Annotated in this window: 49 protein-coding genes and 2 pseudogenes (2 of these 51 running past the window's edge); 18 read left to right on the plus strand and 33 right to left on the minus strand. The window is 67.4% G+C overall.

What is annotated here, in order from left to right; genetic code table 11:
* Positions 1-28: the final stretch of a hypothetical protein gene (locus IPK27_13150; GenBank protein ID MBK8068529.1), read on the plus strand. The gene continues 515 nt to the left of window position 1, outside the view; only the last 28 of its 543 coding nucleotides appear in the window; the start codon falls outside the window, past its left edge; the stop codon is at positions 26-28.
* A gap of 299 nt (positions 29-327) precedes the next feature.
* Here the strand turns inward: IPK27_13150 and IPK27_13155 are convergent, their stop codons facing one another.
* A complete protein-coding gene (locus IPK27_13155) occupies positions 328-960 on the minus strand; it encodes a hypothetical protein (GenBank protein ID MBK8068530.1) in 633 nt (210 codons plus the stop codon).
* 87 nt (positions 961-1,047) lie between these two features.
* Here IPK27_13155 and IPK27_13160 point away from each other — a divergent pair.
* Together IPK27_13160 and IPK27_13165 are read left to right on the plus strand one after the other, a co-directional pair.
* Positions 1,048-2,738, plus strand: a pseudogene (locus tag IPK27_13160) (STAS domain-containing protein).
* 202 nt (positions 2,739-2,940) lie between these two features.
* The gene (locus tag IPK27_13165; GenBank protein ID MBK8068531.1) at positions 2,941-3,669 is read left to right on the plus strand and encodes a transporter substrate-binding domain-containing protein; all 729 of its coding nucleotides are present in this window, start codon (positions 2,941-2,943) and stop codon (positions 3,667-3,669) included.
* 327 nt (positions 3,670-3,996) lie between these two features.
* On the opposite strand, the gene IPK27_13170 is transcribed toward IPK27_13165, so the two are convergent.
* From IPK27_13170 to IPK27_13205, 8 genes and pseudogenes are all read right to left on the minus strand, one after another.
* Complete coding sequence (locus IPK27_13170; protein MBK8068532.1) at positions 3,997-4,485, minus strand: hypothetical protein; 489 nt, start codon at positions 4,483-4,485, stop codon at positions 3,997-3,999.
* A gap of 593 nt (positions 4,486-5,078) precedes the next feature.
* Positions 5,079-6,199, minus strand: a pseudogene (locus tag IPK27_13175) (macro domain-containing protein).
* Complete coding sequence (locus tag IPK27_13180; GenBank protein ID MBK8068533.1) at positions 6,196-6,885, minus strand: DUF4433 domain-containing protein; 690 nt, start codon at positions 6,883-6,885, stop codon at positions 6,196-6,198. The pseudogene IPK27_13175 and the gene IPK27_13180 overlap by 4 nt, the downstream one beginning before the upstream one ends.
* A complete protein-coding gene (locus tag IPK27_13185) occupies positions 6,848-7,138 on the minus strand; it encodes a restriction endonuclease subunit S (protein ID MBK8068534.1) in 291 nt (96 codons plus the stop codon). The genes IPK27_13180 and IPK27_13185 overlap by 38 nt, the downstream gene beginning before the upstream one ends.
* A complete protein-coding gene (locus IPK27_13190) occupies positions 7,098-8,423 on the minus strand; it encodes a restriction endonuclease subunit S (GenBank protein MBK8068535.1) in 1,326 nt (441 codons plus the stop codon). The genes IPK27_13185 and IPK27_13190 overlap by 41 nt, the downstream gene beginning before the upstream one ends.
* Before the next feature lie 5 nt (positions 8,424-8,428).
* Complete coding sequence (locus IPK27_13195; protein MBK8068536.1) at positions 8,429-8,734, minus strand: hypothetical protein; 306 nt, start codon at positions 8,732-8,734, stop codon at positions 8,429-8,431.
* Complete coding sequence (locus IPK27_13200; GenBank protein MBK8068537.1) at positions 8,731-10,188, minus strand: SAM-dependent DNA methyltransferase; 1,458 nt, start codon at positions 10,186-10,188, stop codon at positions 8,731-8,733. Before IPK27_13200 ends, IPK27_13195 begins: the two co-directional genes overlap by 4 nt.
* A gap of 3 nt (positions 10,189-10,191) precedes the next feature.
* Positions 10,192-12,648: a DEAD/DEAH box helicase family protein gene (locus IPK27_13205; GenBank protein ID MBK8068538.1), complete on the minus strand. Its 2,457-nt coding sequence runs from the start codon at positions 12,646-12,648 to the stop codon at positions 10,192-10,194.
* Positions 12,649-12,973: 325 nt separating this feature from the next.
* Between IPK27_13205 and IPK27_13210 the strand changes: the two genes are divergently transcribed.
* Positions 12,974-13,315 (plus strand): hypothetical protein, encoded by a 342-nt coding sequence (locus IPK27_13210; protein MBK8068539.1) that lies wholly within the window; start codon positions 12,974-12,976, stop codon positions 13,313-13,315.
* Positions 13,316-13,366: 51 nt separating this feature from the next.
* Positions 13,367-14,206, plus strand: coding sequence for a MoxR family ATPase (locus IPK27_13215; GenBank protein MBK8068540.1), 840 nt, complete (start codon positions 13,367-13,369; stop codon positions 14,204-14,206).
* Positions 14,207-14,417: 211 nt separating this feature from the next.
* Here the strand turns inward: IPK27_13215 and IPK27_13220 are convergent, their stop codons facing one another.
* Positions 14,418-14,795, minus strand: coding sequence for a hypothetical protein (locus tag IPK27_13220; GenBank protein MBK8068541.1), 378 nt, complete (start codon positions 14,793-14,795; stop codon positions 14,418-14,420).
* A gap of 148 nt (positions 14,796-14,943) precedes the next feature.
* Here IPK27_13220 and IPK27_13225 point away from each other — a divergent pair, with 148 nt between their 5' ends.
* The 3 genes from IPK27_13225 to IPK27_13235 all read left to right on the plus strand — a co-directional run bounded on the left by IPK27_13225 (position 14,944) and on the right by IPK27_13235 (position 16,521).
* Positions 14,944-15,834, plus strand: coding sequence for a HEAT repeat domain-containing protein (locus tag IPK27_13225; protein ID MBK8068542.1), 891 nt, complete (start codon positions 14,944-14,946; stop codon positions 15,832-15,834).
* Positions 15,835-15,937: 103 nt separating this feature from the next.
* Complete coding sequence (locus tag IPK27_13230) at positions 15,938-16,075, plus strand: hypothetical protein (GenBank protein ID MBK8068543.1); 138 nt, start codon at positions 15,938-15,940, stop codon at positions 16,073-16,075.
* On the plus strand, positions 16,072-16,521 hold the full coding sequence (locus IPK27_13235; protein ID MBK8068544.1) for a copper chaperone PCu(A)C: 450 nt from the start codon (positions 16,072-16,074) through the stop codon (positions 16,519-16,521). Before IPK27_13230 ends, IPK27_13235 begins: the two co-directional genes overlap by 4 nt.
* 19 nt (positions 16,522-16,540) lie before the next feature.
* On the opposite strand, the gene IPK27_13240 is transcribed toward IPK27_13235, so the two are convergent.
* From IPK27_13240 to IPK27_13250, 3 genes are all read right to left on the minus strand, one after another.
* Positions 16,541-17,059: a protein tyrosine phosphatase family protein gene (locus IPK27_13240; GenBank protein ID MBK8068545.1), complete on the minus strand. Its 519-nt coding sequence runs from the start codon at positions 17,057-17,059 to the stop codon at positions 16,541-16,543.
* Between the two features lie 38 nt (positions 17,060-17,097).
* Positions 17,098-18,606, minus strand: a complete 1,509-nt coding sequence (locus IPK27_13245; GenBank protein ID MBK8068546.1) for a DJ-1/PfpI family protein — start codon at positions 18,604-18,606, stop codon at positions 17,098-17,100.
* A 240-nt stretch (positions 18,607-18,846) separates the two neighbouring features.
* On the minus strand, positions 18,847-19,068 hold the full coding sequence (locus IPK27_13250; protein MBK8068547.1) for a hypothetical protein: 222 nt from the start codon (positions 19,066-19,068) through the stop codon (positions 18,847-18,849).
* A gap of 201 nt (positions 19,069-19,269) precedes the next feature.
* Between IPK27_13250 and IPK27_13255 the strand changes: the two genes are divergently transcribed.
* From IPK27_13255 to IPK27_13265, 3 genes are read left to right on the plus strand one after another with little or no spacing between them, the layout of a single operon-like run.
* Positions 19,270-21,384 carry a TonB-dependent receptor gene (locus tag IPK27_13255; protein MBK8068548.1) on the plus strand — a complete coding sequence of 705 codons (2,115 nt, stop codon included), beginning with the start codon at positions 19,270-19,272 and terminating at the stop codon, positions 21,382-21,384.
* 16 nt (positions 21,385-21,400) lie between these two features.
* Complete coding sequence (locus IPK27_13260) at positions 21,401-22,345, plus strand: DJ-1/PfpI family protein (protein MBK8068549.1); 945 nt, start codon at positions 21,401-21,403, stop codon at positions 22,343-22,345.
* Positions 22,342-22,611, plus strand: a complete 270-nt coding sequence (locus IPK27_13265; protein ID MBK8068550.1) for a hypothetical protein — start codon at positions 22,342-22,344, stop codon at positions 22,609-22,611. Before IPK27_13260 ends, IPK27_13265 begins: the two co-directional genes overlap by 4 nt.
* Positions 22,612-22,700: 89 nt before the next feature.
* Here the strand turns inward: IPK27_13265 and IPK27_13270 are convergent, their stop codons facing one another.
* The 7 genes from IPK27_13270 to IPK27_13300 form a co-directional block, all read right to left on the minus strand.
* Positions 22,701-23,963, minus strand: a complete 1,263-nt coding sequence (locus IPK27_13270; protein ID MBK8068551.1) for a PepSY domain-containing protein — start codon at positions 23,961-23,963, stop codon at positions 22,701-22,703.
* A gap of 1 nt (position 23,964) precedes the next feature.
* Positions 23,965-26,271, minus strand: a complete 2,307-nt coding sequence (locus tag IPK27_13275; protein ID MBK8068552.1) for a TonB-dependent receptor — start codon at positions 26,269-26,271, stop codon at positions 23,965-23,967.
* A gap of 143 nt (positions 26,272-26,414) precedes the next feature.
* On the minus strand, positions 26,415-28,661 hold the full coding sequence (locus tag IPK27_13280) for a TonB-dependent receptor (protein MBK8068553.1): 2,247 nt from the start codon (positions 28,659-28,661) through the stop codon (positions 26,415-26,417).
* A 285-nt stretch (positions 28,662-28,946) separates the two neighbouring features.
* Positions 28,947-29,966 (minus strand): hypothetical protein, encoded by a 1,020-nt coding sequence (locus IPK27_13285; GenBank protein ID MBK8068554.1) that lies wholly within the window; start codon positions 29,964-29,966, stop codon positions 28,947-28,949.
* Between the two features lie 225 nt (positions 29,967-30,191).
* Positions 30,192-30,737 (minus strand): response regulator, encoded by a 546-nt coding sequence (locus IPK27_13290; protein MBK8068555.1) that lies wholly within the window; start codon positions 30,735-30,737, stop codon positions 30,192-30,194.
* A complete protein-coding gene (locus tag IPK27_13295) occupies positions 30,734-31,984 on the minus strand; it encodes a sensor histidine kinase (GenBank protein MBK8068556.1) in 1,251 nt (416 codons plus the stop codon). Before IPK27_13295 ends, IPK27_13290 begins: the two co-directional genes overlap by 4 nt.
* Positions 31,985-31,992: 8 nt before the next feature.
* Entirely contained in the window at positions 31,993-32,955 is a 963-nt protein-coding gene (locus IPK27_13300) for a YafY family transcriptional regulator (protein MBK8068557.1), read from the minus strand.
* Between the two features lie 298 nt (positions 32,956-33,253).
* On the opposite strand from IPK27_13300, the gene IPK27_13305 reads away from it, so the two are divergent.
* Positions 33,254-34,180, plus strand: coding sequence for an ABC transporter ATP-binding protein (locus IPK27_13305; GenBank protein MBK8068558.1), 927 nt, complete (start codon positions 33,254-33,256; stop codon positions 34,178-34,180).
* A complete protein-coding gene (locus IPK27_13310) occupies positions 34,177-34,950 on the plus strand; it encodes an ABC transporter permease (GenBank protein MBK8068559.1) in 774 nt (257 codons plus the stop codon). Before IPK27_13305 ends, IPK27_13310 begins: the two co-directional genes overlap by 4 nt.
* A 222-nt stretch (positions 34,951-35,172) precedes the next feature.
* On the opposite strand, the gene IPK27_13315 is transcribed toward IPK27_13310, so the two are convergent.
* On the minus strand, positions 35,173-35,961 hold the full coding sequence (locus IPK27_13315) for a TatD family hydrolase (GenBank protein MBK8068560.1): 789 nt from the start codon (positions 35,959-35,961) through the stop codon (positions 35,173-35,175).
* Between the two features lie 398 nt (positions 35,962-36,359).
* On the opposite strand from IPK27_13315, the gene IPK27_13320 reads away from it, so the two are divergent.
* Positions 36,360-38,312 carry a conditioned medium factor gene (locus IPK27_13320; GenBank protein MBK8068561.1) on the plus strand — a complete coding sequence of 651 codons (1,953 nt, stop codon included), beginning with the start codon at positions 36,360-36,362 and terminating at the stop codon, positions 38,310-38,312.
* Positions 38,313-38,677: 365 nt separating this feature from the next.
* On the opposite strand, the gene IPK27_13325 is transcribed toward IPK27_13320, so the two are convergent.
* Positions 38,678-40,837: an acetyl-CoA hydrolase gene (locus IPK27_13325; GenBank protein MBK8068562.1), complete on the minus strand. Its 2,160-nt coding sequence runs from the start codon at positions 40,835-40,837 to the stop codon at positions 38,678-38,680.
* 257 nt (positions 40,838-41,094) lie between these two features.
* Between IPK27_13325 and IPK27_13330 the strand changes: the two genes are divergently transcribed.
* From IPK27_13330 to speE, 3 genes are all read left to right on the plus strand, one after another.
* Entirely contained in the window at positions 41,095-41,976 is an 882-nt protein-coding gene (locus IPK27_13330) for a hypothetical protein (GenBank protein ID MBK8068563.1), read from the plus strand.
* A gap of 171 nt (positions 41,977-42,147) precedes the next feature.
* Positions 42,148-44,031 carry an ATP-binding cassette domain-containing protein gene (locus tag IPK27_13335; protein MBK8068564.1) on the plus strand — a complete coding sequence of 628 codons (1,884 nt, stop codon included), beginning with the start codon at positions 42,148-42,150 and terminating at the stop codon, positions 44,029-44,031.
* A gap of 128 nt (positions 44,032-44,159) precedes the next feature.
* Positions 44,160-45,020 carry a polyamine aminopropyltransferase gene (speE, locus tag IPK27_13340; GenBank protein MBK8068565.1) on the plus strand — a complete coding sequence of 287 codons (861 nt, stop codon included), beginning with the start codon at positions 44,160-44,162 and terminating at the stop codon, positions 45,018-45,020.
* Between the two features lie 113 nt (positions 45,021-45,133).
* Here the strand turns inward: speE and IPK27_13345 are convergent, their stop codons facing one another.
* The 4 genes from IPK27_13345 to IPK27_13360 form a co-directional block, all read right to left on the minus strand.
* The gene (locus IPK27_13345) at positions 45,134-46,051 is read right to left on the minus strand and encodes a tyrosine recombinase XerC (GenBank protein ID MBK8068566.1); all 918 of its coding nucleotides are present in this window, start codon (positions 46,049-46,051) and stop codon (positions 45,134-45,136) included.
* Between the two features lie 266 nt (positions 46,052-46,317).
* Positions 46,318-46,998 (minus strand): DUF484 family protein, encoded by a 681-nt coding sequence (locus tag IPK27_13350; GenBank protein ID MBK8068567.1) that lies wholly within the window; start codon positions 46,996-46,998, stop codon positions 46,318-46,320.
* On the minus strand, positions 46,995-47,816 hold the full coding sequence (locus IPK27_13355; GenBank protein MBK8068568.1) for a diaminopimelate epimerase: 822 nt from the start codon (positions 47,814-47,816) through the stop codon (positions 46,995-46,997). The genes IPK27_13350 and IPK27_13355 overlap by 4 nt, the downstream gene beginning before the upstream one ends.
* A gap of 20 nt (positions 47,817-47,836) precedes the next feature.
* A complete protein-coding gene (locus tag IPK27_13360) occupies positions 47,837-47,965 on the minus strand; it encodes a lipoprotein (protein MBK8068569.1) in 129 nt (42 codons plus the stop codon).
* 271 nt (positions 47,966-48,236) lie between these two features.
* Here IPK27_13360 and IPK27_13365 point away from each other — a divergent pair, with 271 nt between their 5' ends.
* Entirely contained in the window at positions 48,237-48,914 is a 678-nt protein-coding gene (locus tag IPK27_13365) for a carboxylesterase (GenBank protein MBK8068570.1), read from the plus strand.
* A gap of 265 nt (positions 48,915-49,179) precedes the next feature.
* Here the strand turns inward: IPK27_13365 and IPK27_13370 are convergent, their stop codons facing one another.
* From IPK27_13370 to IPK27_13400, 7 genes are all read right to left on the minus strand, one after another.
* The gene (locus IPK27_13370) at positions 49,180-49,935 is read right to left on the minus strand and encodes a class I SAM-dependent methyltransferase (GenBank protein ID MBK8068571.1); all 756 of its coding nucleotides are present in this window, start codon (positions 49,933-49,935) and stop codon (positions 49,180-49,182) included.
* 174 nt (positions 49,936-50,109) lie between these two features.
* Entirely contained in the window at positions 50,110-51,483 is a 1,374-nt protein-coding gene (locus tag IPK27_13375) for a TRAP transporter large permease subunit (GenBank protein MBK8068572.1), read from the minus strand.
* A complete protein-coding gene (locus tag IPK27_13380) occupies positions 51,480-52,028 on the minus strand; it encodes a TRAP transporter small permease subunit (protein ID MBK8068573.1) in 549 nt (182 codons plus the stop codon). The genes IPK27_13375 and IPK27_13380 overlap by 4 nt, the downstream gene beginning before the upstream one ends.
* 282 nt (positions 52,029-52,310) lie before the next feature.
* A complete protein-coding gene (locus tag IPK27_13385) occupies positions 52,311-54,113 on the minus strand; it encodes a cation:proton antiporter (GenBank protein ID MBK8068574.1) in 1,803 nt (600 codons plus the stop codon).
* Positions 54,114-54,600: 487 nt separating this feature from the next.
* Positions 54,601-54,864: a hypothetical protein gene (locus tag IPK27_13390; protein ID MBK8068575.1), complete on the minus strand. Its 264-nt coding sequence runs from the start codon at positions 54,862-54,864 to the stop codon at positions 54,601-54,603.
* A 100-nt stretch (positions 54,865-54,964) separates the two neighbouring features.
* Positions 54,965-55,438 (minus strand): hypothetical protein, encoded by a 474-nt coding sequence (locus IPK27_13395; protein MBK8068576.1) that lies wholly within the window; start codon positions 55,436-55,438, stop codon positions 54,965-54,967.
* Between the two features lie 1,161 nt (positions 55,439-56,599).
* Positions 56,600-56,750, minus strand: partial view of a lipid A biosynthesis acyltransferase gene (locus IPK27_13400; protein ID MBK8068577.1) — the 3' portion only. It continues 713 nt past the right edge of the window; 151 of the gene's 864 nt are visible here — the last part of the coding sequence; its start codon lies beyond the right edge, outside the window; the stop codon is at positions 56,600-56,602.

Consider the following 56,750-nt stretch of genomic DNA (forward strand, 5'->3'; position numbering starts at 1 on the left):
CGGCGTGGAAATCCCCTGCCCGCGCTGAAGCCTGGCAACGCCCAGCGCGCATGTCCGGATGAATCCGGCTGCGCGCGGGGCACGAGGGCACGAGGGCACGAGGGCACGAGGGCACGAAAAGGCTCGCGACTCGATGGGGTCATGGCAAGGGCCGGGTAGTTGTGTCCCCCGCAACAGACGTGGGTTTCCCTCGCCATTGCGCGTGTCCACGTTTCGACGAGGGCACCGGGGCACGCAGAGCCGGTCCGGTGCGACAGAGCGCATTTACGTGCCCTCGTGCCCTCGTGCCCTCCAAACCGATCTACCGGCGCGCCCTCACGCCCTCGCTCATTGCATCACGTTGACCACATCGCGCAGGCTGGCGGCGTTGTTGCCCATGGTGAAGTTGACGTAGTAGCTCGCGCCCGGCTGCAGCGAACAGGACAAACTGGAGGCCGCGACGATCCAGGAAACGCCAGGCGCCCCGGCGACTTGCGACACGCAATTGGCGCCCAGGAAGGCGGGATCGAAGCAGCCTGGCGTGCGCGAGATCGAAACCTGGCCGGTACCGTTGGCGCCCGGGAAGCCGTCGTTTGCATACAGGGTGCCGAACTGCCCGGCTGTCTGCGAAGCGGTGAAACGCAGCGCCAGGTAGCCGTTCGTGGGGATCGACAGCCGCGCGGTGAAGTTATAAGACGGCCAAAGCCCCAAGAACGTCGAGTTCCACTCCGCGATCGAGCCGATAGGCCCGATCGCGGCGCACGGGTTCGGTTCGTAGCCATTGCTGAACAGCAGGTCATCACCGGCACTGGCCGACAGGTTGACCAGCAAACCGGTGGCAAGGGCCCCGGCGGCCAGCGTGCGCGAAAGGCGAACGCGAGAATGAGTTGTCATCGGATGCTCCGGGTCGAGGATCGCGTGTGCGGACGCACACAATTTTGCAACGCGGAAAACGGCGCCGGAACAGCTCAGGGATTCCATCCGTTTTCCCGGGCAATCCACCAAGGTGGAATGCCGGTTTGGTGACGACGGCGTTAAGGTTGGGCGGTCCATCCGCCGGATGCCGCGATGTCGCTACGAGCCCATTTCGAACCGAAACTCCTGACCGCCTGGCGCGAAGGTTACGGCCTGAAGGACTTGCGCCGCGATGCGATCGCCGGCCTGACCGTGGCGATCGTCGCGCTGCCGCTGGCGATGGCGCTGGCGATCGCGTCCGGCACCACGCCGGAGAAAGGGCTGCATACCGCGATCATCGCCGGCTTCCTGATCTCGGCGCTGGGCGGCAGCCGGGTGCAGATCGGCGGCCCGACCGGGGCTTTCATCCCGGTGGTCTTCGCCGTGATCGAACGCCATGGCTACGACGGCCTGCTGCTGGCGACGATCATGGCCGGCGTGATGCTGCTCATCGCCGGCTGGGCGCGGCTGGGCCTGTTGATGCGCTACATGCCGCAGCCGGTGATCACCGGATTCACCGCGGGCATCGGCGTGATCATTTTCAGCAGCCAGCTGCGCGATCTGTTCGGGCTGCAGATGGACAAGGTGCCGGCCGAGTTCGGGCCCAAGATGGCCGCGCTCTGGGATGCCGCGCCGACGTTCAATTTCGCGGCCTTTGGCCTGGCGCTGGCCTGCATCGCATTGATCGTGGCCCTGCGCAAGCTGGCGCCCAAGTGGCCAGGCTTCCTGATCGCGGTGGTCGGCGGCACCCTCGCAGCGTTGCTGCTGAACCTGCCGGTGGAGACCATCGGCAGCCGCTTCGGCGAACTCCCGAGTTCATTGCCCGACTTCACGCTGCCGGAAGTGACCCTGGCGCGCTTGCGCGCGTTGATGCCGGACGCCTTCACCATCGCCTTCCTCGCCGGCATCGAGTCGCTGCTGTCGGCGGTGGTGGCGGACGGCATGACCGGCCAGCGCCACCGCTCCAACGCGGAACTGGTCGCGCAGGGCGCAGCCAACATCGGTTCCGCGCTGTTCGGCGGCCTGCCCGCCACCGGCGCCATCGCGCGCACCGCCACCAACGTGCGCGCCGGCGCGCGCAGCCCGATCGCCGGCATCCTGCACGCGGTGTTCGTGCTGGTGTTCATGCTGCACTGGCGCCGATCATGGCCTATGTGCCGCTGGCCGCGCTGGCCGCGGTGCTGGTGCTCGTGGCCTGGGGCATGAGCGAGATCGAGCGCTTCCGCCATCTGCTGCACGCGCCGGTCGGCGACCGCGCGCTGCTGCTGATCACCTTCGGCCTGACCGTGATGGTCGACCTGACGGTCGCCATCGAAGTGGGCCTGGTGGTCGCCGCCTTCCTGTTCATGCACCGCATGGCGAGCACCGTCGAAGTGGAAGGCCACTCGCTGGCCGACGAGATCGAGCAGGCCGGCGACGACACCGACATGCGCTCGCGCCTGCCCCAGGGCGTGGAGGCTTTCCGCATCATCGGCCCGCTGTTCTTCGGCGCCACCAGCCATCTGGAGGACGCGCTGCGCAGCTTCCGCGACACCGGCTATCCCAAGGTCTTCATCCTGCGCACCCGTTTGATGCCGATGGTCGATGCCAGCGGCGTCAACACCCTGGAAGTGTTCATGGCCCAGCTGCGCAAGGCCGGCACCCTGCTGATCCTGTCCGGCCTGCAGCCGCAGCCCACCCGCGTGCTCGCGCGCATGGGCATGGTCGAGAAAGACGGCGAACTCGCCTACGCCCGCGACTACGAACACGCCCTGGCACTGGCCCAGGAACACCTGGAGCGCTCGGGCGCGGCGATGGTGGCCTGAGGCGCCGCTTCCCCCGAGCGTAGGCCGGAGTACCGCGCAGCGGTTCTCCGGCGATTTGGTGGAGACGCGGTACGCGTGGGGCACAGCCCGCAATTCCTGGCTCTGCAATACTCTTTGCCAGGATGCTTGGTTCACTTTGAAAGGGCCCAGTGCCATGACGTTTCCCGGAGTCGCCGTGGTACGCACCGTCCTGAGTCTATGGATGGCGGCGGTCGCCATGCCCGCCCACGCTGATGTGCTGGAGATCCGGTCGGATATCTGGCTCCCGTATGCGGGTGATCCCAATTCGCCAGACAGGGGTTACATGGTGGAAATGGCCGAGGCCATTGCCGCAAACAATGGCCACACCATCCGGTATGCCGTCGCACCCTGGGAAGAGGCGTTGAACAGCGTGCGTCAGGGCAAGGCCGACTGTGTTGTAGGCGCTGAAATCAGGGACGCGCCGGACCTGCTGTTCGCACGGTCCAGCTGGGGCGAATCCGGCTATCTGTTTTTCGGGCGTGCCGGCACCCCATGGCGATATGACGGCGTCGAGAGCCTCGCTTCGATCAAGTTCAGCGTCAACGAGTACTACAGTTACAGCGAACCGCTGGACGCGTACATTGCCGAACATCGAACGGACAAGCGGCGCGTGCTCGAAGTGACAGAGAAGGCGCAGGCCATCGCCCAGCTTGTGGCGGCGGAAACCGATGCTTACATCGATGATTCCAACGAATTTGCGTATGCGCTCGCCAAGGCGAAGATCGATCCAGCCGAGTTCATCTCTCTTGGCGTTGCCCGGCGTGCAGAGGACGTCCGCATCGCTTGCACACCCGGCAAACCGCGCGGCCGTGAGCTCGTCGAGATGTTCGACAAGGGCACAGTCGAACTCCGAACGAGTGGCAAACTGGCGGAAATTCTGGCGCGCTACCACGTCAAGGATTGGAAGTAGTGGGCACTGAACCCCAGATCGCCGCCCGCGCCGCCGGCACCATCGAGCCAGCCTGCCATGCTCCAAAGGCAGCACAGACGCCAACAATTCTCCCCGCAAAAAGAGAACCTGATTCGTACCAATCCTCATCGCGGAGCGCCCAAGAGCAACAGCGTTTGGACAAGGTCCAAACCCACGCACAGCAAGCTCGCGGCAGCTGTGGGTTCGGACCTTGTCCGAACGCTTTTCGCATCGCCGGTCCATCGGCGATGAGGATTGGTACGAATCAGGAAAGAGAAAAGCCGCATCGAGCGGCTCTTTCGTCACCACAAGACGAGTGATGTCGCGCTACGCCGCCTCTCGCTGCGGCTGCGCTTCCACCGGCCTGGCCCGGCGCTTGTTGGAAAAGCGGGTGGACAAACCCCTACGCAAGCCCTCCACGCCGTCGGCGCCGCCCGACATCTTCATCAACCCATAGGCCTTCAGCGCGATGCCCCTGATCTCGCTCCCGAGCGCAGCGTCGGTGTCGCTGCTGCGCTCGCACAATCGGGTCAACCGGGTCTGCAGCGGACGCAACTGATCCAGCAGCCGGAGACTGGCGATCGCTTCATCGACCGGGATGTTGGGCGGGATCATCTGCGGGCTCTGGCTGATCACCTGCAGCGCCTGACGGCTGAAACTCTCGTTCTTGCTCCCCATCTTGCGCAGCCGGCGCTTGTCCACCGCGGTCAGCGAGACCAGCCCCTTGAGGTGGGTTTCCAGCGTGGTCAGCGCCGCGTTCACCGCGTCCAACTGGGCTTCACTCAGGCTCAGGTTCACAACGTTCTGTTTCGACATGTTCGATCTCCTCTTGGCGACTCGGGAAGGCGTCCGCGCCCCGTTGGGGTGGATCGCCGGCCGGACCCTGCGTCCGGCGTGAGGCCATGAGACACCGCGACTGTCTCACCCGACGACACGCCGGTTAAATCGGACTGAACGCCGATCAACCAGAACTCCCGAACCCCCGCCCCACCCCGGCGCGCCCATGCCCGCCACCCGCGCGCCTGTCGCGACGACCTCGCCAGCCTGTCGCCGCGATGGATGCACGAGTACCGCGACACACGCCCGCCTATCGCCGCGACAGGCGCGTGAGTACCGCGACACGCCCCCGCCCATGCCGCTGACAGGCGTACCCGCAATTCCGCATAGGCAGGCCCTTCGCCGCGACAGCCGCAGCAGCGGCGCCGAATGGACCCGCCCATCCCAGCCACAGGCCCACCAGCAAAGCGCCACGCAACCGCCCATCTCCGCGACAGCCGGGCGAGCACACCAGGGAATGCCGGTGTCCCCGCCGGCGCCATGCGGACCTGACGACTGCCGCCCTCTACGGGCGGAGCCACCGGCACGGGCAACCCAGCGGATCCTGCGGAAACGCCGCGACGACGCCGGGATTAGCGACCAGCTACCCGCCGGGCTCCGTCAACCTGGCCTTGCGCCGCGGCCCGGTTGTGAAAAGGCTGCAGCGCACGCAGCGCCAACGCCACCGAACGCTCGTCGAACAGCCGCACCTTGCGCTCTGCATGCGGCTGGCCCGCCGGCCAGCGGGCCAGAGCCGCGCGGACTAAGTCCGTCTCGGGCGCAATTCCCTCGCGGTTGACCAACCAGTCGACCGTCGCCAGCAGTTCCATGCCATACGGCGACTGGAACCCGTCGATCAGCCGAGACACGGACTCCAGCGCGTCCTGGTAGGGCGCCGCTTCACTGCTGCGCAGAAAGGCCGACACCCGCTCGCGCTGGCGGTCCTCGAACCAGATGGCGTCCAACGGACTGGCATCGGCAAGGCGCTTGTCGCAACGCAGAAAGCTGCCGTCCAGATTGTCGAGAAGTTTGGTCAACCGATACGCGTAAGGGCCGTAGCGGTCGGCGGCGAATCGAAGGTCCAGCGGATCGGGCAGCCCGAGCTGGCGGATAGCGCGCTCAAGGAACCACGCGAGCTTCTGGATTTCCAGCAGGCTGCACTCGAAACCGAGAACGGAGTAGCGGCGCACCAGTTCCGCAATCAAGGCGCGTGCAATGGTCAGGTTGAGCACGCCGCTGCGCTTGGCGACATTCTGGTACTGGGTCGTGGGCTGGTAGACAACGACCTCAGTACCCTCGATGTCCGCGAGCGCACGCTCGATCTCGACCCGGACGGCGGCCCAGTCGAGCCCACCATTGCCGGCACCGAGCGGCGGGATGGCGACCGAACGCACCCGATGTTCATTGAGAAACCGGCGCAATTCCTCGAGACCCGATCGCACCCATTCAATCCGCGAGGGCGCTCGCCAGTCCTGCTTGGTTGCGAAATTCACCACATAACGCGGGCCCTGGAGTTCTCCCGGCTCGGTGACCAGCAGGCTGCCCGCACGCAGTTCGCCGCCTTGCAGGCAGCACGGTAGCGCGCGTAGTTGTCGTCGAAGCGCTCCCTGAACATGAGCGCGATGCCCTTGCCCATCACGCCGACGGTGTTGACCGTATTGACCAGCGCCTCGGCGCCGGGCTCGAGCAGATTGGCTTCGGTGTAGCGGATCATGGGAAGTACCACTCTGGCCGCAGCACGGCCTTGACGCTCAGCGAGCGACGATGAATCTGGTCGGCGATGCTGTCACGCACCACGCTGTCGTAGCAAACAACTCCCTGCAGGGCCGACAGCGGCAGGTGAGCATGCACCAGCGCCTCGGCTTCATAGCGTTCGAAGCGCTCCGGATCGTCGGGATCGCGTTGGAAGTCGCGGGACTGCAGTCTTGGCCAGTCAATCCACGTGAGATCCGCAAGATCGCTGGAGAACCGCGCCTTGGAAAGGGACGCGTGGCGGTCCGAGAACACGAATGACAACCTCTCCGCGGCGACCCGATGAAGACTCGTCACCAGTAAGCAGAGTTCCGCGCGATCACGTTGCGTCACGCCCCTGCCGGTGACGATGTTCAAGGTCATCGGCGAGAACGGTGTGAAATAAAAGGACACGTAGTCGGCCAGGGTGCCGCCGGGTGCGACTGGCACCATCCGGTGGTTTCGCTCCCTGATCAGATCCGGCTTGCCGATCTGCACATAGTTCGGGTCCGTGACTCCGCCGTTGGCGCAATGCACGCCGTGATCGAGGATCCACGGCAGATTGTCGCGATGCACCACGCGCCAGATCAGCGCCTGTCCGGGCGTCAGATCCGCGGCCGAGCGTGCCACCTCAGGCCACCTCGTCCATCGCAGGCGCAAGCGCCTCATGCAGCAGCGCCTCCAGCAGCCGCGCGCGGGTGGTGTCAGCGGTGGTGAGCGCGGCTTCGAGGCGGTCGCAGAGGGCCATCAGTTCGTCCACCTTGGCGACGATGCGGTGTTGTTCGACTAGAGAGGGCACAACAACTTCAACTTCCTCTACCTGGCGCGAAGAAATATGCGGCACACCGTTACTGCGCCCGGGATTGATCTGCCTACTGAAGTCAGGCGAGTTCACCCAAAGGAACAGATAGGCGTCGGACAATCCGGGCGCCTTCTCTTCGAAGCGGCCTACTCGCTGTAGCAAGAGACATGGCAGGTCGGCTTCGGAAACCCTGGCGACCTTGGTTCCAGTCGAGATGAATGGACGATCCAAACTGAGAACCACATCCCCGCTCGAAGCTCGAACCGCGCGAACTCTGGGGCACGCTCTTCAGAAAGGTGGACCGGCTCCTCCCAATTGAGGCACCCATGTCCCACGTTGGCGTTCCGCAGCAAACGGACCCCGATTTCGTGAACCATTCACTCTTGAACGCGTATCCGTTTTGAAGCGTTCGAAACTCCCGAAGGCGACAGCGCGCCTTGTGGCTGGAGCTCAGCAACTTGCCATTGACCGCTAGTTCGAGAATGGTCTCGCGGAGTTGCTTGATCTGGTCCGTGCGGGTGGTGAGAGCGGGGAGTGCGTCGAGGGTGGATTGGGCGTCTGCGACGCGAGTGTCGGGGTCGGGCGCGGTGAGGCGGGTGAGGCTGGCGGTGGTGAAGCGGTCACGGGTGGCTTCGCGCGCGCCGCGCGCGGCCTCCAGCCGGTCCAGCAGGGTCATCAGTTCGTCGACCCGCGCGACGATTCGGTGTTGTTCGGCGAGGGGTGGAACGGGCAATGGAAGCGCTGCGAAGTCGGAATCGTTGATCGCCGGATAAGCCTGCCCCCGCTGACAATTCTCAACCGCTGACACCATGTAGGGACTTCGAAGGGCGATCCACAGGTATCGGGGAAGGAGCATTCCTAGTCCGTCAAGGACTGCGAATGCGGTGCTAGCGATTGCAGGCGGATTGAAATCTTGCTCAATGACGGCGACGTTTAACAGATACGGGCGCACGCATGAGTAAATCACGTCTCCCTTCTCGGTGATTTTCCGCGCACGACTTGGCGCCTCGACAGCTTCAAGCACTCTGGGTTCTGCGACGATGCCGGCTTCCTTGTCGATCGCGGTGACATCGATGTACGTGAATGCGGACCGCGGCACCGTTTGCCCACGATCGCGCGTGACGCTTCGAACCGGGGCCCAGTGCCAGCTTCGTGGAAGTTCGAAAGGTGGTTCATCAACCACGGTTAGCGACTTGGAGCTTCGAACTGCGGCCCCCGAGTTCGCAAGAGCCGACTTCAGCTCTGCAATTCGCTTCACCAACTCGGTCGCCGGCTCATCCCCCGCCTCCTGCTCCACCAACTTCCCCCGCACCGCCAGATCCAGCACAAACCTGCGCAGGCGCGGAATCGCGTCCGGCGCCTCGGCGACGCGGTCATACATCTCGATCAGCTTCTCGGCGTTCATCGCGGTCAGAACCTGAGGCCACGGCGCTCGGCGCACGCGTGGCAGAGATCGCCGGCCAACTGCCCGACATTGCAGCGCTCGCCGCAGTCGCTGCAGCAGCAGAAGCAGCGCGGATCGTGCAACAGCGTGTGCTGGGCGCGTGCGATGCGCTCGGGGCTGGGCGGGCGCTTCCAGCGGCGCCAGGCGCGCCATTGCAGTTCCGGCTGCGTGCCGTTCCAGATGACCCGGGCAACGTCCAGCCGCCAGCCGTCTGCGTCTTCCGGCACCACGCGGGTGTAGTCCGCGATCAAGTCCGCCTCGTTCGCACTCATCGCAGCAGCGCCTGCGCGAGAATGGTCTTCAGTTGCGCGCGCAGCGCGGCTACTTCGGCCTCTGCGGCATTCAGCTCAGCCAGCAGGGTGTCCGGATCGCCGTGGTCGGTGGCCACGGTGTGCGGGTTCTTGATGTCGAGGTTGTAGCCGCGGGCCTTGATCTCGTCGATGGACACGCGCCATGCGCGCTCGTTCTCCACCCTGCCCTCGCGCGCGGCGCCACCCCACCATGCCACGCAATCGTCCAGATGCTCTTGGCGGATCGGCCGGGTCATCGAATAGGCCTTCTGGCCCTCGGGCACGCGGTGTTCCCAGTACCAGATCTCGTTCGTCGGCGTGCCCTTTTCGAAGAACAGCAGATTGGTGCCGATGCTGGCGTAGGGGCGGAACACCGAATTGGGCAGGCGCACGATGGTGTGCAGATTGCACTGTTCCAGCAGGTGCTCCTTGAGGCGGGTCTTCACCCCCTCGCCGAACAGCGTGCCATCCGGCAGCACCACCGCGGCGCGGCCGCCGGGCTTGAGCAGGCGGATGAACAGCGCCAGGAACAAATCCGCGGTTTCCTTGGTGCGAAAGTGCTGCGGGAAGTTGGATTCGATGCCGTCCTCTTCCTTGCCGCCGAAGGGCGGGTTGGTGAGGATGATGTCCACCCGCTCGCGGTGTTCCCAGCTGATGTAGGGCCGCGCCAGCGTGTTGTCGTGGCGCACGAAGCTGGGGTCCTCGATGCCGTGCAGGAGCATGTTGGTGACGCACAGCATGTGCGGCAGCGGTTTCTTTTCGACCGCGCGCAGGCCCTGCTGCAGCGCCGCCTCGTCCTCCGGTTTCTTCACGTAGCGCTCGCGCATGTGGCGCATCGCGCAGCTGAGGAAGCCGCCGGTGCCGCAGCTCGGGTCGAACAGGGTCTCGCCCGGATGCGGATCGATGCGGTCGACCATGAAGGCAGTCACCGCGCGCGGCGTGTAGTACTCGCCGGCATTGCCCGCGCTCTGCAGATCGTTCAGCAACTGCTCGTAGATCTCGCCGAAGTGGCGGCGGTCGGCCAGGTCATTGAAGTCCACCGCGCTGATGCGGTTGACCACCTGGCGCATCAACTGGCCGGACTTCATGTAGTTGTAGGCATCTTCGAACACCCCGCGCACCACCCGCGCGCGGTTGGCCCAAGGGCCGCGCGCCGGCAGGTTCTTCAGCGTGGGGAAAAGATCGCCATTGACGAAGTCGAGCAAGGCCTCACCGGTCAGTCCTTCCGGGTCGGCGGCCCAGCGGCGCCACTGCAGCCGCGGCGGAATCGGGCTCAGATACCCGTCGTGCAGCAGTTCCAGCGTCTGGTCCTGATCGTCGATGATCTTGAGGAAGAACATCCAGCAGAGCTGGGCAAGACGCTGGGCGTCGCCATCCACGCCGGCGTCCTGGCGCATGACGTCCTGGATGGCTTTGACCGTGTTGCGAACAGACATGGATCAGGCGATGTCCTTGTAGAGTTCCTGTTGCAGCGCGTGCACGGCCTGCTCGAAGCCGGCCCGCCCGCCGAAGGGTTTCAGCAGTTGCACCGCGGTGCCCATCTCGCTGAACGGCGGGATCTGCAGCACGCGCACATTGTCCAGGCCGGCGACGAGGCCTTCGTCCTGGTACTTGTCCAGCAGCGCTTCCAGCACCGCGCGGGCCTGCGGACCATAGCGGGTAAAGAAGTCGCGCTTCTTCACCCCGTTGGCGCGCTCGCGACGGGTCAGCGGCGGCCGATCGTAGGCGATGTGGCAGATCAGGTCGAAGGGATCGAGGTCCTTGCCCACCTCGTCGAGCAGCGGCTCCAGCAACAGGCCTTCGGCAGCCAGCTCGGCGATGATCGCGTCCTTGCGTTCCTCGCCGTTCCAGCGGCGCAGGAACTGGTCCAGGCTGGCGTACTGTGCGCGGATCGCCTTGCGCGAGTAGTCGCGCAGGGATTCGGTCACCAGGCGGCCGTCGGCATCCAGATACTCGATGCGCTCGGTCGCCACGCGGACCGGGCGGCCGTGGATGTAGTACTTGGGCGGCGTCTGTCCGGTGCCCGGGCCGGGTCGATCGGGGTCGACCAGGATCTGCGCATCGCCATCGTCGCCGCCGGCCGTGTCCGGCGTTTGCGTAGCCGGATCGGGTTCTGGGGGCACCACGGGATCGTCCTCGCCCGGCTCGTAGACCTGCACCGGATCGCCGTCGAAGGCTGGATCGGCGAAGTGGCTGGTCGCGCCGCGGAAATCGACCAGGGTGAAGTAGTACTTGTGGGTGTCCTCGTGCACACGCGTGCCGCGGCCAACGATCTGCTTGAACTCGGTCATCGAGCCCACCGGCCGATCCAGCACGATCAGCCGGCAGGTCTGCGCATCGACCCCAGTGGAGAGCAGGCGCGAGGTGGTGACGATCACCGGATACGCGGCTTCCGGATCGATGAAATTGCCGAGCTGGGCGGTGCCGGCGGCATCGTCGCCGGTGATGCGCATCACGTAGCGATCGTTCTGCAGCACCAGGTCCTGGTTCTCGACGATCAGCGCCTGGCGCATCTGCGCGGCGTGCTCAGTGTCCACGCAGAACACGATGGTCTTCTGCATGCGGTCTCCGCTCTGGCGCAGGAAGTCCGAAATCCAGCGGGCCACGCGCCGCGTGCGCGAGTCGATCACCAGGGTGCGGTCGAAGTCCTTGACGTTGTAGATGCGGTCGTCGATCACGCGGCCGCGCGCATCGGTTTCGCCGCGCTTGGGCCGGTAGCCTTCGACATCGATGTCGAGGTGCACCTTGATGACCTTGTACGGCGCGAGGAAGCCATCGCCGATGCCCTGCTTGAGCGTGTAGCTGTAGACCGGCGGTCCGAAGTAATGGATGTTGGAGGCGTAGGCGGTTTCCTTCGGCGTGGCGGTCAGGCCGATCTGGGTGGCGCCGGAGAAGTACTCCAGGATCTCGCGCCAGGCCGAATCCTCCGCGGCGCTGCCGCGGTGGCATTCGTCGATGACGATCAGGTCGAAGAACTCCGGCGAGAACTCGCGGTAGAGTTTTTGCCGCTCGTCAGGACCGGTCAGCGACAGGTAAAGGCCGAGGTAGATCTCGTAGGAGGTGTCGATGCGCCGGCGCGCATCCAGCGATAGCGCCAGCTCCACCTTGCTGCCGTCATCGCGCTCGATGGTGTTGGCGCCGGTGGAGAGTTTGGCCATGGTCGCGCCGAAGGGGCGGAAGTCGTTGACCATGGTCTGGTCGACCAACACGTTGCGGTCCGCCAGGAACAGCACCCGCTTCTGCCTGCCCGCGCGCCAGTCGGATTTCCACAGGCGCCAGATGATCTGGAAAGCGGTGTAGGTCTTGCCGGTGCCGGTGGCCATCACCAGCAGCACCCGATCCTGCCCGCGTGCGATGGCCTCCACCGCCGCGTTGATCGCGTTGCGCTGGTAGTAGCGCGGCTCCTTGCCGCTGCCGTCCTCGTAGTACGGCTGCAGGACGATGCGCTCTTGCGCCGGCGTCAGGCCTTTCCAGCGCTGGTAACGGGACCAAAGTTCCGCAGGCGACGGGAAGGCATCCATCGACAACTGCGATTCGATGGCTGTGGCGCTTCCCGTGCGGTCATGGAACAGAAACGCCCGGCCATTGCTGGAGAACACGAAGGGGACATTCAGCGCGGACGCGTAATCCAGCGCCTGTTGCATGCCGTGGCCCGGATCGACATCGGTCCTCTTGGCCTCGATCAGCGCCAGCGGAATGTGCTGGTGATACAGCACGAAATCCACCCGCTTTGGCTTGCCGCGTGCCACCAACCGCCCGCGCACGATGATCCTTCCCCGTGTGAACGAGACCTGCCGGCGGATATGCGCATCCTCATCCCAGCCGGCGCGCAGCAGCGCGGGCGTGATGAACTTGACGCTGACGTCGTCTTCGCTGAGCGGGGCTGCTGGAGGCATGCCGTGGTCGACGCGGAGGGGCGTTCCGCATGTTGTCGGTATCAGGGTAGCGACGCAAGCGGGTTGCCATGCGCGATGCCGCGTGATCGCGAGCATGGCGCGAACCCCGTTCCGGACGATTCCTGGCAGCCATCCCGCGGAGTAAAGTGGCTGCCCCAGCATGGGAGTCACCGGGTGGAAATCCCTTTGCGGGACCGCGCCGAAGGTCAACGCCGCGTCCTGCAGTCCCTCCGCGCACCCAGGCACATCGCAGACGAAGCGCCTGGCAAATGCGAGCGCGAGCGGTGTGGATCCGATATGCGGCCTCAAATCAGCGACACGTAAAATGTACGAAGCAAAGACCGAAGCACCGATCCCGACCCGGCATTTCGCCGCCCGCCTGCTGCTCCACTTCGCGATTGCCCTGGCGCTGCTGCTGGGATCGCTCGGGATCGGGATCCTGGGATACATGCACTCCGAGGGCCTGAGCCTGGTCGATGCCTTCCTCAATTCAGCCATGCTGTTGGGCGGGATGGGGCCGGTCAATCCGCCGCAGACGGTGAATGGCAAGATCTTCGCCGGTGTCTACGCCTTGTACTGCGGCCTGGTCTTCATCGCCTCCGCGGCGCTGCTGTTCACCCCGGTGGTCCACCGGATCATGCACCGGTTCCACTGGGAAACGGACTAGCCGCCCCGCGCCGGGCTATCGTCGCGGCAATGCCTGATCGATGAGGTTTGCATGCGCTTTCAAGGAACCGACCGCTATGTCGCGCCGCGCGAGCTGCAGCTTGCGGTGAACGCGGCGATCGCGCTGGAGCGGCCGCTGCTGGTCAAGGGCGAGCCGGGCACCGGCAAGACGCTGCTGGCGCAGGAGATCGCGCGGGCGGCGGGTGCGCCGCTGATCGAGTGGCACATCAAGAGCACCACCAAGGCGCAGCACGGGCTGTACGAGTACGACGCTGTGAAGCGTTTGCGCGACGCGCAGCTGGGCGATCCGCGCGCCAGCGAGATCGCCAACTACGTGGTGCCGGGCAAGCTGTGGGAGGCCTTCGATTCCGAGCGCCGGCTGGTGCTGCTGATCGACGAGATCGACAAGGCCGACATCGAGTTCCCGAACGATCTCCTGCGCGAGCTCGACCGCATGGAGTTCTTCGTCTACGAGACCCAGCAACTGGTGCGCGCGCGCACCCGGCCGATCGTGGTGATCACCAGCAACAACGAGAAGGAACTGCCCGACGCTTTCCTGCGTCGCTGCTTCTTCCACTACATCCGCTTCCCGGACGAAGAGACCCTGCGCCAGATCGTCGAGGTGCACTACCCGGGCCTGAAGCAGGATTTGCTGCGCGAGGCACTCGCCGCCTTCTTCCAGCTGCGCGAGACGCCCGGGCTGCGCAAGAAGCCATCGACCAGCGAACTCCTCGACTGGCTCAAGCTGCTGCTGGCGGAGGACATCCCGGCCGAGACCCTGCGCGAGAAGAACCAGCGCAAGGCGATCCCGCCGCTGTACGGCGCGCTGCTGAAGAACGAGCAGGACGTCAGCCTGTTCGAGAAGATCGCGTTCATGGCCAGGCGCGGGTGAGGCACATCCTGCAGCCACCCCGCCCGCAACTTGGTGCGCTCGACGAAACCGCGCGCGGGAGCCCAGCCAGTGAAGCGCCGCACGGGTGGGTAGACCGGAGCGCCGCAAAGCAGCTCTGCGGCGCCCTGCCGGCGAAGCGCTGCGCGCTACACCGGCCTGCTCGGCAGCGCCTGGCTTCATTCCCCAGGGGTCGGGCCCTTCGGTGACGAACTCACTCGATCTTGAAGGTCCACTCGTCGAAGCCGTCGAGATAGAACAGGTGGGTCTTGCCCTCCCCCATCTCGGTGCGTTCGACCCGGCCGTCGGCGTGCGTGACGGCGAAGGAGTACTCAGCGCGCACCGGGCAGACGTCCTCCGCCGAGCGACCCCATTCGACCTGCTTCTGGATGATGCGGCCGGCCTTGATCGGGCTGAACTGGAATCCGGAGACATCGGTGATCTTCCAGGTCTCACGCTCGGAAGTGCTCCAGTAGTCCTTGGTGATATAGCGCGTGAGCGCCGCCTCGACCGCAGCCTGGTCGGGACATTCGAGCGCCATCGCGGCGGGCGCGGCGAGGCAGAGACAGCAGACAAGGACACAATTGCGCATGGCCCCTCTCCAGTGCCAGCCCGGCGCTGGCGTCGCTGCATCGTACGCCGCGCCGATGGCACGCGCCACGCAGGTTCTGCCCGCAGCGTGCCCTGGCGCGCCCGCAATGGTCCGTTACAATGAGCCGCGATCGACTCAGGAGAGAACCATGCGCCGTCCCATTGCACTGACGATCTTGCTGCTGGTTGGCAGCGGCGCCCTGGCGACCATCCCGAGCGTGCGCGAGGCCGCGCTGCTGCAGTTGCGCAGCATCGCCGCGCCGCTGTTCGGCTCCGGCGAGGCCACCGATCCGCGTTTCGATGATTTTTACGCCGGCATGGTGGAGAGCCTGCCGCCGCAGCAGCGCGTGGAGCGGGCCCTGGAGCTGGTGCTCAATCGCTCGCAGGGCGCTGCCGAGTACGTCAGCGAACGCGCCGCCAGTTGGGCCGGCCAGATCCAGTCCACGCCGCGCCTGGAAGGCCTGGTGCAGGCGGCGATGAACGCGCCGCGCATCGAGGCGCGGATGGCCGGATTCGAGGTATTCCTGGCCTCATACAACCTGCAGAAGACCCCCGAGCAGGCGGATGTGCTCTACAAGCGCTGGGAGCGCGATCCGGCGCAGAACGGGCCATGGATGATGTGGAGCCTGGCGATGCTGGGCGCGCGCGGCGTGGACCGGGGACGCGCCTACGCGCGCCTGAAGGCCGCCATCGACGAGCCCGATGTCGCGCTGCGCAAGGCTGCGGTGGATGCCTTCGCACGCCTGGGCGGGGCCGAGACCATTGATCCGCTGCTCACGGTCGCTGCCTCGGACCCCTCGCCGGTGGTGCGCGAGCGCGCCTTCTGCAACCTGGCGTCCACCGGCACCCTGCTGATGGCCGAGCGCTACCTGGCAGTGCCCGGCCTGTTGCACATCGCCGAGGCGCCGACCAGCGATGACCAGACCCGCGCCTGGAGCTACCAGGCGCTGACCGAAATCTCCGGCCTCTACGATGTCCCACCGGACGCTGCCATCTGGCGTCGGAAGCTGGACGATGTGGGGCTGCTCGCCGAGCAGTGAGCACCGGCGCGGAGCACGCGGTCCCCGCGCCTGCGACATTTGGTCGCAGCGAGCGTCCTGGGGGAGAGCCCTATCCTGCGGGCAGTTCCGCGGGAGTGGTTGCATGCCGAGCCTCGAGATCATCTGGATGGACGGGATCGCCGCGTGGCTCTCGATCTGGGGCCTGGTTCTGGCGCGGCCGCGGCTGTCCAGGCTGCGCCCGCAACCCTTGACCCTGCTGGACGGAGAGCCGTTGCCATGACCGCGACCCTGCTGCGCGCGCTGGCGATTAGTGCGCTTTTCGGGGGCTCCGTGCATGCCGGGGAGATCGCCATCAGCGAGGCCTGGGCGCGGGCAACCCCGCCGGGAGCGAGTGTCGCGGGGGGCTACCTGACGATCGACAACAGGGGCTCAAGCGACGACCGCCTGCTGTCGGTGCAATCCGCGGCCTCGGAAGCCGTCGAGATTCACTCGATGTCGATGGACGGCGGCGTGATGCGCATGCGCCGCCTGGACGAGGGCCTGGCGCTGCCGGCAGGCGCCAGCGTGCGTCTCGAACCCGGCGGCCTGCACCTGATGTTCATCCGCCCGTCCAGCCCCTTCAACGAAGGCACCGTCGTGCGCGCAACCCTGACTTTCGAGCACGCCGGAACACAGACGGTCGAGTTTCCGGTGCGTTCCGGCCAGGATGGCGGCCACGCGCACTGATGCCTGCGCGACCTGCGGGTCAGAAGGGATCGAAGGCCACGCCGCGCGCGGCCAGCGCATCGATCACGAGTTCCTTCCAGGCACCTTCCGGCACCCAGACGCGCGTCACCGATTCGTAAGCCGTCGCAGGATCCTCGCCACGCCATCCGGCGCGGTACAGGAAGGTGACGGTGGACGCGCGCATGTTGACCTGGCAATGCACCAGCACTTTCCTGCCGTCCAGTCGCTCAAGCGTCTGCGCCACCTGGTCGACCTCCGCCAGCGCAGGGGTCTTGAAGACGATCGGAATGTGCACGAACTCGACGCCCTGTGCCTGCAGGATCTCGGCCTCATCGGCGATCGCATCCGGCACGCTGTCCGGAGCGAGGTAGATCACCGCCTCGAAGCCTTCCGATTTCAGTGCCGCCAGCGACTCGCGCGTGGGCTGTCCGGACGTAACCAGGCTCTCGCTGATCGGCACGATGTTGGGAGCGTCCAGGGCAACCGCCGGCGCGCCGGCGGCGAGGGCAGCAATCAAGACGATCGGGATGCGTTTCATCGGAATCCGCGGTTGGTCAAAGTGGCCCTGTCGAGCGGTCAGGGCGTTGCCGCACGAATCAGCGGCACCATGGAGTAGTCGTACATCTGATGCATCATGTCGAGCACCAGGTCGTCGGTCGATTCGGGCGACCCGGCATCGATCGGCGGGTCCGGCCGATAGTGCAGGCGCAGCATCGCCGCGCGCGCCGCATCGTCGCCCTCCAGATCGGCGATCAGCGCGAAGCCAAGGTCGATTCCGGCCGACACCCCCGCCGAAGTCCACAACTTGCCGTCGCGCACATGACGCGCGGCGACCGGCGTTGCGCCCCAGCGCGCCATCATCTGGTTCAGACGGTACCAGTTGGAGGTGGCACGACGCTCGCGCAGCAGCCCTGCCGCACCCAGGACCCACGATCCGGTGCACACGCTGGTGGTGTAGCGGGTGTGGCGATCGGTCTCGCGGATCCAGTCCAGCGCCGCGGGATCGCGCAACAGGGCCCAGGTTCCATCGGCACCGCCGGGCACCAGCAGCACGTCGAGTGGTCCGGCGTCTGCTGCCTTGTCGCGCACTTCCAGCGGTGCGGCCGCTCTTGATGCGCGGCTCGGCGCCCCAGCGCAGCAAGCGCACGCGCGCCTGGCCAAGCTCGGCGAGCACACTGAGCGGGCCGATCGCATCCAGGGTGACGAATCCGGGGTAGACCAGCAGGCCCACGTCCAGCGGTGGCGATGAACTCCCGGGCGCCTCCGGCGGGACGGCGAGCGCCAGCCCGCGCCAGCTGCGTATCTGCTCAGCCTGCGACTGGTAGATGGCAGCCGGCGTGGTCTCGGGAGTGCCCCCCAGCAGGGGTGGCTCGGGTCGTACTCCAGATCCAGCATCGCGGCCTGCAGATGAGCGCGCCCGGCGATGGCTTCCAGCATGGCGAGAGAGAGATCGAGCGCCGCGGTGGCCGGCAGCGAACTCCAGTACTTTCCGTCGCGCGCGTGCCGGCCGGCGACATGCCGGGCACCGAGGGCCGCGGCGTTCTCCTCCGCCGCGGGCCAGCCGAAGGCGATACGCTTGCCTGCGAGCAAGCCTGCATCGGCCAGGATCACATTGCCGAGCCCGATGCCGGCGGTCATCTGGGTGGACGCGTCGATGCGCTGCAGCCACTCGCGGAGACCGGCGTGCGCGAGCAGCCCATCGATGCCTTCGGGGCTGCCACCGGGCACAATCAGCACGTCCAGCGACTCGACTTCGCCGATGCTGCGCTCGACGACCAGATCCGCCAGCCGGGTGCGGACCACACCGGGCGCCACCGCGAGATATTCGAGCTTCACATTCATCAGCTCGGAGAACACTGCCATCGGCGCGACTGCTTCGAGAGTGTCCACCCCGTCGTACACCAGGATGCCGATTCGCTCCACGCGCATGGGCGGGGTCCCGAGAACCTGCGCCATCACTGCTTCGTGGTTGACCAATGTGAGCCGCGGCAGCTGCGCGCGATCAGGGCGACCGTAGGTGTAGGGCGCGTATTCGGGCGTCGGCATCCCGTAGTAGATGTAGGCGCCCACGGCGGCCAGCGTCAACGCCAGCACCGCCCCGACAAGCCAGCGCCATCGACGTCGCAGCGCCGCCACTAGCGATCCCTCGCCACGCGGGCCCTGGGCAACCGCCGCCAACCAAGAGCAAGCTCAAGCATGCGCCTTCCTGTCTTCCCGTCCCGCGAAGCGCGGGCGTGGCGCGGGAACGATAGGTCCTGGCCCGCTTGCCGCCGCTGCGACGAATTGACGCAGGCGATCGCACCGAGTGCGTGGCGCTTTTCGAAGCTACTTGTCTGAGTTCCGTGCCGACTGTTCCAGTGTCCGCCAGTCGGTGAAATCCATCGCAAGCGGCGACTCGCCATGGCAATCGATCTGCGGCGGACCCGGCAGACGCGCCTGGTTGGGCGCCTCCGGCGACGCCCTGCGGTTGTCCCAGGATACCCAGCCACCCGCGAGGAACGCCGCGGCCGGCGCGATCCACATCCAGGCTCTCGCAACTCTCGTCATGGACTCCTGCGACCTTTGGCGCCGGCAGCTGAGGCCATCGTACCCGACTCAGGACCCTCGCCGCGCCAGTGGCTCCCGAGTTCCGGGCACGCAGGCGGCCTGCGCGATGCGACCATTTGTCGCATCCCGGACGCAACGGCCTGGCTCTAGGCTCCGCGCGCACTTTCCGGCGCCTAGTGGCGCTTTTTCTTTGGAGCCGTCATGCGCCGCCCGCTGTTCCTGTCGATCTTCGCCGCCATCACCGGATTGCCGCTGCACGCCGCAGATCCGACCGCCGCCGCAGCCTCCGCCGACGACAAGACGTGGACCATGATCGACGCGATCGAGGTCCAGGGCGAAGAGACTCCGTATGCGGCGTCCAAGGCGCCCAGCGTGACCCGTTCCGAAGTGCCGCTGCTGCAACAGGCGCGGTCGGTGGCCGTCATCAACCGCGCGATCATCGACGAGCAGCAGCTGACGACCCTCTCGGATGTCCTCGAGAATGTGGCCGGGGCGGTGCCGATCCGCGAAAACGAGATGGTGCTGGTCAATCCGATCATCCGCGGCTTCGACGCCGAGGTCTTCGTCGACGGGCTGTCGGCCTATGGCGCGACGTCGGTCGCGGATCCCTCCTCGCTGGTCAATGTCGAGCGCGTCGAAGTGCTCAAGGGCCCGGGTGGGACCTTGTTCGGCAGTGGCTTCGGCTCGGCGCTGGGCGGCCTCATCAACGTGGTCACCAAGTCGCCGGAAGAGGCGTTCATGGGAACCGTGGGACTGCGCATCGGCAGCTTTGATACCAGCAACCCGTACTTCGATGTGAACCTGCCCGTCAGCGAGAACGTCGGCCTGCGGGTCAACGGCGAGTACGGCGACACGGATTCGGCGATCGACAACGCGGTGCAGCGCAAGGCATCCCTCAATCCTTCCTTCCTGCTGCGGATGGGAGATGCCACCCGGTTGCTGCTGAAGGCGCAACTGACGCGCAACGAGAACCTGGAGTACTCCGGCCTGCCCGCGTCGATCACGGTCAATGGCGACTTCGGCGTCGATCCCTTCCGCTTCTCCGGTTCCACGGACGCGCCCCTCACACAGGTCGACAACCGCATCTACACCGGCTCGCTGGAACACCTGTTCAGCGATTCGCTGATGCTGACCGTGGATGCGCGCGGCTACGACAGCCGCTTCGTCGAGTACGGGACATTCTTCTTCGGCGGCCCGGACGATCCCGCCCAACCAACGGTCTACACCCTGCTCAGCGCACAGCTTCCCACCGACGTGCGGCAATACACGCTGGCGCCGCGGTTGAACTGGCAGATCGACCAGGGCGACAACCAGCACGATCTGGTGATCGGCGCGGACTTCGACAAGACGGACTACTTCGCCCAGATCGGGTTCAACTTCGCGGGGATCGGACAGATCGACTACCGCAACCGGACCGGCGCCCCGCCCTTTGGTGCGGTGCCCCCACTCGGGGTCACCCAGGACGACCGCTTCCGCACCAGTGCCGTGTACATCGAAGACCACCTGCGGATCGGTGATCGCTGGACGCTGCAGGCAGGTCTGCGCGGCACGCGGCTTCACTTCCGCCAACCGAGCAGCGGCACCGACGAGACCTACACCGAGATCACCCCGCGCCTGGGCGCGAGCCTGTTGCTGAACCAGCGGGTTTCGCTGTTCGCCGGGTATTCCGAGGGCTTCCGCGGCGTGAGCAATTTCTTCGGCCTGGCGGCGCAGGTGCCCGAAACCTCGCGCCAGTACGAGGCTGGGGTCAAGTTCGCGGCGGCCGGCGGCCTGTCGGGCAGCATCGCCGCATTCCGGCTGGATCGCCGCAACGTGGTGATCTCTGCCGGCGACCTGGGCAACCCCTTCCTGCAGTCGCAGAGCGGCGAGCAACGCAGCCAGGGACTGGATGTGGATCTGGTGTACGAACCCGGTCCGCAATGGTCGGCGCTGCTGGCCTATGCCTACACCGACACCGAGGTGACGCGCGACGAGCCCCTGCGCCAGGGCAACGCTTTCTCGCGCGTTCCGCGTCACAGCGTCCGCGGCGCAGTGCGCTACCGCATCGTCGATGGCCCGCTTTCGGGCCTGGCCCTGGGCCTGGGCGCCCGCGCCGTGTCCAGCCGTGAGCTGACCCTGCCGAACCTGGACCAGGTACCGGGCGTCACCGTTTTCGATGCCCAGGCCTCGTACACCTGGGGCGACGCGGAGTTCATGCTGTCGCTGGTCAACCTGGCCGACAAGCGCTACTTCGAGCCCTACCAATACCTGGCGCAGTCGGTGGTGATCCCGGGCGACCGCAGGTCTGCCTACCTCAGCGTTGCCTATCGCTTCTGAGCCGGGAGGATCTCCGATGCATCGTCGCGACTTCCATCGACTGTCGGTAGCGTCGCTGTTCGGAGCGCTGCTGGCGCGTGAAGCCGGCGCGCATGCTGCAGGCCCGCAGGCCGCACCGATGCCGGAGCCCGCCGAAAAGTCCGCCGGCGAGGCGTTGACGCCCAACCAGCGCGATATCGCGTCCTCGACGTCAGCCCACCTGGAAGCCATGGGTCGCCACGAGGCGTTCATGAAGTTCCCCAAGGCCACGATCGGGCTGGTCGTGTATCCCGGGATGTTCCTGCAGGATCTGATCGGGCCGCTCACGGTCTTCGAGGCGCTGATGAATCGCGACATCCACCTCTTGTGGAAGACGCGCCAACCCATCGGCAACATGCAACCCGAGCACCCGACGCTGGTTCCGATTACCCCGACGACCACCTTCGAGGACTGCCCGAAGGAACTCGATGTGCTGTTCGTGCCCGGTGGCGTCCCGGGTACGCTCGCGATGATGGAAGACCCCGAAATGCTGGGATTCCTTCGCCGCATGGCGCCCAGCAGCCGCTACATCACCAGCGTCTGCACCGGTTCCTTCGTGCTGGCGGCAGCCGGCCTGCTGGATGGGTATCGTGCGGCCAGCTACTGGGCCGTGGCCGATCTGCTGGCCGAACTGAAGGCAATTCCATCCACCGAGCGGGTATGCGTGGACCGCAACCGCATCACCGGCGGCGGCGTGACGGCGGGCATCGACTTCGCGCTCACCATCGCCGCCAACCTGACCAGTCCGCTGTACGCCCAGGCCATCCAGCTCTACCTGGAGTACGCCCCGTCGCCGCCCTTCGACGCCGGTCGCCCGGAGTCCGCGCCCGAAGCCGCGCGGGTATTCCTGGAGGACATGTTCGCTGGCCTGCGCGTGTCCACTCGTTCCATCGCGCAGCGTGTGCGCGAGCGCACCAACCCGGCCGGGGACACGCCAGGATGAGCGCATTCGGAGTGTTCGTGGTGCTGGTGATGCTGGCCTGGGGCGCGACCATCTGGGCCCTGCGCATCGAGTTTCGCGCGCAGGCCTACCGCGAGCGAAACCTGCCGGAGGCAAGCCGCGGACCCTTCGTCGACCACGAACATCTTGCGTTCTGGCGCAACGGAGGCCAGCACCCGCCGGGCGGGCCGCGTCGCGCAGAGGAGTCCCAGGTTCGGCTCTGCGCGCCTTGCCGTGAACGGGAGCATCCGGGCGAGCAGTCGCCCTGAGCCGCCGGAGCGGCGGCTCAGCTGGGGTCGAGCGCCGCAAAGGTCCCGGATGCCGGCCACCCGCTGAATTCACAGCACGATCTCGGGTTTCAGGCCGGCTGCGACCTGCGGAATGCGAGCCAGGCGGCATCGAATGCGGCCAGCAGCAGCACGGACAGTCCGAGCAGCGGCATCAGCACGCACACGCCGACTGCGCCCGCGCGCACGCTGGCCGGCAAGGGTGCGTGGCTGCGCGGCGGCGCGCCGAGGCCAGCCGCGGGCCGGCGCCGGTACCAGCCGATCGCGCCGCTGATCGCCAGCCAGTACAGGGTCAGCACCAGCGCGGTGTTCAGCCACTGGTTGGCGCGACCGAGGAAAGTGCCCTCGTGCAGGTCGACCCCGGTTGCGACGATGCGCGGCAAGCTGGCGTAGTCGGCCCAGCCGACCCGCGCACGCACCTCGCCGCTGACCCGGTCGATCTGCAGCACGCGTTCCTCGCTGGCACGGCCGCGGCGTTCGGTGACGGTGACCGGCAGCGGGTGCGCGCGTGGCTGGATTTCCAGGGTCCCGGCCAGTCCTTCGGCGCGTGCGATCTCGACAACCCGCTGCAGAGGAAGATCGGGCCCGGCTGCCGTGGTGGACCACAACATCGGGTTCAGGGCCGCGGGCGCGGCCTGGCCGCTGGCGCGCTGCAGCGGGCGCAGGATCTGCTCGCCCCAGAAGGCGGTCCACGGCAGCGCGGTCAGCAGGAACAGCACCAGCAGGCCGGCGATCCACACGCCGGCGACCGCATGCACATCGCGCCAGAAAACCCGGGTACCGCCGCGCAGGCGCGGGTACAGGGTGCCGGCCAGCCCCTTGCGGCCGCGCGGCCACCACAGGTAGAGCCCGCTCAAGGCCATCGCCAGGGCCCAGCCGGCCCCCAGCTCCAGCAGCCAGGAGCCGGGATCTCCGAGCGGCCAGCCGCCGTGCAGCTTACGCGTCAGCCCGGGCAGCCAATGGCTGGCCGGGATGGCGCCCAGCGCCGCGCCGCTGCCCGGGTCCACGTACACCGGCTGCGGCAGTCCGCCCGGCGTGTCGAACAGGAACTCGGTGCTGCGCCGCGGATCGGCGGACACCCGGATGGTGCGCATGGCGGCGGAACCGGCAAGCGCCTGCGCCGCGGCCCGTTGCGCATCCAGCGACGCCGGTTGCTCCGCCGACTGCACCACGCGCAAGGCCGGCCACAGGGCGTCGCCGATTTCCTGCGACCACAGCACCACCAACCCGCTGGTGCCCTGCCACAGCACGAAGGGGATCACCAGGAAGGCGGCGTAGAAATGCCAGCGCCAGAGCCGCGCGTAGGCACCGGTCGAGCGGATCTCGGCGGCCATCTCAGAACCAGTCGTAGCGCAGTTCCAGCGCGTAGGTGCGCTGGGCGTAGGGGTGGAAGGCCCAGTAGGTGCGGTCGCCCAGGTTGTCAATGCCGAAGGCGGCGCTCCAGTTCTCGCTGGCCTGCCAGCGCAGGCGCGCGTCGGCGACGAAGAAGCTGCTGGTGCCGGTGTAGGCGTGACCGTTGGGATCGCTGTTGTCCAGGGTGTTGTACTGGCGCCCGCTGTAGCGCGCACCGAGCGTGAAGTCCCAGTCGTCGGCGAGGCGGTAGCCGGCCAGTAGGTTGGCGCGCCAACGCGGCACACGCGGTTGCCACTGGCCGACGCTGGCCGGGAAGTTGTCGTTGCGCGTGATGATCGATTGCGCGAAGGTCAGGCTGGCGGTCAGCGAAAGCCCGTCGACCCAGACCCGCTCGCTGTTCCAGGCCAGTTCGACGCCGCGGGTGCGGATGCGATCGACGTTCTGGATGTTGGTCACGTTCGGCGTCACCGAGACATTGGTCTGCGAGTACAGCGCGTCCTCGGTGCGCTCGTAGAACAGCGTGGTCCGCAGGCTGCCTTCTGCGAGCGCGCGGCGCGCCGACAACTCGGCCGTCCAGGAACGCTCCGGCTTCAGGTTGGGGTCGTTGTTGACGATGACGTTGGTGGAGATGCTGCCCTGGTAGAGCTCGCTGACGGTCGGGTAGCGGATCGCGCGGCCGAGCGAGCCCTGCAGCGACCAGTCGCTGGCGAACTGCCAGGCCAGCGCCAGCTTGGGCGAGAAATCGCTCTCGCTGCGCGCAGCGAAGGCGAGGGTCTGGCTGGCGTTGGCGATCTGGCCATTGTCGGCGCGCCAGCGCTCCTGGCGCAGGCCGGCGGTACCCACCCAGTCATCGGCGATCTGCCAGGTGTCCTGCAGGTACAGGCTGGTCAGCCGGGTGTCGCCGCGGAAGGCGGAGAAGCGCGTTTCCGCGCCGCCGCGCAGCCAGTCCGAGGTGTTGAACACCGAGGTGCGCAACTCATGGCTGTCGCGCTGCAGGCCGAACTCGACCACGTGCGCGCCGTCCGGGCGCCACACGCCACTCGCAGACAGGGTGTCCCAGCCGGTGCCATCGCTGTCGGCGATGCGCCCGGCGCCACCGCTGTCCGCCTGCGGGCGCGCCACCGTGGGCGAGCGCGTGAGATCGCGCTGGTAGTCGTAGCGGCTGGCGGCGAGCTGGAAGTCGAAAGCCTCGCCGCTGCTGCGCTTCAGCGAGAGCCCGTGGATGGCGTGCTGCAGGTCCTGTCGCTGCAGCGAGATGTCGGCTGCGTTGAGCGCATAGCGGCTGCCGTCGATCACCACATTGCCGCTGTAGACCGGCTGCCCGGCGGCGTCGTAGAGGAAACTCGTCGAATCGCGGAAGGCATCGTTGTGCCACCAGCCGTAGACATAGGACAGCCGCAGGTCCTCGGCGAAGTCGTAGGCGGCCTTGAACTTGGCGTGGTCCTGCACGGTGTCGATCGCATTGCCGGCGGACAGCAGCCACCACGGGCGGTTGCGCGGATCGCGCCCGGCGACCGCGCCGCTGACCGGGGTGCCGCTGCCGCCGGGCACGCCCGCGCTGACCAGGCGGTTGGCGAAGGTCAGCGGGTGCCCTTCACTGTCCAGGCGACTCAGGTTCAGCCACCAGGCGAAGGCGCCGCTGCGATTGCCGACCGAGGCGCTCGACTGCCAGGAGGCGTAGTCCTCATCGATGCGGTAGAGGCGGTGGCGCTGGTGCTGGTAGCCGATCTTGGCGTGCGCCTCGAATGCCTCCGGCATGCGCGTGACGTAGTCGACGACCGCGCCCACCGAGTTGCCGGGATAGGCGGCCGAGAAGGGCCCGTAGAGCACATCGACGCGCGCGATCTCCTCGGGCGTCACCAGGCCCCAGCGCGGCGTGAAACTGGCGCCATTGCCGAGCAGGTTGGAGAGCAGGATGCCGTCGGCGTAGACCAGCGAGCGCGCGCTGTTGCCGGTGCCGGAAGCGCGCGTGGCGAGCACCGCATGGTCGTAGTCGCCGATGTAGCGCTTGCGCACCAGCAGGCTGGGGAAGTACTTGAGCGCGTCCTCGCTGTCGATGGCGTTGATCCGCCGCTCGACCTCGTCGCCGCGGATGCCTTCCATGGTGGTCGGAATCTGGGTCGGCAGCGAGCTGGGTTGCGCGCCCTTGACGGTCACGGTGCCGAGTTGCTGGCGCGGGCCGCGCGCGGCGTCTGCATCGGCGGCGTCGGCGCCGTCGGCGGTGGCAGCGAAAGCAGCGGCGGGCTGCGCCAGGGCGCAGGCAATCGCCAGGGGCAGGCCCCGGCGCATGAGTCGTGCAAGCATGGGAACGGATCCATCCGAAAAGTACCCGCAATCATCATGCACGGCCGCGCGCCTGCCCCTGCGGCAGATTGTCGCAGACGCGAATCAGTCGCCCTTGCGTTCCGGGGCTGATCCAGCGCCCGCGGTGCTCAGAACGTCACCCGCACACCGGCATACCAGTTGCGCCCCATCCCGGGGACGGCGATACCGTAGGGTACGCCGTTGAGCATCATCGTGGCGCCCTGGCCGAGGTAGGCGCCGCCCTGCGGCAGGCGGTAGAGGCGATCGAAGGCGTTCTCGACGCCGGCGTCGAAGCGCCATTGGCCGACGGTGTAGCCCACGCGCAGGTTGACCAGGCCATAGCCGGGCGTGGCGATCTCGTTGCGCACGGCGCTGGTGCGGTCCTTGCGGCTCACGCCGACCAGTTCCAGCGCGTTGTCCCAGGCGCCGAGCGTATGCCGCAGCGCCAGGCGCGCGTTGAGCGGCATGATCTGGTAGAGGTCGTCGTTGGTATCGCGGTTGCGCCCGCGGGTCCAGCCGGCGACTGCATCGAGGGCGAAGCGGCCGGCGTCGGTGTCGCCAAGCTCGAACCGGGCGTCGACATCCACCCCATGCAGGCGCGCGCCCTGGTTGGCGTAACGCAGCACGTTGAAGGCGTTCGCCGTATTGGTCAGGCGCACGGCGTCGATGTAGTCGTCCACATGGGTGATCCACGGCGACACGCGCACCCGCCAGGCGGCGTCCGTTGCATGCCAGTCGAAACTGGCGGAAGCGGTGTAGGCGGTTTCCGGCACCAGGTCCAGGTTGCCGACATAGCCGTTGCCGTCGCCGACAGTGTTGTTCATGCCCGCGGCCATCGACCAGCTCGACCAGGTGTAGCGCTCGTAGAGATTGGGCGAGCGGGTCTTGCGCGCGATGCCGAACTCCACGGCAAAGGTCTCGCCGGGCTGGTAGCGCGCGAGCGCGGTCAGGTCCCAGTTGTCGTCGCTGCGGTCGTGCGGGCGCGCATTGAACGCAGCGGCCTCCGCGGCGGTCATCATGTACGAGCCCGGCGGCGCGGGATCGGTGTCGTAGCCGCGCACATCGCCGGCATCCGTGCTGACGCGCTCGAAGCGCAGTCCGACCAGATGGGTCCAGCGCTCGCCGAAGCTGCCTTCCCACTCGCCATAGATCGCGCTGCGGTCGCGCTCGCCATCGTTGATGTTGACGAAGGCGCCCGGCCACATGCCGCCGCCCGAGGCCGGCCAGTAGTCCTGCAAACGGTAGGCGTGCAACTCGCCGCCGATGCGCAGCAGGTCCTTGCCGCCCAGCGCGAATTCCGCCGCCAGCTTGCCGCCGTTGTTGATGCTGTCGCTCAGCATCGGCATGCCGGCGGCGCAGGTGTAGGAGATCGGGCTGCAGGGCCGGCCCTCGCTCATGCTGCCGGGCACGTTCGAGGCCATGCCGTACCAGAAGCGCTTGTCCGCACCGAAGTCCATCGCATGCGCCACATCCTCATGCCAGACGCGGGCATCGAGCGTCATGCCCGAGTACTCACCACGGTAATGCAGGTTGATGCGCTCGGCGCGGTTGTCGGTCAGGTCCATGCGCTGGTTGGGGTAGTTCTGGAACGGCATGTCCTGCAGGCCGATGCGCGCGTCGACGAGATGCGCGCCGCTGCGCCAACCGGCGGTCAGCTGGTGGTTGCGCGTGCGGTAGGCGCTGGATCCCACCTCGTCCAGCGGCAGGGTGTGGCCGTCACGCCCCGTGCTCATTGTCCGCTTGAAGTCCCCGCCGGCGGTGTAGTTGTCGGCCTCGGCCAGCGCGCCGGTGTAACCCAGGTGGAACTGCTCGCTGGCGAGGGTGAACGCGGCATCCACGCCAAATGCATCGCCGTTGCTGCGGAAGTAGCTGGCCAACTCCCCGCCATGGACCAGCTCTTCTCCCTCGATGGCGAAGCGCGGCGGTGCGGTCTCGAGCACGATGCTGCCGCCAATGCTGTCGCCACCGACGCTGACCGGCGTGATGCCGGCATAGACCTTGACCACCGCCACCTGTGCTGGCGCCACGTAGGACAGCGGCGGATTCATGTGATTGGGGCACGTGGCGACCAAGTCGGTGCCGTCGACCTGGATGCGCAGGCGGTCGTCGGCCAGGCCGCGGATCGCCGGCAGGCTGGACACGCCGCCCGCACCATAGGCACTGACGCCCGGCAGCTCGCGCAGCGAAGCGGCGGTGTCGGCACCGCGGCTGCCCACCAGGGCCTTGGGGTCCAGTACCCGCGCGCTGGGCAGTTCGGAAGGCCGCGCGCCTTCCACCGTGATCGCGTCGAGCGTCGATGGATCGGGCCCGGCGAAAGCGACCGGAGAGACCAGGACCGCCAAGGCGGCCGCCAACGGATGCAATTTGAGACGCATGGAATCCTCGCAAAGGAATTGCCGGCAATCCGGCTCGGCGGCGAGTCTCCGTGCGCGGACACCCGGTGCCGATTGCGCGAGATCAAGAAATCGCGGGGGTGCGACGATGTGTCGCACCCGGGCGCGGCCGGCCTTGCGCGGTCATGGCGAGGGACGCGGCAGATTCATCACGCGCATCCGAACATTGCGCAAGGCGTTGATTTGGAAGCGACAAACTCGAAGGGCACGCCCGGCCCGGAAGTGCTGCATGGCGCGGCTCGCCGGGCGCGTCCTCCGGTGACCAAGTCATTCGAAGCCGTTGCCGAAGAAGCCGTCGAACTCGTATGCGCCACGGTCTACCTGGCCGCCCAGAGTCCGCGGGTTGAGGGTGAAGTCAGTGGTGGTCAAGCCGCCCGGAGCGGCGTTCAGACCGGTGTTGCGCGCGGTGGAACCAGCCTTGGGGTGCAGCGTCCCGGGTACGAACCCGGGATCTCCGGTGCTTCCCGCGTTGACCGTCACACCGGAGGGGATGACGCTGGTGACGCCCAGGTGGTTGTTGTTCAGCAGCGCCAACACACTGCTCTCCAGGAACAGATCGCTGGAGCCGTTGTCGAAAATGATGTTGTTGGTCAGCCGGAAGAAGTCGGTCGCCAGACCGGCCAGGTACATCCCGGTGCCGCCTTGACTGGCGGGAGAGCTGATGGTGTTGTTGGTCACACTGTAGGTGCCACTGCCGAGCCCACGCAGGAAGATGTCATTGGCGCCGTAGCTGTTTCCGCTGAAAACGCTGCTGCGGAGCGCGAAAAGCATGCCATTCAGATCGACGCGCAGGCTCGCGGAGCCACCGCTGTTGCTGCAGCCGCGGAATGAAACCAGGTCGAAAACCAGGCGTGCGTTGGCACCGGCCAGCGATTGTGCGGAAACGCAGCCGGCGCTCAGCGGCGAGCTGCTGGTGCCGCCGCGAAAACTCAGCATCGAAAAGCTGATCTCATGAGAGCTGCCGTTGGGGTACTCGATATCGAGCAGCCGACCGCCAAGTCCGTTGAGGATCGTCTGGTCGGGTGAACTCGCGGTTTGCGCCGTGCAACCGGCGTTCCATCCACCGCTGATCGCCAGATCGCTGGTGTCTGCGATCTCCAGCCCCGGCGTGCTCGGCGTGGTGGCGATCGGGTAGGTGCCGGTGCGCACCCTGATCTGACTGGCGACGCCGCCTTGCGCCGAGGAGATGGCATTGATCAGCTGGGTGTTCGTGGTGACGCAATAGACCTCGGCTTGCGCATGCGCGGCAAACAGCCCCAGGGCAAGCAGGAGGAATCGAGGGTGCATGGACGTGCTCCAGCAGGATTGATTACTGGAGGAACGCGATCTGAGCTCATTCAGGACATCCGCAGCAAAGCTCCGGACCCGATGGCGAGGGCCAGCCGGGACTCAGGCTACGGGGACGCCACACGCGGTGCGACCGCCCAATCCGCTCTGGGAGCGATGAAGCGGGGCAAGGGTCGGAAGCGCTCATGGCAGGGGCCGGTCCCGCGCCACCCTGTCCCGCCTGCGTCAGTCGCGCGGGCGTTCGGACACCGGGCGCTTGGCGAGCTTGCGCTGCAGGCTGCGCCGGTGCATGCCGAGCATCCGCGCGGCGGCCGAGACATTGCCCTCGCAGGCGGTCAGCGCCTGCTGGATGTGCTCCCATTCGAGCCGCCGCAGCGGCAGCATGTGCTCGGGCAACGGGGCTTCGTCCTCGGGTTCCGCCGGGCCGCCCTCGATCGCGCGCAGGATCGCGTCGATGCTCGCAGGCTTGGGCAGGTAGTCATCGGCGCCGCGCTTGATCGCCTCGACCGCGGTGGCGACGCTGGCGTAGCCGGTCAGCAGCACGATGCTCATGTCCTCGGACAGCTCTCGCAAGGGCGCGATCAGCGGCAGGCCGGAGCCCTCGGCCAAGCGCAGATCGAGCAGCGCGGCATCGGGGACCTCGGCGCGCGCCGCGGCGAGCGCGGCTGCACCGTCGTGGGCAATCCGCGTGCGATAGCCGCGACGTGCCAGCGAGCGCGCCAGTTGCCCGGCCCAGACACTGTCGTCGTCCACGATCAGCACATCGTTCATGCGTCCTCCAGGCCGCTGCGCAGGGCGGCAAGCGGCAGCCGGAATTGTGCTACGGATCCACCGCGGCCGGGCTTCAGTTCGAGGCGGCCGCCGAGCCGGTCGACAGTCGCGTGCGAGAGCGCCAGGCCGACGCCGAGACCATGCTGCTTGTCCGAGCGGTACGGCAGCGGCGCGCGACCTTCGGCGGGTGCGCCGAGGCCTTCGTCCGCGATCTCGCCGAGCAGCGCATCCGCTTCCAGGCGCAAGACCAGGTCAACCCGTTCGCGCCCGCGTTCGCGGCTGGCGTCGGCGGCGTTGTCGAGCAGGGCCTGCAGCAGGTGGGCGACGGCCGGGTCGGCGCGCACGGACACGCGCGGCAGCTCGATCCGCCGCTGCAACTGGATCTCGGGACGCAACAGTTCCCAGCGTGCGACCAGCTCGTCGATCCAGACGGACAGCGGCAGCACGCGCTGCCGGCCAGGATCCGCCGCAGCCGCCAGTTCGCGCACATGATCGCGGCAGACCGCCACCAGCTCCTGCGCGCGCTGGGCCTCGGCGCGCAGGTCCGGCTGCGGCGACAGGTCTTCGGCCAGGTCGTCCAGCAGCAGAGTCAGGGTCGCCAGCGGCGTGTTCAGCGAATGCGCCATGGCCGCCGCGTGGGTCGCCAGGCCCAGGATGCCCTCATCGCGCGCCTGGCGCTCGCGCAGCAAGGCCAGTTCGCGCTCGCGCTCGTCGCGCAGTGCGGCCAGCCGGGTCAGCGCCGCCACGAAGACCACCGCGGTCAGCAGGAAGTTCACGGCCATGCCGGCCAGGTGCAAATCGAACAACCCGGCCAATCCGTGTACATGCGGCAGCGGCGGGCCCAGCCAGGCGGCTCCGGCATAACCCAGGGTGGCGAGGACCGCGACGACCAGGATGGTGCGCACCGGCAGCGCCAGCGTGGCGAGCGCGATCGGCACCAGGAACAGGGAAACGAAGGGATTGGTGGCGCCGCCGCTGAATCCAATCACGAGCGTGAGCTGGAGGATGTCGCCGCCCAGGTGGACCAGCGCCTGGCGCGGTGTGGCGGGTGCCGCCGGCGGCCGCAGCGTCAGCACGAGATTGAAGGCCGCGAGGACCGCCACACCGGCCCACAGCGGCGCTTGTGCCAAGGGAACGCCGAGGCCGCGCGTCGCGGCGAGGATAGCCAGCGATTGCCCGGCGACGGCCACCCAGCGCAGCAGCATCAACAGGCGCAGGAATCGCGCATCGACCTGGGTACGCAGCATCCGGGCGGTTACCGTGTGGCGTAGCCGGTCAGCGCCAGGGTCAGCAACTGCTTCATTTCCTCGCGCAGGGAGATCGGCGAGATCACCTCCGCATCCGGCCCGTAGCGCAGCACGTCCATCAGCAGCTCGCGCGCGTTGCCGAAGGGCAGTTGCAACTCGAAACGTCCGTCCGGCAGGAAGCGCCCCTTCTGCTGCGAATGCCAGCGCTCGTCCGCCACCCAGCGCGCGGCGTGCGCGGAGAAGCGGATCGTCGCCCAGGCGCGCGCCGGGCCGGAGAAGATGCCGTAGCTGGCGGCGAAGTGCGCATCCAGTTCCGCCTCCGGCCAGTCCTCGGCCGGCGCCTCCAGCATGCGCGCGGCGCTGATGCGGTCGAGGGCGAAGGAGCGCAGCCCGCGCTTGTCGTGGTCGAAGGCGTCCAGGTACCAGTTGTCGCGGTAATGCGTCAGCCGCTGCGGCGACACCGTGCGCACCGTGCCCTCGCCGGTGGAGCGCGCGCGGTAGCTGAAGCTCAAGCGGCGGCGTTCCAGCACGGCGCTGGTGACCGCGCGGAAGGTGGCATCGTCCAGCTTGCGACTGGCCTGGCGCAGCACGCGGATGCGCCCGAGGTGCTCGACCCGTTCGCCCACCAGTCCCTTGAGCCGCGGGCCGAGATCCCCCAGCGCCTCGGCCAGCGCACCCTCGCTTTGTGCGCTGAGCGCCTGGCGCGCCACCAGCAGGGCGTAGACCTCATCGGGCGACAGCCACAGCCCTGGCAGCTCGAAGGCATGCATCGGATCGGGCACGTACTTGAAGCGATGCGGTTCTTCCTCGATCTCGATCGGCGCGCCAAGGGCATCGCGCAGGAAGGCGATGTCGCGGTACACCGTGGCCCGCGAGGCGTCGATCTCCTCCATCAGCTTTTCAAGACTGACGCCGGTGCGATTGACCTTCAGCAGACGGTGCAAGCGGACGATGCGTTCGTAGCGGTCCATGGCGGGGCCGGGTTCGGGATACGAGGGGCAGGTTGATCCTACCTTGGGGAAGCGGGGGGAGGTGAAGCGGGGGGAGATGAAGCGGGGCAAGGGACCTGTTCCGCGGCATGTACGATGCCCTGTCGCCGGTCATGTCAACGACATTGCATGACCGAAGCAGCGCGCCCCCTCCCCTGCCCCGCTTCATCTCCCCCCGCTTCATCTCCACCCGCTTCACCTCCCCCGCTTCACCTCCCCCGCTTCACCTCCCCCGCTTCCCTATACTCCCCACCCTCTCCCCGCATTCCGGAAGCCGCGCATGCACGCGCTGGATGTCGTCAACCTGAAAAAGACCTACGGCGGCAAGGTCGAGGCGCTGAAAGGCATCTCGCTCACCGTCGATGAAGGCGATTTCTTCGCGCTGCTGGGGCCCAACGGCGCCGGCAAGTCGACCCTGATCGGTATTGCGTCCTCGCTGGTGCGCCCCTCGGACGGGCGGGTCTGCATCTTCGGCAAGGACGTGGTCGCCGAGCGCAATGCAGCCGTCGCGCATGTGGGCCTGGTGCCGCAGGAGTTCAACTTCAACCAGTTCGAGAAGCCCTTCGAGATCCTGGTCAACCAGGCCGGCTACTACGGCGTGCCGCGCACGCTGGCGCGCGAGCGCGCCGAGCAGTACCTCAAGCAGCTCTCGTTGTGGGACAAGAAGGACGTCGCCTCGCGCTCGCTGTCGGGCGGCATGAAGCGGCGGTTGATGATCGCCCGCGCGATGATGCACGCACCGCGCCTGCTGATCCTCGACGAACCCACCGCCGGGGTGGACATCGAGATCCGGCGCTCGATGTGGGTGTGGCTCAAGGAGATCAACCGTACCGGCACCACGGTGATCCTGACCACGCACTATCTGGAGGAAGCGGAGAGCCTGTGCCGCAACGTGGCGATCATCGACCACGGCCGGATCATCGAAAACACCTCGGTGAAGGCGCTGCTGGCCACCCTGGACAAGGAGACGTTCGTGTTCGACCTGTCCGCGCCGCTCGCAGCCACGCCGGAACTGGCCGGCTGCGTGGTGCACCGGGTGGACGATTCGACCATCGAGGTCGAGGTGCCGCGCGGCACCGAACTCAACGGCCTGTTCGGCGCGCTTTCGGCCGCCGGCATCGGCGTGCGCTCGATGCGCAACAAGGCCAACCGCCTGGAGGAATTGTTCGTGCGACTGCTGGAGAAGCCACAAGGAGTCGCCGCATGAGCACCGCCGTCCGCTGGGTCCCGTTCAAGACCATCGTGATCAAGGAAGTGAACCGCATCCTGCGCATCTGGGGCCAGACCCTGGTGCCGCCGGCGATCACCATGACCCTGTACTTCCTGATCTTCGGCCAACTGGTCGGCAGCCGCATCGGCGAGATGGGCGGCCACCGCTACATGGATTTCATCGTGCCGGGCTTGGTCATGATGAGCGTGATCCAGAACGCTTACGCCAATGTGGTCAGCTCCTTCTTCGGCTCCAAGTTCGGCCGCTATGTCGAGGAACTGCTGGTCTCGCCCACGCCGAACTGGGTCATCCTGGCGGGCTACGTCTCGGGCGGCGTGCTGCGCGGCTGCATGGTTGGCGGCATCGTGCTGGCCGTCTCGCTGCTGTTCACCGATTTGTCCATCGCGCACCCGCTGGTGATGGTCGCCAGCGTGGTGCTGGCGGGCGTGCTGTTCGCGCTGGCGGGATTCGTCAACGCGGTCTACGCCAAGAAGTTCGACGACATCTCGATCATCCCCACCTTCATCCTGACCCCGCTGACCTACCTCGGCGGCGTGTTCTATTCGGTGGCCCTGCTGCCCGAGTTCTGGCGCAACGTCTCGCTCGCCAACCCGATCCTGTACACCGTCAACGCCTTCCGCTACGGGGTACTCGGCGAGAGCGACGTCTCGGTCGGCGTAGCCTTCGCGATCATGCTGGCGATGATCCTGGTGCTGGGCGCGTTCTGCCTGCGTCTGCTGGACAAGGGCGTGGGGCTGCGGGCCTGAGGCGCGAGGCTGGAGTTGCAGTGTCGCTGCCCGCGTGCTTTCTACTGGCTGGCAGTAATGATCGCGGCTGAAGCCGCTCATACCGAACAGGCCGCACGGCTTGATCCTGCGTAGGGCGGTGTATCGCAGAGCGATTCACCGCCGGCAGCTCGTGGCAAGTACCCGGGGAACGCGCTGCGCGCGTACCGCCGGGCTACACGCTGGGCCAAATGCGCAGTGTTCTCAGGGCAACCGGAAAAACGCCCTCGCCGTAGCGGTGCTGCTGGCCGCGAGCACTTCCGGCGCCTCGCCACGCGCCGCGGCCACGGCTTCGAGCACCCATGGAAGGTACTTCGGCTCGTTGCGATGGGTCTTCGGCTTCGGCTTGATCGTGCGCGGCAACAGGTAGGGCGCGTCGGTCTCGATCATCAGGCGGTTGGCCGGGATGTCCTTCATCAGCGGCACCAGATGGGCGCCGCGGCGCTCGTCGCAGATCCAGCCGGTGATGCCGATGTGGCAATCGAGGTCCAGGCACTCGTACAACTCGCGCTTGTCGGCGGTAAAACAGTGCACTACGCAGGGCCCCAGGCGATCACGCACCTGGCGCAGGATGGAAATGAAGTCGTCGTGCGCATCTCGCTGGTGCAGGAACAGCGGTTTGCCGCAGGCGAGCGCCAGTTCAAGTTGCTGCTCGAAGCACCACTGCTGCGTCGGGCGCGGCGAGATGTCGCGGAAGTAGTCCAGGCCGGTCTCGCCGACCGCCACCACGTCCGCGTGCTGGTGCAGCGCGCGCAGCGTCTCATGGGTCTCGGCGGTGTAGTCGCTGGCGTGGTGCGGATGCACCCCGGCGGTGGCGTACAGGAAGCGCGGCCAGCGCTGCGCCAGCGCATGCGCGTCGACGCTGCCCTGCTCGCTCGCGCCGGTGACGATGATCTCGCCGATCCCCACCGCCCGCGCGTGGTCGAGCACGCTGGAGAGGTCGTGCGCGAAGGATTCGTGCGAAAGGTTGGCGCCGATGTCGATGAGGTGCACGAGGGCGGGATGCGAATTCGGGGGCGCGAAGCATAGTCGCGCGCCGCTGGTTGTGGGTTCTGGGTTGTGGGTTGTGGGCAGCAGGACATGGGCTTCGCCGACGCCCTGCGGCAACTCCAGCTTGCCCACAACTCAGAACTCACAACCCAGAACCCGCTCTTTGCCACCCAGTGCCAACACTGCCCAAATCCGTCACGCCCCATCCGCTGCGACGTCAACCGCGCGCATCTGTGACACTTCGCGTCACTTTTGCCCTTGCATTTCCCCAGGGTTCCGGGGACCATACTGACACGTATGGTGTTGGGGCGGTGCGCTGAGCGCCGAGGGCACCAGGGCGGAATCCTGAAGGTTCACCGGCGGACGCAACCGCGCCCGCTCATTCACGTATCTGGGAGGAAATCGTGAAGCTCAATCGTCTCTCGCTGTCCATCGCCACCAGCCTGATTGTCGCGGCGCCGTTTGCGCATGCGGGCGGCATCGTCGCCAAGCAGCTCGCCGGTTCACCATCCGAGTTCGCCGCGATGCAGCCGGCCAATCCGGCAGATGCCGCGATCCACTCGAAGGCCGCGCTGCTGCCGATCGAGATGAGTGTCGACAAGGCTGGCGGCATGACCGCCGAAGTGAAGCTGCCGGTGGAAACCGACAGCGTGCGCTTCCTGGTCTTCAGCGGCGACGAACTGGGCTGGAACGCGAGCCTGCGCTCGCCCTCTGGCCGCACCGAAAAGGCTGCGCGCGCGCTGGCCAGCGACAACAAGCTGATGGAATTCGGCGCCGAGAACGCGAAGGTCCCCACCGAGTACTACGCGCTGGACGGGATCGAGAGCGGCGAATGGACGGTCAAGCTGTCCGCCGCGCAAGGCGCTTCGTCGCGCGGTTTCGTGCTGGTCGAAGGCCAGTCGGACACCCAGCTGGTGTCGTACCAGACGCACACCAAGCAGCTTGTCGGTGAGCGCATCGGCTTCGTCGCCAGCCTGTACGGCGAGACCGGAGACGGCGAGATCCTGCATGCCAAGGCTGCCGGTCGCGTCGGTTCCGCGTCGCTGCGCGTGACCACGCCGAGCGGCGAGGTGCAGAACCTGCCGATGTTCGATGACGGCCTGCACAGCGACGGCGCCGCGGGCGACGGCATCTTCGGCGGCGATTTCCTCGCCGACAAGGCTGGCCAGTACCTGGCGCAAGTGACCGTGCGTGGCAGCAACCGCGAAGGTCGTCCGGTGGTGCGCAGCGCCGAACACCCGCTGCCGATCCTCGAGCGCTCGCTGGCGCTGGCCGGCACCAAGGCCGCGGCGACGACGACGACCGAAGGCAACCGCCTGAGCCTGAATGTCCCGGTGGCCGCCGAGAAGTCGGGACAGCACTACCGTGGCTACGCCGAAGTGTGGGGCACCGACAAGGCCGGCAATGCCGTTCCGGTTGCCTGGGTGAGCGGCATGGTGTCCCCGGACAAGGGCAATGTCAGTTTCGGCCTCGACACCCGCTGGATCGCGCTGGCCGGCGCGCAGGCGCCGTTCGAGCTGCGCAAGCTGCGCATCGAAGATCCCGACTACTTCGTCACTCTGGCCGGCGCCGAGCGCCTGCCGATGAGCACCCCGGCGCTGCGCGTCAAGGCCAAGCCGTCCGAGATCGTCGTCGACGAGGCCATGACCATGGGCGTGCGTCCGGCGGATCTCGCCAGCAGCGGCGAGAAGGGCGTCGGCTCGCGCCTGCTGCTGGTGCACGGTTACTGCTCCGGTGGCGTCTGGCCGACCTCGCACTTCACGAATGCCTCGACCTTCCTCGACGCGAACCAGAACCGCACGCATGACCAGTTCGCGCGCCTGATCCAGAGCTATGGCGCCACCTGGAACAGCTTCGGCGTGGTTGCGCACAGCCAGGGCGGCGCGGCGTCGCTGCACCTGTACACCTACTACTGGAGCGGCCTCGACAACGCCGTCGGCAGCCGTTTGATCCAGTCGGTCGGCACGCCGTACCAGGGCACCAACCTGGCTGGCATCCTGGCGACGCTGGGCTCCTGGTTCGGCGTGGGCTGCAGCACCAACAACAACCTGACCTACAGCGGCGCCTCCAGCTGGCTGGCCGGCATCCCGACGTCCTCGCGCGCCAAGGTCAACTACTACACGACCAGCTTCAAGCTGACCAACTGGTACACCAACGACTATTGCCAGTTCGCCACCGACCTGGTGCTTTCCGATCCGGAAGACGGCACCACCGAACAGGCCAAGGGCCAGCTCTCCGGAGCGGTGAATCGCGGCCATGTCACCGGCCAGTGCCACACCAGCGGCATGCGCGATCCGGCGCAGACGCAGAACAGCTCGCGCAATGCGACGATGAACACCAACGCCGCGCGCTGATCAGCGCACCCGGTTGGATCACAGAAGGGGCGCCCGTCAGGGTGCCCCTTTTGCTTTGGCCTTGGTTGTTTCTGGGACAGTCAAACGCGGAGACGCAGAGCGCGCGGAGAAGAACCAGGTCTGCAAACCTCCGCGATCTTGAGCCAGGAGCAGGACGCAGAGGACACAGAGTAAAAGCAGAGAGGGCGCGGAGAAAGACTGAGCCGGGTGAGTCCAGGGCTTTCCGCGGCACTCTTTGCACTTCGTCCGCGCCCGGACTTGTGGCACCCGGTGGGAGCACGGACCCGATTCGCAGCGTCTTTGCGCTCTCTCTGCCTTTCCTCTGTGTCCTCTGCGTCCCGCTCTTGTGTCGGCGCCTGGGGCACTCAGGCCGTCCGACGCAGCGCCAGCGTGACCAATCGCGCGTAGAGCTTTTCGTGCATGTTTTTCGGCCGGGTGTAGCCGAGTCGCTCCAAGTAGGGCTGCTCGGCCGCGCCGGGCGTGGCACCCAGCGCAGCAACCATCGCACGCAAGCGGTCGCCGGTCTTCACCGTGTTGGTTTTGAGCCAGCGCAGCGCGCGCACGATGCGCTCCTCGGTGGCGTCGAAATCAGCGCCAAAGGGGAACAGCGGGAACAGGCCCTTCGCACGCGCACCAGCCAGCGCCTGGCGGATCAGATCCGGGGTGTTGCGGCGCCAGCGCTCCGGAATGCGCCAAGCCTGGTCAAGTTTCCCGGCGCTGCGCGCGCGCGCGGCCAACTCATCCTGGAAGCGCGCATCAGCGATCGCGATCATGCGCTTGATGCATTCCTCGTCGCTCTGCCCGCGCAAATCGGCCACGCCATACTCGGTGACCACCAGGTCGCGCAAATGGCGCGGAATCGTGGTGTACCCGTAATTCCAGACGATGTTGGACGAGGCTTCGCCACCGCTCTCGCGCACGGCGCGCAGCAACAGCACCGAGCGGCCGGTCGGCACGGCGTGGCCCATGGCGACGAAGTTGTACTGGCCGCCAACGCCGCTGACCACCTGACCGCTGTCGAGCGCGTCCGACACCGCGGCACCGAGCACCGTCTGCATCATGCAGGTGTTGAAGAAGCGCGCCTCGTTGCGCTGCGCGAGGTGCAAGGCCTCCTGGCCGCCGTACAGCTCGTTGATGTGCGAAACGCGGGTCATCGAGAAACCCTCGAACTCCTCGCCCTCCAGCCCGCGGATCCAGTCGTACAGCGCGTGCGAACCGAGGTAGAACGCGCCGTGCAGATAGCGTCCGTTGCGTAACTGCACGCCGTCGATCACCCGCGCGATCGCTGCGCGTGCGGCACCTGCGGGCAGCAGCGCGTCCACTCGCGTGCCATCCGGCAGCAGCAGGGTGTCGCGGTCCGCCATCGCACTGCCGGCCGGCAGCAAGCCGAAGGGGATCAGCGTGGCGACCATGTCCGCCGTCAGCGGCCGCGGATAGACGCCGGCCTCGACCAGCATGTCGATGTCGTCCGCGCGCAGTGTGGTGCCCACCTGGCCGCGGTTGAACAGCAGTTGCAGCGGCAGATGGTCGTATACGCGGCGCTTGAGGATGCCCGCCTGGTGCAGCTCCATGAAGCCGTCCATGACCATCTCGCTGGCACCGTAGAGCCCGGTCTGCAGCGGCTCCAGGCCGCCCACGCGCTGCGCCAGCAGGCGCTCGTGCGGGTCCAGCAGCGGCTCCAGCGCCGCGCGGTAGGCGGCGTTGTCCGCGCAGCGCAGCTTGAGCCCGTAGACGATCGCATCCGACAGCGCACCGATGCCGATCTGCAGCGTGCCGCCATCCTTGACCAGCGCGCTGGCGTGCAGCCCGAGCACGTACTCGGCGTCCTCGACCGGCTGGCGCGGCAGGCCGAACAGCCGCTGGCCGACACCCGGGCCGTCGACGATGGCGTCGAACACGGATTCCTCGACCAGCGCGTCGTTGTCGACGAAGGGCAACTCGGGATTGACCACGCCGATGACCACCAGCCGGCGGCCCTCCGCGATCACGCGGTCGCGCAGGTCCATGGTGGTATCGGTATTGCACGACAGGCTGTAAACCGGACCCTGCGGGGTGTCGCGCCTGGCGATCATCTGCACCGCGAGGTTGACGCCGGCGGCGGCGACATCGCGCGCCACATGGGTGTAATTGACGCTGACGTAATTGCGCTGTGCCAGCGGCTTGCCGAGCATCGAGCCCGACTGCAGGTAGAACTCGCGGATCTCGATGTTCGCCGGAACACTCCCGTTGCGCACGTCCTTGACGTACTCCAGGTCCGGGTAGTCGTCGCCCCACCAGCGCTGCGCGAAGGGACCAAGGAAGCGCTTTTCCAGGTCGCCCGCCGGGCTGGGCCGCGCCAGCGAAAGCGCGGTCATCAGCTTGAAGCTGATCGAGGTATCCGCCTTGGCCGCGCGATACAGTGCGTTGATCAGCCGGTTAGGCTTGCCCAATCCCAGCGGCGCAGCCGTGATCCAGTGCTTGCCAAGGCGTTCGCGGATCAGGGCGACGGCCTCGTCGATGGTGCTGAGATGGCGGGTCTGGGACATCGGCGGCTCCTGGGTTCTGCGCCGGATCATAGGTGGGCCGGTGGCGCGCGGGTTGAGCGGGAGCAAGGAGAAGCGGGGAGGTGAAGCGGGGCAGGGGTCAGGGGATCGGCACTTGGCTTCGCACTGCCATCGAGGTGGTCGCTGTCCTTCACCATACTTTGAACAACGACCGAAGCGTGGTGCAGGTCCCCTGACCCCTGCCCCGCTTCACCTGCCCCCGCTTCTCCTGCCCCTCCGCCCCCCGCATACTTCCCCGCATGCGACCGCAACCCCCTGCCCCACCTACGCCTCGCGCCCCGGGCCTTGGCGACTACCTGAAAGCGGCCTTCACCTGGCGCTGGAACCTGCTCGCGCTGTTCGCTGGCGGGGCGTTTGCCGTGCTGAGCCCGATTCCCGGCGCGATCCTGCCGCTGCTGGCGGCGGGCGAGCTGCTGTACCTGACCGGGCTGATCTCGGCGCCCAAGTTCCGCCGCTCGGTGGATGCGAAGTTGCTCGGGCGGGACCCGCAGTGGGAGCAGCGCGAGGAGGACCCACAGACCCTGCTGACGCGCATGCTGAACGAACTCGGCCCCGGACCGGCCAACCGCTTCAAGGACTTGCGCGAACGCTGCCTGCGCCTGCGCCGGATCGCCCGCGGCGTGGCTGCGGGCGCGCCGGAGGCACCCGAGGCGGATCAGTTGCGCGGCGGCGGCCTGGACAAGCTGCTGTGGGTGTTCCTGCGCCTGCTGTACGCCCAGCAGGGGTTATGGAAGTTCCTGGAGCAGACCGACCGCAGCGCCCTCGAAGCGCAGCTCAAGGACCTGGAACTGCGCCGCGAGGGCCTCGGCGCGGACGCCGACGAGCGCATCAAGCGCTCGCTGACGGATGCGATCGCCACCACCACGATGCGCCTGGACAACTTGAAGTCCGCGGAAACCAACAACCAGTTCGTCGAACTGGAACTCGAACGCATCGAGGCCAAGATCCTCGCGCTCAGCGAGATGAGCGTGAACAACCAGAACCCCGACTTCATCAGCACCCAGGTCGACTCGGTGGCCGATACGATGACCCATGCCGAGCACGCCATCCGCGATTTGAACGCGCTGACCGGGCTGTCGAGCAACATCGAGCAGGCGCCGAGGATGCTGGTGGAACAGTGAACCGCGATGATCGGCACAGGTCCCGGGACCTGTGGGGACAGGTCAAACGTGAAACGTGAAACGTCAATTGCGCGACCGCGGTTGACGTTTGACGTTTGACCTTTCACTTTGCTCGCAGAGTACCCAGCCCGCCGCAAAGTCCTCGTCGTTCCGACCAACCTTCGCCACCCCATGCCCCTCCTCACGCTCAACCACCTGTACTACTCGGTCGGCGGCCCGCCGCTGCTGGACCATGTCGACCTCGCCATCGAAGCGGGCGAGCGGATCTGCGTGCTCGGGCGCAATGGCGAGGGCAAGTCGACGCTGCTGCGGCTGATCGCCGGCGACATCGCGCCGGACGATGGCCGCGTGGTGCGCAGCGACGGCGTGCGCGTGGCGCGGATGCCGCAGGAAGTGCCGCGGGACCTGGCGGGCACGGTGTTCGACGTGATCGCGCTCGGCGCCGGCGATGCCGGGCGGCTGCTGGCCGAATACCACCACGCCAGCCATGCCGAGACCGTGGACACCGCGCGGCTGGCGGCGCTGCACGAGGCGATCGACGCGGCCCAGGGCTGGACCCTGGAGAAGCGCGCCACGCAGGCAGTCGAGCGGCTGGGGCTGAGCGACGAGACCGATTTCGCCGCGCTGTCCGGCGGCATGAAGCGGCGCGTGCTGCTGGCGCAGGCGCTGCTGCTGCAGCCGGACATCCTGCTGCTGGACGAGCCGACCAACCACCTCGACATCGAGGCGATCGCCTGGCTGGAGAACTTCCTCAAGGAGTTCCCTGGCGCACTGGTGTTCGTCACCCACGACCGCGCCTTCCTGCAGGCGCTGGCCACACGCATCGTCGAGATCGACCGCGGCCAGTTGACCAGCTGGCCCGGGGACTACCAGAACTACCTGAGGCGCAAGGCCGAGCGCGCGCATGCCGAAGCGCAGGAGCGCGCGCTGTTCGACAAGAAGCTGGCGCAGGAAGAAGTGTGGATCCGCCAGGGCATCGAGGCGCGGCGCACGCGCAACGAGGGCCGCGTGCGCGCGCTCAAGCAACTGCGCCGCGAGCGCGCCGCGCGCCGCGAGCAACAGGGCGTGGCGAAACTGGAAGTGGCCGAGGCGCAGAGTTCCGGCAAGCGCGTGCTGCGCGCGAAACACCTGAACTACGCGATCGGCGGGCGCACCCTGGTGCGCGATTTCTCGACCACCATCATGCGCGGCGACCGCATCGGCATCGTCGGCCCGAACGGCGCCGGCAAGACCACATTGATCCGCCTGTTGCTCGGCGAACTCACGCCCGACAGCGGCGAGGTGGACCGCGGCACCAACCTCGAGATCGCCTATTTCGACCAGTACCGCGCGGCGCTGCGTGAAGACTGGAATGCGCTGGACAATGTCGCCGAGGGCCAGGAGTTCATCGACATCGGCGGCCGGCGCACGCATGTGCTCGGCTACCTGCAGGATTTCCTGTTCAGCCCGGAACGCGCGCGCGCGCCGATCACGCGCCTGTCGGGCGGCGAGCGCAACCGCCTGCTGCTGGCGCGGCTGTTTGCGCGGCCGTCCAACCTGCTGGTCCTCGACGAGCCGACCAACGATCTCGATATCGAGACCCTGGAGCTGCTGGAAGAGCAGCTTGGCGCGTACTCCGGCACCGTGCTGCTGGTCAGCCACGACCGCGCCTTCCTCGACGCGGTGGTTACCAGCACCCTGGTGCTGGAGGGCGACGGGCGCATCGGCGAGTACGTCGGCGGCTACAGCGACTGGGAGCAGCAGCGCACATTGGCGCACCCGAGCGATGCCGCAAAGGGCAAGAGCGGCGCGGCAGTGGCGGCACCGGCACAGAGCCCGCCAGCCCCCGCACCCGCGCGCCGCAAACTGACCTACAAGGACCAGCGCGAGCTTGAACTGCTCCCGGCGCGCATCGAGGCGCTGGAAGCCGAGATCACGCAGCGCAGCGAGGCGATGAACCAGCCCGGGTTCTTCGCCCGCGACGGCGCTGCCATCGTGGCCGACCAGAACCTGCTGGCGCAGCGCCAGGCAGAACTGGAAGCGGCCTATGTGCGCTGGCAGGAACTGGAAGGCTGAGCACCCGTACAATCCCGACCGCCGCGCCTCCCGCCCCCGCTGTTGCGGGTTGTTTTCGCGCCATCGGGTCAAATGCCCGCTAGAATGCCGGGTTCACGACGATCTCATGCGGTCAAGGCGAGCGCCCGATGCACAAGCTGGACGACAACTGGTATTCCGAGGCCCACGACGCCGCCAACTCCGCGATCTCCTTCAAGATCAAGCGCTTGCTGCACTCGGAGAAGACGCCGTACCAGACCATCGACATCTACGAGACCACCGATTGGGGCAACCTGATGGTGATCGACCAGTGTGTGATGCTGACCACGCGCGACAACTTTCTCTACCACGAGATGATGTCGCACCCGGCGCTGTACACCCACCCGCGCGCCAAGCGCGTGGTGATCATCGGTGGCGGCGACTGCGGCACGCTGCGCGAGGTGCTCAAGCACGAGGAAGTCGAAGAAGCGGTGCAGTGCGATATCGACGAGCGCGTCACGCGCTTGGCCGAGCAGTACTTCCCGGAACTGTGCAGCGCCAACAACGATCCGCGCGCGAAGCTGATGTTCGGCGACGGCATCAAGTACATGGCCGAGCACGAGCCCGACTCGCTGGACGTGATCATCGTCGACTCGACCGATCCGGTCGGTCCCGCCGAAGGCCTGTTCAACCGCGCCTTCTACCAGTCCTGCCTGAAGGCCCTGCGCCCCGGCGGCATCCTGGTGCAGCAGAGCGAATCGCCGCTGATCCACTTGCCGCTGATCACCGCGATGCGCACCCAGATGAAGGGCGCCGGCTTCGGCTTCCTGCGCACCCTGTGCTTCCCGCAGCCCTGCTATCCGTCGGGCTGGTGGAGCTGCACCATGGCGCGCAAGGGCATCGACCTGAACTCCTTCCGCGAGCGCGGCGCCGCGACCAAGAAGTTCGAGACCCGCTACTACAACGTGGACATCCACAAGGCCGCGCTGGCCATGCCGGAGTTCATGAAGGCGGCGTTCCCCGAGGCCTGAAAAGCCGGTTGTGAGTTGCGGGTTGTGGGTTGCGGGCAGCCAGAGCCCGCACCCGCGTGTGGGCGGAGCATGGACTTGCCGCCCACAACCCAGAACTCACAACCCACAACCACTTAGCCCTTGCGCCGGGCCCGCGGATGCGCCTTGTCGTACACCTCGGCGAGGTGCTGGAAGTTGAGGTGGGTGTAGACCTGGGTGGTGCCGATGTCGGCGTGGCCCAGCAACTCCTGCACTGCGCGCAGATCGCCGCTGGATTCGAGCAGGTGGCTGGCGAATGAATGCCGCAGCAAATGCGGGTGCACGCGCTGCCAGATGCCCTGTTTCTGAGCCCAGTGTTTGACCCGGGCCTGGATCGCGCGCGGGCTCAAGGCACCACCGCGGCCGTTGCCGAACACCGGCCGGGCGATGCCATGCCCGCCTTCCGCAGCGAGCGCGTGCAGCGCTTCGACGGCCAGGCTGCCCACCGGTACGATGCGCGTCTTGCTGCCCTTGCCGAGCACGCGCACGCTGCCATCGGCGAGGTCGAGATCGCCCCAGCGCAACGCGGCGACTTCCGACAGGCGCAGGCCGCTGGAGTAGAACAGCTCCAGCAGTGCGCGGTCGCGGGTCGACAGGCGTTCATCGGCGGGGATCTCGACCAGCCGCGTGATCGCGTCCGCGTCCAGCACCGCCGGCAGCCGCTTGCCCGGCTTCGGCGGGCGCACGCCCTGCGCCGGATTGTTGAGCCCAGGGTGGCGATACTGGCGCAGCCAGCGGTAGTAGCTGCGCACCGCGGCCAGCATCAGCGCCAGGCTCCGCGGCGCGAGTCCCCGGCGATGTCCATCGGCGATCACGCCGCGCACCTGATCGCGGCGCACGTCGGTCCAGGCGCCGATACCTGACAGGACCAGCGCCTGCGCCACCTCGGTCAGCTGCGCGCGATAGGCCTGGGTGGTGCGCGGCGACAGCCGCCGCTCCACCGTCAGGTGCGCGAGGAAGTCGTCGATGGGCTGCTGCCAGGTGGGCGGAAGCTCGGGAGTTTCGGCGTCCATGCATGGATCTTCGCATGTTGGGCGAAGCGCGGGGGAGGTGGAGCGGGGCGAGGGGTCAAGGGACGGGCCGACGGCTTGGGACGAAGGCTGAGGTGAGGAAAGAGCGGGGGAGATGAAGCGGGGCGAGGGTCAAGGGACCGACTGCTGGCTACGGACGGAAAACGAGGCGAATATCACCCACGCACCACGTCACACCACCAGTTCCACCGCAGAACAGGTCCCCCGCCCCGCTTCACCTGCCCCCGCTTCACCCGCCCCTGCTTCCATCACCCCGTCCGTGCCGCAGACGCGACCAGCGCAGTCTCGATCAGCTCGGCGATCTGGCGCAGGAACACGGTGCCCATGCCGGGGTGGAAGCGGTTCGGATCGGCGCTGCCGACGCCGAGGAATCCCGCGCTGCCGAAGGGCAGGACCACGGCGGACGCCACATCGGGCGCGAACTCACCGAACAGGAACTCGAGCTTGTCGGCGCGCAGCCGGCCGCACAGCGGATCATGCTTGCTGCGCACGTCGGCGAAAGCCGCCAGCGAGGCGTCCGCGGCATCCACTTCGATCAGCCAGGCCTCGTCGAGCGCCAGCCGCGGCATGCCGGTGAGGCAGACGCGCACCAGGTCGGTGTGGAAGTCCTCGCGCAGGCTGGCGGCGATCGCCAGCACGGTGTCGCGGAAGGTCGCCGCGCGCAGCAGGCGCAGCGCCAGCTGGTGCACCCGCCCGACCAGCGCCTGGTTCTCCTCGGCCACGGTGACCAGGTCGCGCAGCCGGGTCGACAGCGAGCGGTTCTTCTCGCGCAGGATTTCCAGCTGGTAGTTGGTCAGCGAGGTGGCCACACCAGCCTCGCGCGGCATCACCAGGGTCAGCGCGAGGTCCGGGTAGTCGGCGAGGAAATTCGGATGGCGGCGAAGGTAGCCGGCGATGTGGTCGGGGCTGAGGTCGAGGTAGTCGGTCATGGCAGCACTCCATCGAAGACGAATTCGGCCGGTCCGGCCAGGTAGACGGGCTGGCCCTCGCCGGCCCAGCGCACGCGCAGCCGGCCGCCGGGCAGGTCGATCACGACGGCTTCGTCGACCGCGTCGACCAGCCGCAGCGCGACCATCGCGGCGCAGGCGCCGCTGCCGCAGGCGAGGGTCTCGCCGACGCCGCGCTCCCACACGCGCAGGCGCAGCTGCGAGCGGCTGACGATCTCGGCAAAACCCACATTGGCGCGATCGGGAAAGCGCGCGTGGCACTCGATCAGCGGGCCGAACTCGGCGACCGGCGCCGCCGCGACTGATTCCACCCTCAGCACCGCGTGCGGATTGCCCATCGACAGCGCGCCGATGTGCAGCAGCGCGTCCTCGATGTGCTCGCCGCGGTCCAGTGCGAGCAGATAGCGCGTCTCGCGCCGAGGCGCGAGGAAAGGGATCTCGGCCGGCGCCAGCCGCGGCACGCCAAGCGCCAACTCGATGTGGCCGTCGCTGAGGAAATGCACCGCCACCGCATCGCCCGGGCTGCCCAGCACCGCGCCATCGGCCAGTCCGTGGCGCTCGCGCAGGTAGCGCGCCACGCAGCGCGCGCCGTTGCCGCACTGGCCGGCACTGCTGCCATCGGCATTGAGGATGCGGTAGCTGTAGGCCTGGCCCACCGCGGTGGCCGGCTCGACCAGCATGATCTGGTCACAGCCGATCCCGAAGTGGCGGTCCGCGATGCGCCGCGCCAGCGCCGCATCCGGCAGCGGCGCGCCGGCGATGCGGTCGAGGATCACGAAGTCGTTGCCGGCTCCGTGCATCTTGGTGAAGCGGATACCGCTCACTGCGCCGGCTGCTCCGGCTTGGCCGGTTCATCCGACGGCATTACCAGCGGCCCCTTGGAGCCACACGCGGCCAGCGTGGCGACGAGCAGGGTCAACAGCGCGAGGCGGGAAAGGGTTTGGCGCATGGGGCGGGCCTGGGGGCGGGTGCAGGCAGTATAGGTAAGAGCTGGTGTTGGTATGGGTTGTTGGCGCCAAAGTCGAGTGGTGGTGGCTGTTGGTTGGTCAGTGAAATCAAAGCGCGCGCGCGCGTCTGACGCACTGATTTTCGCAGATCCGGCAACCGTGCGCGGATGAGGACTGGCCCGCTCGCCGCCCCTTCCAACACCCACAACCCATACCAACACCAAGCTCAACGGGCAGAATCCCGCCCCTACCCCACCAACGCCCCGGACCGCCATGACCCACCTGCTGGAAACCATCGAGACCGAAACCGGGACGCAGCCGCAGTTTGCAGTGATCTGGCTGCACGGCCTGGGCGCCGATGCGCATGACTTCGAGCCGATCGTGCCCGAACTGGTGGGGCGCCAGTGGCCGGCGCTGCGCTTCGTGTTCCCGAACGCGCCGGTGCGCCCGATCACGGTCAACGGCGGCATGCGCATGCGCGGCTGGTACGACATCGGCGGCGTCGACATCGCGCACAAGCAGGACGAGGTGGGCGTGCGCGGATCGGTGGCGGCGATCGAACTACTGATCGCCCGTGAGAACGCCCGCGGCATCCCGAGCGAACGGATCATCCTGGCCGGCTTCTCGCAGGGCGGCGCGATCACCCTGGCCGCCGGCCTGCGCCGGCGCGAGCCGCTGCTCGGCCTGGTGGCGCTGTCGACTTACCTGCCGTTGCACGAGACCTTCCCGGGCGAGGCCGCGCCGGAGAGCGCCGGCGTGCCGATCTTCATGGGCCACGGCCGCTTCGATCCCGTGGTTCCCGAGAGCCTCGGCGCCATGAGCCGCGACTGGATCCGCGCCCTCGGCAACCCGGTCGAATGGAAGAGCTACCCGATGCCGCATTCGGTGTGCGCGGAGGAAATCCGCGACCTCTCGCGCTGGTTCGAATCGCGCTTGTCCGGGGTCGGTTAAACGCGGAGACGCAGAGGGCGCGGAGAAGAGCAAGAGCCTGGGAATGGCTGCTCATCTCGCTGCTTTCCTCTGCGCCCTTTGCGTCTCAGGGATGAATCGCACCCGCCCCGAGCTCGTTGGACGCAGAGGCGCAGAGAGAAGCAGAGACTCTGGCTGACTGGCCGGCGTCGAACGACTCCTGGCCACCCGTATCCGTTCGCTTCCTCCTGCTCTTCTCTGCGTCCTCTGCGTCTCCGCGTTTAACCGGCTCGCCTACGCCCCGAGGTCAGGCGGCAACGCCGCGGACCATCACGCGCTTGCCGTAGAGGTGCTGCTCGTAGCCGTCGGCCGGCGGCGGGATCAGGGCGACGTCGCGGAAGCCGATGTGGCGCATGATCCACATCAGGCCTTCGGTGTCGGGCGCCAGGCAGATGCCGGTGGTGGAGGCTTCCGCGGCGTGGGTTTCGTCGATCTCGTCGATGATGCCGAAGCTGCCCTTCAGCGGCCGCACGAAGCGGTAGTTGCCCCAGTCGACGAAGCCGCGCAGGCCCGGCACCACCTGGGTTTCCACCAGGCACAGGCCACCCGGCGCGGTCAGCGCGCGGGCGCGGCGCAGCGCGCCGATGGGATTCTCCAGGTGGTAGATCAGGCCGAAGCAGAGCACCAGCGGATGGGTGCCGAAACGCTCCGGCGTGGTGTCGTGCACATCGCACTGCTCGATGCGGATGCGCCCGAACAGGCCCATCGCCGCGGTCACCGCGCGCGCATCGGCCACATGCTCGTCGCGCGGCTCGATACCGGTGACCTGCTGCACGCCGTGCTGCGTCAGCTGCCACGAGAACCAGCCCTGGTGGCAGGCCAGGTCCACCGCGCTGGCGATCGTCGCATCGCCGAAGTGTCCGCGGATCGTACGGCCCATCATGTCGACACGCGTGGTGTGCACCGCGTCGAGCATGCCGTCGTGGTAGCTCGGCGTGACCCGGCCATCCGGCAGCGGGAAGCGGTAGAACCAGGTCTTGGCGAGGATTTGGTCGGGATTCATGGAAAAAGGAAAAGGGAAAAGGGAAAAAGGGAAGGCAGACAACCGCCTTTGGAACGCGCCGGAGGGTAATCGTTCCCCGTACCCGCGTAGGCCGGGGTGGCGCGCAGCGACTCCCCGGCGCTTTCGCACGAATCCAGAGTGCCGGGGAACGCGCCGATGGCGCGCACCGCCGGCCTACATCTGCTGCGGCAGCCACGTGGCGAGACCCGGGAACAGCGCCAGCACCAGCAGCATGCCAAGCTGGATTGCGATGAACGGGAGCACGCCGCGGTAGATCGCGCTGGTGGGGAAATCCTTCGGCGCGGCGCCGCGCAGGTAGAACAGCGCGAATCCGAACGGCGGCGTAAGGAACGAGGTCTGCAGGTTCAGCGCGAGCAGCACGCCCAACCAGATCGGGTCGACACCGAGCGCCAGCAGTGGCGGCGCCACCAGCGGCACCACGATGAAGGTGATCTCGATGAAGTCGATCAGGAAACCGAGCAGGAACACCACCAGGTTGACGATGATCAGCGCGCCGATCACGCCGCCCGGCAGATCGGTCAGCAGCGCGTGCACCAGGTCGTCGCCGCCGTAGCCGCGGAACACCAGCGAGAACAGCGCGGCCGCGATCAGGATCAGGTAGACCATGCTGGTGACCAGCGCAGTCTTGCGCGCGGTTTCGCGCAGCGCCTTGAGCGACAACTGGCCCGCCGCGCCGGCCAGCACCAGCGCCCCGACAGCGCCGATCGCTGCCGCCTCGGTCGGCGTGGCCAGGCCCCAGACGATCGACCCCAGCACCGCGAAAACCAGCACCACCGGCGGCAGCAGCGCGCGCAGCAGCACGCCAATGCCGGGCGCATGGCGCATCGCCGCCGGCAGCGCGGGCATGCGCTTCGGTTGCAGCCAGGCGACCGCGATCAGGTAGGCCAGGTAGCCGCCGACCAGCACCAGCCCGGGCAGCATCGCGCCGGCGAACAGATCGCCCACCGACACCGTCTTCGGCGCGAAGACTCCCTGCGACAACTGCGCCTTCTGGTAGGCGTTGCCGAGCACGTCGCCGAGCAGCACCAGGATCACCGACGGCGGGATGATCTGGCCCAGGGTGCCGGCCGAGCAGATGGTGCCGGCGGCGATCCGCGGGTCATAGCCGGCGCGCAGCATGGTCGGCAGCGCGATCAGGCCCATCGTCACCACGGTGGCGCCGACGATGCCGGTGCTCGCGGCGAGCACCGCGCCGACCAGCATCACCGAGATCGCGAGCCCGCCGCGCAGCGAACCGAACAGCCCCGCCATAGCGGTGAGCAGGCGCTCGGCGATCTGCGAGCGCTCCAGCATCACGCCCATGAACACGAACAGCGGCACCGCGAGCAGCGTCTCGTTGCCCATGATCCCGAACACGCGGTTGGGGAAGGCGTCGAGGAACACCGGATCGAAGGTGCCGGTGGCAATGCCGATGCCGGCGAACAGCAGCGACACGCCGGCCAGGGTGAAAGCCACCGGCAAGCCCAGCAGCAGCGCCAGCGCGAGCCCGAAGAAAAGCGCGATCGACAGCCAGGCCGCGCCGGTCATGCCACCGCCCCGTGCTGGGTTTCACCGGGCGCCGGCGCACCGGCCAGGAAGGCCGCGAAGCGCGCCGCGCGCGCCAGCGCCTGCACCCCGAGCAGCAGCGCCATCGTCGGGATCAGCGCCTTCTGCAGCCACAGCGCCGGCAATCCGCTCGACTCCTGGCTGCGCTCGCCGATGCGCCAGCTCTGCAGCACATACTGGTCGCTGACCAGCACGACGAAGACCGCGAAAGGCAGCACCAGCAGCAGCATCCCCAGCACTTCCACCCAGGCGCGCGTGCGCGGCGACCAGTGGCGCGACAGCACGTCCACCCGCACATGCTCATCGTGCTGCAGCGCATAGGCGGCGCCGAGCAGGAACACCGCCGAATTCAGCGCCAGCACGCCCTCGCGCAGCCAGGTCTGCGACCACTGCCAGCCATAGCGAAGCAGCACCACGGCGAACTCGCCGGCGACCACCAGCAGCACCAGCACGCCCAGCAGTGCACCGATCCAGCGCACCGGCGCTTCGAGCACTTGGGACAGGCGGATCAGATGGGTGGCAAGCACGGGCGGACTCCGTCGAAGCGGCGCAGCATAGCTTGGAGCTGGTGTTGGTGTGGGTTGTTGGTGTTGGACCGAAGCGGAGCAAGCTCCGCTCTACGGCGCGCGAGTAGAGCCGAGCTTGCTCGGCTGACGCGCCTTCAGGCCCGTCGAACACGGAGACGCCAACCCCCATTCAACGCGGAGACGCAGAGACGCCGGGACTCGGATCGAGCGCGGTTTCCCCCCCGCCCCCCGCCCTCCGGTTTCTCTGCGCCTGGCGTCTCCGCGTTGAATGGGGCCTGAGTATCAGCCGCGCCGGTCGCGCATCCCGCTATCCCCTGCCTCGAACAGCGCGACCAGATCCTTGCGCGACTGCTCAGTGCTCTGGATCAGGGCGGATTCGTCGTCGTAGACCAGGTGCTGCTCGATCAGCAGTTGCTCGTCGAACTGGCGGAAGCGCTCGACGCGCTCGGCGGCATCGTGCGGCTGGAAACCGATGCCTTCGAGCGTGCGCCGGGTCAGTTCCAGCGAGGAATGCAGGGTCTCGCGGATGATCTCGTCGACGCCGAGGTCCATCAGCTTGAAGGCATGCTGGCGGTTGCGCGCGCGTGCCAGGATGCGCAACGACGGATACAGCCGGCGCACCACGCGGGCCACGCGCAGGGAGTGCTCCGGATCGTCCAGCGCGAGGATGAACACCTTGGCCTCGCCCACCTTGGCCGCGCGCAGGATCTCGGGGCGCGCGGGATCGCCGTAGTAGAGCTTGGTGCCGAAGCGGCGGCTGAAATCGACCTGCTCGCTCGACGGCTCGATCACCGTGAACGAAATCTGCTGCGCCGCGAGCACGCGGCCCGGAATCTGGCCGACGCGGCCAAAGCCGGCGATCACCGCGTCGACCTGCTCGCCCGGCAACTGGTCGAACTCGCGCCTGGGTTGCGCGCGCTGCGCGCGGCGGTCGACCAGCGCGACCAGCGCCAGCACCAGCACCGGGGTCAGCGCCATCGCCAGCGCCACCACCAGGTTCAGCAGCGCCGCCAGTTCGGGCGGCAACAGCTGCGCGCGCTCGGCGGTGGCGAATACCACGAAAGCAAACTCGCCGCCCGAGGCCAGCAGCGCCGCCAGCAGCAGGCTGGCGCGCTGGGTGTAGCGGAAGGCCAGGCCGACCGCCCACATCACGCTGACCTGCAGCCCGAGCACGCCGAGCACCAGCGCGAGCACGATCAGCGGCTTCGCCGCGAGCAGCGAGAGGTCCAGGCTCATGCCCACGCCCATGAAGAACAAACCGAGCAGCAGGCCCTTGAACGGCTCGATGTGCGATTCCAGCTCGTGGCGGTACTCGGAATCCGCCAGCAACACGCCGGCGAGGAAGGCGCCGAGTCCCATCGACAAACCGGCCTGCTGCATCAGCAGCGCGGTGCCGAGCACCACCAGCAGCGCGGTCGCGGTGAACACCTCGACCAGGCCGGTGCGCGCGACGATGCGGAACAGCGGCCGCAGCAGGTAGCGTCCGGCGACCACCACCGCGAGGATGCTGCCGATCACCAGTCCCACAGACAGCCACGCCGGCCGTGTCGCGGTCTGCGCTTCCCCCACTGCCAGCAACGGGATCAGCGCCAGCACCGGCACCGCCACCAGGTCCTGGAACAGGAACACGCCGAAGCTGGCGCGGCCGTGTTCCGAGGTCAGCTCCGAGCGCTCGGCGAGAATCTGCACGCCAACGGCGGTGGACGACAGGGCCAGACCGAAGCCGGCGATCGTCGCGGCCGCCAACGGCAGGCCGAGCGCCAGCCCGGCCAGCGCGAACAGCAGTGTCACCAGCCCCATCTGGGTGGCGCCCAGCCCGAACAGCAGCCGGCGCATCACCCACAGCCGCTGCGGCGACAGCTCCAGCCCGAGCAGAAACAGCAGCATCACCACGCCGATTTCGGAGAAGGTCAGCACCAGTCCCGGATCCCCGACCAGCCCGAGCACCTGCGGGCCGATCAGCACGCCGGCGATCAGGTAGCCCAGCACCGCGCCCAGCTGCGCCCGCTTCGACAGCGGCACGGCGAACACGGTCGCCGCGAGGAAGATCACGGCGTAGAGCAGGAAACGGTGTTCGTCGTGCATGGGCGGCGGGCTTGGCGAGTGTGCCGTGATTGTAGGCGGAGCGCCGGGTTGGAGCGGGTGATGGAGCGGGTGTTGGTGTGGGTTGTAGGTGTTGGACCAAGCCGCGGGACCAGCCGCCGGATAGGGTCGGGAAGGCTCGCGCCTCCCCGCCCTCCGAACCGTACGTGCGGTTCTCCCGCATACGGCTCTCCAGTTGGTGGTTTCCTCTGGGATTGGCTCGCCGCTGTCGGGCTTCGGTCATGGTGAAAGTCCGACAGCAGCGAAGAGGCTTGGCCAGCGGTGGTGGCGCAGGGCCGGCCCCGGTCGCTTGTCTTTTTGCGCAGAAGTGCCGCACCGACGACGGAGGAAGCCGTCGAGGATGCGGAAGATTCACGCTGAGCGTGTTTGAGTAGTTGAACCAGCCGCGCAACATTGATTCAGCCCGCGACGATTTGCCCGAGGCTTGCCCTCGGTCCGCCGCCGCCGCGGATCTTCGCCTTCAGCGCCTTCAGGCTCTTGTCGCGACCCAGCGCCGACCCGTCTCGAAGCGGTAGCCCAGGAACTCAAGCCTTGGCCCGCATCCGGCATCGCCCAGCGCCTTGTCCGGATGCAGCTGCAGGCCTTCCGCCGCCACCAGCGCCCACCTCCACGCGGGTCGCTTCCGCTGCGGTCTGCACAGAATCACGAAATCTCGGCATAGCGCCCGGACCAGGCCAGCCAGCTTCACGTCCAGATCGTGCAGGTACAGATTCGCCAGCAGCGGACTGATCACCGCCCCTGCGGCGTGCCGCCGTCGGCTTCCAGCGCTTCAGCTCCTGCCCCTCCAGCCGTCCACCAGCCAAAGCGACTATCGCTGATGGCGCGCCAACCTCTTACCGGTCGTGCGGAATGCTGTCGAAGTACCCCAGGTCGGCATCCACCACCGTGTGGCCCGCCTGCAGCAGCCCATCGACCACTGCAGCGCCAGCCGTCCGGGCGGAACCCGAAACCCGTCGGGCAAACATCTGCTCAAAATCGGTTCGATCACCCGCTTCACCGCCGCTTGCGCCCGCGGTCGCGGACCGTCGGGATACCCAGCGGACGCAACTTGCCGTCCGCCTTCTCGATCTCCACCCGACGACCGGCAGCGGCCGATAACGCCCTGATTCCAGCTCCTGCCCCAACTCACCCAAGTACCGATCCAGATGGCCCGCAAACCGCTCCACGCTCAGCCGATCGACTCCCGCCGCGCCGCGATTCACCAACACCTGTTGCCAGGCCGATCGCAGCGTCGCCGGTCGATATACCTTGTCGATCAAACTGAACCACTTGCCTCCTCGGACGCCGTTGCCCAGCGCCGCCAACATGCGCTCCGTCCAGATCGTGCGGTCTACCCAGGCCCAATCCTCCGGCCGGTTCGACGCCACTTTGCTTAGATCCTGCGATCACTGCCGCAGCTTCGCTTGCGCTCGCTCATCCCAAACTTCCCGCCTCCACCTTCCTGTCCCGCTTCCCTACCCGCGGGTTCTGTGACCGCGGCTCTCGCGTACACCCCAGTAGGACTTAGTCGGGTGTGCCCCCAGCGCGATGTCGCTGCCCCGACAGCGAAGCCATTCCCCACGATGCCGACACGGTACTACCAGGACTCGACCCTGCGACCGTCACCACGGCCACAGGTCTCCCCGCTTCACCCACCCACACGTCCTCGACGTTCCGCCTCCAACCACGGACGGCCCGGCCATCGCTTTAGCAGCCAAATCAGCGTGACCAGTCACTTCCAGACTTCGCCTTCTCCCAGCCAGCTCGTCGCCGTTCCACGCCGAATCGAGTTCGTCAACCTACGGACCGCCAGTTCGCTTCCGGTTGCTCTCCACCCCATCTGCGACGCAGTTACCTTCAGCTACGGGGACTTGGCTTACCCCGACACGGACTTCCACCGTGCTGTGTGAGTGCGCTCGCGGGCGCACTGGGAGCGGCTTCAGCCGCGATCTTTGCTGACGGCCGCAGGAAAAGATCCCCGACAGAGTCGGCTCTCACCAAACATCCGATACCTCATTGATCTGAAAAGCATTTTGTCCGCAAAGGACGCGAAGGACGCAAAGAAGAGCGGAAACCGCTTTCGCTTCCTTTGCGTTCTTTGCGTCCTTTGCGGACAAGAAAAGTGGCGCGGGTCGCGAAGAAGTTCGATGCGCGAATAAGCGCACCGCCAGGGGCGACCGGAACTCTCACCGAACATGTCGCAAGACATTGATTCAGCAATGACAATTCGGAGTGCACGAGGGCACGAGGGCAAGAGGGCACGCAAAGGCGCTCTTTCGCACCGAAGCGGCTCTTGCGTGCCCTCGTGTCCTCGTGGCCTCGTACCCAGTTGGATGCGCGAACAAGCGCACCGGCAGGCAGGGCCGACAACCCGCCACCCCAACCAACACTAACAACCCACACCAACACCAGCCCTTGCGCCAACATCAACAACCGACACCAACACCAGCCCTTGCGCCAACACCAACAACCCACACCAACACCAGCCCTTACCGATACGGCGAGGCCGCCCCATCCGGCTGGATGCCAAAGCGCTTGTAGGTCCATTGGTACTGCGCCGGACACTGGCGCGCCAGCGCCTCGATCGCGGCGTTCATCGCCGCCGTGTCGGGCGCGCCGCCGAGGTCGATGAAGCGCACC

The sequence above is a fragment of the Rhodanobacteraceae bacterium genome (genome assembly GCA_016713135.1).
Classification (GTDB): Bacteria; Pseudomonadota; Gammaproteobacteria; order Xanthomonadales; family SZUA-5; genus JADKFD01.

What these genes read in the sequence shown, in the direction of transcription:
- IPK27_13255 (MBK8068548.1), top strand. Translation starts at nt 19,270, where the DNA reads ATGCGCCGCCCGCTGTTCCTGTCGATCTTCGCCGCCATCACCGGATTG.
- speE (MBK8068565.1), top strand. Translation starts at nt 44,160, where the DNA reads ATGCACAAGCTGGACGACAACTGGTATTCCGAGGCCCACGACGCCGCC.
- IPK27_13310 (MBK8068559.1), top strand. Translation starts at nt 34,177, where the DNA reads ATGAGCACCGCCGTCCGCTGGGTCCCGTTCAAGACCATCGTGATCAAG.
- IPK27_13355 (MBK8068568.1), bottom strand. Translation starts at nt 47,816, where the DNA reads ATGCACGGAGCCGGCAACGACTTCGTGATCCTCGACCGCATCGCCGGC.
- IPK27_13365 (MBK8068570.1), top strand. Translation starts at nt 48,237, where the DNA reads ATGACCCACCTGCTGGAAACCATCGAGACCGAAACCGGGACGCAGCCG.
- IPK27_13265 (MBK8068550.1), top strand. Translation starts at nt 22,342, where the DNA reads ATGAGCGCATTCGGAGTGTTCGTGGTGCTGGTGATGCTGGCCTGGGGC.
- IPK27_13230 (MBK8068543.1), top strand. Translation starts at nt 15,938, where the DNA reads ATGCCGAGCCTCGAGATCATCTGGATGGACGGGATCGCCGCGTGGCTC.
- IPK27_13205 (MBK8068538.1), bottom strand. Translation starts at nt 12,648, where the DNA reads ATGCCTCCAGCAGCCCCGCTCAGCGAAGACGACGTCAGCGTCAAGTTC.
- IPK27_13330 (MBK8068563.1), top strand. Translation starts at nt 41,095, where the DNA reads ATGCGACCGCAACCCCCTGCCCCACCTACGCCTCGCGCCCCGGGCCTT.
- IPK27_13345 (MBK8068566.1), bottom strand. Translation starts at nt 46,051, where the DNA reads ATGGACGCCGAAACTCCCGAGCTTCCGCCCACCTGGCAGCAGCCCATC.
- IPK27_13285 (MBK8068554.1), bottom strand. Translation starts at nt 29,966, where the DNA reads ATGCACCCTCGATTCCTCCTGCTTGCCCTGGGGCTGTTTGCCGCGCAT.
- IPK27_13170 (MBK8068532.1), bottom strand. Translation starts at nt 4,485, where the DNA reads ATGTCGAAACAGAACGTTGTGAACCTGAGCCTGAGTGAAGCCCAGTTG.
- IPK27_13210 (MBK8068539.1), top strand. Translation starts at nt 12,974, where the DNA reads ATGTACGAAGCAAAGACCGAAGCACCGATCCCGACCCGGCATTTCGCC.
- IPK27_13375 (MBK8068572.1), bottom strand. Translation starts at nt 51,483, where the DNA reads ATGACCGGCGCGGCCTGGCTGTCGATCGCGCTTTTCTTCGGGCTCGCG.
- IPK27_13360 (MBK8068569.1), bottom strand. Translation starts at nt 47,965, where the DNA reads ATGCGCCAAACCCTTTCCCGCCTCGCGCTGTTGACCCTGCTCGTCGCC.
- IPK27_13305 (MBK8068558.1), top strand. Translation starts at nt 33,254, where the DNA reads ATGCACGCGCTGGATGTCGTCAACCTGAAAAAGACCTACGGCGGCAAG.
- IPK27_13350 (MBK8068567.1), bottom strand. Translation starts at nt 46,998, where the DNA reads ATGACCGACTACCTCGACCTCAGCCCCGACCACATCGCCGGCTACCTT.
- IPK27_13385 (MBK8068574.1), bottom strand. Translation starts at nt 54,113, where the DNA reads ATGCACGACGAACACCGTTTCCTGCTCTACGCCGTGATCTTCCTCGCG.
- IPK27_13240 (MBK8068545.1), bottom strand. Translation starts at nt 17,059, where the DNA reads ATGAAACGCATCCCGATCGTCTTGATTGCTGCCCTCGCCGCCGGCGCG.
- IPK27_13270 (MBK8068551.1), bottom strand. Translation starts at nt 23,963, where the DNA reads ATGGCCGCCGAGATCCGCTCGACCGGTGCCTACGCGCGGCTCTGGCGC.
- IPK27_13275 (MBK8068552.1), bottom strand. Translation starts at nt 26,271, where the DNA reads ATGCGCCGGGGCCTGCCCCTGGCGATTGCCTGCGCCCTGGCGCAGCCC.
- IPK27_13250 (MBK8068547.1), bottom strand. Translation starts at nt 19,068, where the DNA reads ATGACGAGAGTTGCGAGAGCCTGGATGTGGATCGCGCCGGCCGCGGCG.
- IPK27_13370 (MBK8068571.1), bottom strand. Translation starts at nt 49,935, where the DNA reads ATGAATCCCGACCAAATCCTCGCCAAGACCTGGTTCTACCGCTTCCCG.
- IPK27_13235 (MBK8068544.1), top strand. Translation starts at nt 16,072, where the DNA reads ATGACCGCGACCCTGCTGCGCGCGCTGGCGATTAGTGCGCTTTTCGGG.
- IPK27_13295 (MBK8068556.1), bottom strand. Translation starts at nt 31,984, where the DNA reads ATGCTGCGTACCCAGGTCGATGCGCGATTCCTGCGCCTGTTGATGCTG.
- IPK27_13290 (MBK8068555.1), bottom strand. Translation starts at nt 30,737, where the DNA reads ATGAACGATGTGCTGATCGTGGACGACGACAGTGTCTGGGCCGGGCAA.
- IPK27_13155 (MBK8068530.1), bottom strand. Translation starts at nt 960, where the DNA reads ATGGAATCCCTGAGCTGTTCCGGCGCCGTTTTCCGCGTTGCAAAATTG.
- IPK27_13395 (MBK8068576.1), bottom strand. Translation starts at nt 55,438, where the DNA reads ATGTTGGCGGCGCTGGGCAACGGCGTCCGAGGAGGCAAGTGGTTCAGT.
- IPK27_13195 (MBK8068536.1), bottom strand. Translation starts at nt 8,734, where the DNA reads ATGAGTGCGAACGAGGCGGACTTGATCGCGGACTACACCCGCGTGGTG.
- IPK27_13220 (MBK8068541.1), bottom strand. Translation starts at nt 14,795, where the DNA reads ATGCGCAATTGTGTCCTTGTCTGCTGTCTCTGCCTCGCCGCGCCCGCC.
- IPK27_13225 (MBK8068542.1), top strand. Translation starts at nt 14,944, where the DNA reads ATGCGCCGTCCCATTGCACTGACGATCTTGCTGCTGGTTGGCAGCGGC.
- IPK27_13190 (MBK8068535.1), bottom strand. Translation starts at nt 8,423, where the DNA reads ATGAACGCCGAGAAGCTGATCGAGATGTATGACCGCGTCGCCGAGGCG.
- IPK27_13300 (MBK8068557.1), bottom strand. Translation starts at nt 32,955, where the DNA reads ATGGACCGCTACGAACGCATCGTCCGCTTGCACCGTCTGCTGAAGGTC.
- IPK27_13325 (MBK8068562.1), bottom strand. Translation starts at nt 40,837, where the DNA reads ATGTCCCAGACCCGCCATCTCAGCACCATCGACGAGGCCGTCGCCCTG.
- IPK27_13215 (MBK8068540.1), top strand. Translation starts at nt 13,367, where the DNA reads ATGCGCTTTCAAGGAACCGACCGCTATGTCGCGCCGCGCGAGCTGCAG.
- IPK27_13335 (MBK8068564.1), top strand. Translation starts at nt 42,148, where the DNA reads ATGCCCCTCCTCACGCTCAACCACCTGTACTACTCGGTCGGCGGCCCG.
- IPK27_13280 (MBK8068553.1), bottom strand. Translation starts at nt 28,661, where the DNA reads ATGCGTCTCAAATTGCATCCGTTGGCGGCCGCCTTGGCGGTCCTGGTC.
- IPK27_13260 (MBK8068549.1), top strand. Translation starts at nt 21,401, where the DNA reads ATGCATCGTCGCGACTTCCATCGACTGTCGGTAGCGTCGCTGTTCGGA.
- IPK27_13200 (MBK8068537.1), bottom strand. Translation starts at nt 10,188, where the DNA reads ATGTCTGTTCGCAACACGGTCAAAGCCATCCAGGACGTCATGCGCCAG.
- IPK27_13165 (MBK8068531.1), top strand. Translation starts at nt 2,941, where the DNA reads ATGGCGGCGGTCGCCATGCCCGCCCACGCTGATGTGCTGGAGATCCGG.
- IPK27_13180 (MBK8068533.1), bottom strand. Translation starts at nt 6,885, where the DNA reads ATGAGGCGCTTGCGCCTGCGATGGACGAGGTGGCCTGAGGTGGCACGC.